The following is a 56027-nucleotide window of genomic DNA, read 5'->3' as shown; positions in this document are numbered from 1 at the left end:
TCAGCGTGCTCGACGAGCACGGCGAGCCCGCCTGCCAGGACGAGTGGGGCGACCCGTCGGAAGACTGCGCCCTGACGCCCGGCCTCTCGTACACGGTCCTCGTCCCCGGCGGCACGCGCACCGCGGCCACCCTCGTCCGCCGGGACGTCACCGCCACCGCGCGCGGCTGCGTCGCCACCCCGGCCACGGCGGTCGGCGCACCGGCCCTCCTCGGCACCCCGGGCTCGTACGTGACCCTCGTCTGCCACCGGGTGACCACGGCCGACGCGCGGGACACCCTGCACCTGAACGCCCGCTACACCGCGACGGGCCTGGCGATCGGGACCGACGTGTACCGCGCGGACGGCGCCACCGCGTGCGAGAGCCTGGCACCGGGCTGCGCCGTCACCGGCTCCACCGCGTACCAGGCGATCGTCGCGCTCGGCCGGAGTGACGACACCGCCCTGCCCGCCTACCGCTTCGACGCGGTCCGCATCGGCACCGCCGCCGGACCCGCGCCGGAGTGCGTCAGGGTCGCGGACGTCACCTACGGCTTCGGCCCGCTGACCGACACGCTGACCGAGCAGAAGCCCATGCTCTGCGCGGTGCTCCCGACCATGACGGGGGACTGGCTCAAGCTGTCGTTCACCCCTGCGGCGTCCCGCGAGAAGGCGCCGACCCCGTGGCTGTACGACGGGGCGACCCGGCAGAACGCCTGCGACGACGTGACCGGTTACTACAACTGCATCGTGCCCGGCGGGGACGACTACGCGCACGACCCCCGGCCCACCACCCTCGTGATCGGGATGCCCTCGGTTCCCACCGAAGCGCCCGTCCGGGTGAGCGCGACCGCCTTCTGCTCCAGCCTCTGCGGCCCCGTGGAGCCGTCCGTCACGGCCGTGACCCCCGGCACCGTCGGCGCCGGGAAGATCACCATGACGGTCACCGGCACGGCGCTGCACGAGAAGGACCTCTTCGAGGTGACCAACGCGTCCGGCAGCTACCGCGCCCCGTCCACGACGGTCGCCGTCGCCGCCGACCGCCGGAGCATGACGATCGCCCTGGACCTGACGGGGGCGCCGCTCGGTTCGCTGTACCTCCGGGTGGACCAGTACAAGGACTCGGCGCACACGTTCGGGCGGGTCACCGTCGTCGCCCCGCTCCGCTCCACCGCCGCGCCCACCGTGACCGGCACCGTCGTCATCGGCGGCAAGGTGACGGCCTCGGCCGGTTCCTGGAGCCCGGCGGCCGACGCGTACGCCTACCAGTGGCGCGTCGACGGCGTCGCCGTCGCCGGTGCCACCGCCTCCACGTACACCCTGCCCACCGCCCTCTTCGGCAAGCAGCTGTCCGTGGCCGTCACCGCCCGCAAGGCCGGGCACCCCTCCGTCACCGCCGTCAGCCCGGCCGTGGCCGTCAAGGGCCTCGCGCCCAAGCCGACCCGCGTGCCCTACCCGACCGGGCCCGCGCGCGTGGGCGGGAAGGTCTCGGCCGTCGTCGGGGCCTGGTCGCCCGCGCCCACCTCGTACGGCTACCAGTGGCGGCTGAACGGCGTCGCGGTCTCCGGCGCGACCGGGTCGAGTTACGTCCTCCCGGCATCGGCCCTCGGCAAGAAGGTCACCGTCACCGTGTACGCCCTCCGCACCGGGCACCTGACCGGCGCGTACACCTCGGCCGGCTACACCGTCGCCTACGGCCTCGCGCCGGCGGCGACCCGTGCGCCGTACGTCACCGGCACGGTCAAGGTCGGGCGGACCCTCAGCCTGAACCGGGGCACGTGGACGCCGGCTCCGACCTCGTACACGTACCAGTGGTACGCGAACGGGCGGGCCGTCACCGGCGCCACGAAGACCTGGCTCACGCTCGGCAGGGCCCAGCGCGGGACGCGGATCACCGTCAAGGTGACGGCCTACCGGACCGGGCACACGGCGGGCGTCGCCTGGACCCGGTCCACGGGGGCGGTCGCCGGGTGATCCCGACCCCGTAGCGCACGCTCATCCAGGAGCCCCCGGGGGCGACGGCCGGTCCGTCGCCCCCGGGGGCTTCGGCGTGCGGCGGCTCCCGTGCGCGGGGGCTCCCCAGCCCTTCCCATCTGACGATGCGTCAGTTTCAATGGGTGGTGTGATGGGACACGCGGGGATGGCGGCCACCGCCGTCCGACACCTGAGAGCGGCCGGTTCGCCGACGGCCGTCGAACCACTGCCCCGGCCGGTACTGCGCGCGGTACGGGAGGACGAGCGACCGCCCGTCGACCCGGCCGAATTCCGCCGCGTCCTCGGCCACTTCGCGAGCGGCGTCACGATCGTGACCGCCCTCGACCCGGAAGGACCGGCCGGTTTCGCCTGCCAGTCCTTCGCCTCCCTCTCCCTCGACCCGCCCCTGGTCGCCTTCATGGTCGCCCGTACGTCGACGACCTGGCCCCGGATCGCGAGCGCGGGCACCTTCTGCGTCAACATCCTCGGCGCCGACCAGGGCGGCCTGTGCCGCTCCTTCGCGGTGAGCGGCGCGGACAAGTTCGCCGGCGTCGACTGGACCCCCGCCCCGACGACCGGCTCACCACGCCTGACGGGGACGCCCGCCTGGATCGACTGCACGATCACCGCCGTGCACACCGGGGGCGACCACCTGATCGTGGTCGGCCGGGTGGAGTCCCTGGGCGCGACGGACGAGGACGGGGGGCCACTGCTGTTCCACCGGGGGAAGTTCGGGCGGTTCGACGGCGCATAGGCGGCCGTTCCCTTCGAGAGGGCCGCCGCCATATCTCGCTTGCGCGTGCCCACACCCGCCGGGGCAGGATGACCCCATGGACATGGACACGGACACGGACACGGACAGCGTCATCGCCGAGGTCGTCGAGCGGGAGCTCCAGCTGATGAGCCCGGCCGTGCGGTCGTCCCGCGCGCTGTCCGACCAGCTCCTCGACCCGGAGTTCACCGAGGTCGGCGCCTCGGGGCGCCGATGGGACCGCGAGTCGACGCTCTCGGAGCTGGCGGGCATGGACGGCGCCGCCGATGACGGCCCCCGGTACGTGCCCACCGGGATGACCGGCACCGTACTGGCGCCGGGGATCGTGCACCTGACGTTCGAGACCGTGCTCGACGGCACGCGGGCCCGGCGAAGCTCGATCTGGCGGAAGCTGGACGAGGAATCCGGGTGGCGGATGTACTACCACCAGGCCACGCCCGTGCCGGAGGCCTGAGCCCGGCTCAGCCGCCGATCAGCCCCGCGTACACCCCGATCCCGCCCAGCATGAACACCGTCAGGACCGCCAGTGCGCCCCACACCAGCAGCGACACGAAGTAGCCCCTGCGGGCCGGGCGGGTCAGGAGGGCCGTCACCGCCAGACAGGCGGCCGTCGGCAGCCAGCCCTGCCAGCCCGTCACCGGCACCACCAGCGCGCCCGCCACGGCCGACAGGAGAAGCTGCCAGCCGAGCGGGCGGCCCCCGAACCTGCGCGCCAGATCCTCGCCGAACAGCACCGTCGGCAGCACGATCACCGCGGAGACAGCGGCGGCCGGCAGCAGCGCCATCAGCGGCAGGAGCGGGAGGAACATCAGCGTCAGCCCGCTGACGCGCTCCTCCCCCGGCTCCGCCTGCCCGGTCTCCCCGAACACCACCCCCAGGGCCAGCGCCAGTGCCCCCTGCAGGATCAGCGCGAGCACCGAGGCCCACAGCATCCGGGCATGCGTCCGTCCGTCGTCCGGACCGCTCATCGCGATCACCCCCGGCGGTCATCATGCTCCCGCCAGGGACACCGCTCCCGTCCGGGGTCGCCTGATGACCAGCGCCATCAGGGCCGCCGCCGCGCAGAGCGCGCCCGAGGCGTACCAGACCACGTCGTAGGTGCCGAAGACGTCCCGGGCCACCCCGCCCGCGAAGGCGACGACCGCCGCCCCGACCTGGTGCGAGGCGAGGACCCAGCCGAAGACGATCGCCGAGTCCTCGCCGTAGTGCTCACGGCACAGCGCGATCGTCGGCGGGACCGTCGCCACCCAGTCGAGGCCGTAGAAGACGATGAAGAACAGCATCGGCGGGTGCACGGACGGCGCGAGCAGCATCGGCAGGAAGAGCAGCGAGATCCCGCGGAGCGCGTAGTAGACCGCGAGCAGCCGCCGCGCCTCGAAACGGTCGGTGAACCAGCCCGAGGCGATCGTGCCGACCACGTCGAACACCCCGATCACGGCGAGCAGTCCGGCCGCCGCCGTGACCGGCATGCCGTGGTCGTGCGCGGCCGGTACGAAGTGGGTCTTGACCAGGCCGTTCGTGGACGCGCCACAGATCGCGAAGGTGCCCGCGAGGAGCCAGAAGGGGCCCGTGCGGGCCGCCTTGAAGAGGACCGTGACGGCCCGGCGCGCGGCGCCCGGCACGGGGGCGGGCTTCTCCGCGTACTCCCCGCCGTACGGGGCGAGCCCCACGTCCGCCGGGTGGTCGCGCAGCAGCAGCCAGACGAACGGCACGACGGCGAGTGCCGCGAGGGAGACCGTCACGGCTGCCGGGCGCCAGCCGTGGTGCTCGACCAGCCAGGAAAGCAGCGGCAGGAAGACCAGCTGCCCGGAGGCGCCGGCCGCGGTGAGGATGCCGGTCACCAGGCCCCTGCGGGCCACGAACCAGCGGTTCGTGACGGTCGCGGCGAAGGCGAGCGCCATCGAGCCGCTGCCGAGGCCGACGAGGACGCCCCAGTAGAGGACCAGCTGCCAGGCGGCCGTCATCCACACCGTGAGGACGGATCCGACGGAGATGACCGTCAGCGCGACGGCGACCACCCGGCGGATGCCGAAACGGTCCATCAGGGCGGCGGCGAAGGGGGCGGTGAGGCCGTAGAGGGCGAGGTTCACCGAGACGGCGAAGCCGATCGTGCCCCGCGACCAGTCGAACTCGGTGTTCAGGGGCTCGATCAGCAGACCCGGCAGGGACGCGAAGGCGGCGGCGCCGATGATCGTGACGAAGGTGACCGCCGCGACGAACCAGGCGCGGTGGACGCGGGGAGTACGGGCCGGTCCGGCTGGGGTACGGGCGGGGGTCTCGGTTGTCTGGGCCATGCCACTGAGCCTCCCGTGCGCGCCCCTCCCGGACCATTGGCCCGACTGACAGCTTTCGAACGGATCGGGACACGGACGCGAACGACGGCCCCTGGACCGGCGCCGGACCCGGACCCCCTAAACCCTCGGCAGCGTCCTGATCGGCCGTACGACCAGCAGCGCCGCCACCACGAGGACCGCGATCCCCGCCCCCGTCAGCAGCACCCGCTCCGTGCCGACCGCCGCCGCGACCGGCCCCGACAGGGTGCGGCCGACGCCCATCATGAGCAGTGAGCCGGCCACGTCGTACGCGTGCATCCGGTTCAACGCCTCCTGGGGCACGTGCGTCTGGACGGCCGTCGACCACATCACCAGCCAGAAGGCGAAGGCCGCCCCGCCGATGAACTGGCCCGCGCCGAGCAGCGCCACCGGCGCGCCCAGGCCGAGCAGGACGAGGTTGACGGGGAGGCCGAGGAGGGCGACCGCGCCGGACGCGAGCGGTCTGCGCGGGCGCAGCCGGAGGGCGAGGAGGCCGCCGACCGCGCTGCCCGCGCCGTTGACGGCCATGAGCACGCCGTACGCGGCCGAGCCGTGGTCCTCGGTGACCAGGCTCGCGGTGAGCGGCACCATGGGGCCCGCGACGGTCAGCCCGTACACCGTCCAGATGGAGATGACGCCCCAGAGCCAGTTCCGGGAACGGAACTCCCGCCAGCCCCCAGCTAGTTCGGCGCCGAGGGAGTCGCGCCGCAGGGAGTCGGACGGGATCGGGGCGATCCGCATCAGCGTGAGGCAGAGGGCGCTGACCGCGAACGTGACGCCGTTGACGGCGAAGGCGGCGCCCGCGTTCCACACGGCGACGAGCACGCCCGCCGCCGCCGGTCCCGCCATGATCATGAGGGCTTCGGCGACCCGCAGGACGGCGTTGGCGCGCTGCACGTCGGGGGCTATGCGCGGGATGGTGGAGGCGACGCCCGGCTGGAAGAGGGCGGCGCCGACTCCGCTGACGACCGAGAGGGTGTAGACCGCCCACAGGGGTGGGCTGCCGAGGGCGAAGGAGACGGCGAGGACGGCGGCGCCGGGGAGCCGCAGCAGGTCCGCGAGGATCATCATGCGGCGTGCGGTGAAGCGGTCGGCGAGGACGCCGCCGAAGAGGACGAAGAGGGCGAAGGCGGCGGTCCAGCCGCCGAGCGCGTACCCGACGGTGGAGCCGGAGCGACCGGCGCCGAGGAGTCCGGCGGCGAAGGCCACCGGGACCATGCCCTCGCCGAAGACGGCGACCGCGCGGGCGACGAAGAAGAGCCGGAAGTTGCGGTTCCACAGTGCGGGCGGCTCGGCCGGGGCGGGAATCCGCTCGGCGGCCTCAGACTTGTACGTGTTGTCCGTCACGAAGACGAACAGCTACCAGCCAGCTGGTCTACACCACCACTGATTTTCCGATGGGAGCACCGCCCGTGCCGTCCCCGCACCGCGTCGTCGTGCTCGCCCTGCCCGGCCTCCTCCCCTTCGAACTGGGCATACCGCACCGGATCTTCGGCCGCGCCCGCGACGCGGAGGGCAGGCTGCTGTACGAGATCGTCACGTGCGCGCCGGCCGCCGGGCCCATACCCACCGACGCCGACTTCTCCGTGCACGTCGAGCACGGCCCGGAAGCCCTCGCCACCGCCGACACGGTCGTCGTCCCGGCCTCGTACGAACTCGGCCCGGTCTACGCCGAGGGCCGCCTCACCGGGGAGCTGGCCGCCGCCCTCGCGCACATCAGGCCCGGCACCCGGCTCGTCTCGATCTGCACCGGCGGGTACGTGCTCGCCGCCGCCGGATTCCTCGACGGCCGCCCGGCCACCACGCACTGGTCCTCGGCCGAGCACTTCCAGCGGCTCTTCCCGCGCGTCCGGGTCGACGCCGACGTGCTGTTCGTCGACGACGGCGACGTGCTCACCTCGGCGGGGGTGGCCGCCGGGATCGACCTGTGCCTGCACATCGTGCGCCGCGACCACGGGACGGCGGTCGCGAACGACGTCGCCCGCCGGACGGTCGTACCGCCGCACCGGGACGGCGGCCAGGCCCAGTACATCGAGCGCCCGGTGCCGGATACCGGCACCCACACCACGACGGCGGCGCGCGCCTGGGCGCTCGCCCACCTGCACGAGCCGATCCAGCTGCGGGACCTGGCCGACAAGGAGGCGATGAGCGTGCGGACGTTCACCCGCCGGTTCCGGGACGAGGTCGGCATCAGCCCCGGTCAGTGGCTCACCCAGCAGCGCGTCGAACGCGCCCGCCACCTTCTGGAGTCCACGGGCCTGCCGGTCGACCGGGTCGCGCGGGACGCGGGCTTCGGCACGGCGCAGTCCCTCCGGGTGCACCTGATGAGCGCGATCGGGGTGACCCCGACGTCCTACCGGCGGACCTTCCGGACGGGCGCGGAGGCGTCCTCCTGACCTTCCCGCACCGGCTTCGGTGTCTCGTGGGCGAGCCGTCGCTCCCCCACCGCCCCCACCGTCGCCAGCAGCACCGTCAGCCCCACCCCGCAGAGGATCGCCGTCGACGGGGCCACCACCTTGAGCAGCCCGCCCGCCAGGGCCCCGCTCGCCGCGTATCCGGCGCCGACGGCCGCGTACATCAGGGAGTAGCCGGCGGCGAGCGCGGACGGCGGCAGCAGCTGTCTGAGGGCCAGGTTCCTGGTGAGGCCCGCCGGGGCCTGGAGAAGACCGGCGGCGACCAGGGCCGCCGCGATGGCCGCGGTCCACGGCAGGACGGCGACGAGTGCGACGCCCGAGGCCACCGCGAGGACGAGGACGAGCGACTGCACGGGCAGCGAGCCCGGCCAGTCCCCCCGCAGCCCGTAGACGAACGCGCCGACCGCCGAGCCGATCGAGAACCCGGCGAGCAGCGGCCCCGCCCAGCCGATCCCGATCCCCCGCTGTTCGAGCAGGGCGGGCAGGATCAGCTCGGCGAGCGCCAGCAGGGTCAGTCCGGCGGCCCCCAGGACGTACACGGGCCAGGCCCGCAGCAGCGCCCGCCGCGCCGCCCCGCCGTCCTCCCCGGCCGCCGGCTGCTCCCATCCGACGGGCAGCAGCCGCAGCCCGGCGACGGCGAGCGCCATCGACACCGCCGAGAGCAGCAGCGGTACGGCGGGGTCGACGCCGAGCGCCAGCCCGGTGACGAGCGCGGGCGCGGCGGCCCAGATGCCGAAGGTGAGCACCGACTCCATGCTCATCGCCTGGGTGACGGCCCGTTCCGGGACCAGGCTGGTGAGGAGGGCCCGCAGCCCGCCGGGCACGGCGCCGGGCCCGGCGCCCGCGAACAGCGCGAGGACGGCGAGGAGCACCGGGTGCGCGCCCGGCAGGAGCCCGAGGCCCGCGAACCCGGCGGTGCCCACCGCGAGCCCGGCGGCGAGCTGCGGCCGGGCCCGCCCGGCGTTCATCCGCATGCCGAGGACGGGCGCGGCGACGATCTCGCCGATGACGTACGCGGCGGCGAGCGCCGCCCCCAGCGAGTAGCCCCCGGGCCGCTCCCGTACCAGGAACACGAGCGCGAGCGGCGCCATGGCGACGGGCAGCCTGCTGGTGACGGTGACGCCGGACCAGAAGAGCACGGAACGGGTGGCGAGCTCGCGGTAGGACATAGGCCAGGACCGTAACCGCCGTACGGCCCTGTGCCCAGCCGGTTCGCGGGGCGGCTCAGAAGGTGAGCACGCCCCGGGCGACCTTGCCCGCCTCGGCGTCCTCCACGGCCCGCGCGAACTCCTCCACGGGGTAGGTGGAGGTGACGAGTTCGTCGAGGAGGAGGCGTCCCGAGCGGTACAGCTCGGCGTAGAGCGCGATGTCCCGCTGGGGCCGGGAGGAGCCGTAGCGGCAGCCGAGGATCGACTTGTCCAGGAACATCGCGGCGGGCAGGAACGTCGCCTCCGCCTTGGGCGCCGTCATGCCGAGGAGGATCGCCTGCCCGTGCCGGTCCAGGAGGTCGACGGCGGTGCGGACGAGCCCGGTGTGGCCGACGCACTCGAAGACGTGGTCGGCACCGGTGGGCAGGATCCCCCGTACGCCGTCGGTGGAGTCCAGGAAGTGGGTGGCGCCGAAGCGGCGGGCCACCTCCTCCTTGTCCGGGTTGGTGTCCACGGCCACGATCGTGAGGGCGCCGGCGACCCGGGCGCCCTGGAGGACGTTGAGGCCGATGCCGCCGGTGCCGATGACGACGACGGTCTCGCCCCGGCCGACCTTCGCCCGGTTCAGTACGGCTCCGACGCCGGTGAGGACGCCGCAGCCCATGAGGGCGGCGGAGGTCAGCGGGATGTCCTCCGGGATCTTCACGGCCTGGACGGCCTTGACAACGGTCCGCTCGGCGAACGACGAGTTCGACGCGAACTGGTAGAGCGGCCGGCCGTCCCGTGAGAACGGCCGCCCCGGCATCCCGATGGCCTTGCGGCACATGGTGGGCCGCCCCCGGTCGCAGTCCGCGCAGGCGCCGCAGTTGGCGAGCGTGGACAGGGCGACGTGGTCTCCGGCGGCGACGTGCGTGACGCCGGGCCCGACGGCCTCGACGACCCCGGCGCCCTCGTGCCCGAGGACGACGGGCACGGGGAACGGGATGGTCCCGTCGACGACGGACAGATCGCTGTGGCAGAGCCCGGCGGCGGCCACCGCGACCAGCACCTCGCCGGGCCCGGGGTCCCGTATCTCCAGGTCGTCGACGACCTGGACCCGCTTTCCGTCGAAGACGACACCTCTCATGAGCCGTTCTCCTTGGCGGTGTTGGGGCGCTCGCCCGCCGCCGCGGCCCGCGCCATCTCCTCCAGACGGGCCAGCATGGGCATCGGGTCGACGCCCACCGTCCCCGGCAGGAAGTCCGCGATCCGCTCGGGGGTCCACGCGCCGCCCTCCGCGTATCCGGCCCGCAGTTCGCGGGGCTGCGCCCAGACCGCGATCTTGGGTCCGGCGATCGTGTAGACCTGGCCGGTGATCTTCTCCTCGCGGGCCCGCTCGGAGAGCAGGTAGACGACCAGGGCGGCCACGTCCTCGGGCTCCCCGATCTCGGCCAGTTCCATCGGGACGTTGGCCGACATCCGGGTCCGTGCCACCGGCGCCACCGCGTTCGCCGTGACCCCGTACTTGTGGAGGCCGAGCGCCGCCGACCGTACGAGCGAGATGATCCCGCCCTTGGCGGCCGAGTAGTTGGCCTGGGCGACGGACCCCTGGTGGTTGCCGCTGGTGAAGCCGATCAGCGTGCCCGCGCCCTGGCGGCGCATGACCGCCGAGGCCGCCCGGAAGACCGTGAACGTGCCCTTGAGGTGGGTCGCGACGACCGGGTCCCACTCCTCCTCGGACATGTTGAAGAGCATCCGCTCGCGCAGGATGCCCGCGACGCAGACGACGCCGTCGATGCGCCCGTACTCGGCGAGGGCGGTGTCGACGACCCGCTGCCCGCCCGCCATCGTCGAGATGTCGTCGGCGACCGCGACGGCCGAGCCGCCCGCCGCCTCGATCTCCTTCACCACCGAGAGGGCGATCTCGGAGGTCGGTTCCCCGCCCTCGATGGACACGCCGTAGTCGTTGACGACGACCTTCGCGCCCTCCGCCGCGCACGCGAGGGCGACGGCACGGCCGATGCCCCGCCCCGCCCCCGTCACGGCGACGACCTTGCCAGTCAAGAAGTTCCCCACGTCCGGCCCCTTCCCGCACTTTCTGACGGTCCGTTAGATTCGTTCGTCGTCAGGATTCTACGGTCCGTCAGATACCGGAAAACAAGACCCCGGAGGCCCCGATGTCTCTTCCCGCCGCATTCCACGAGATCGCCAAGCGCGTCAACAACTGGGGGCGCTGGGGCCAGGACGACGAGATCGGCACTCTCAACCTCGTCACGGACGAGGTCGTACGGGAGGCCGTCGCCACCGTCCGCACCGGCCACCGCGTCCCGCTCGCCGTCGACCTGAAACAGGACGGCGTCCAGACCGGCATGATCCCCGGCCGGGTCAACCCGCTCCACACGATGGTCCAGATCAACCAGGAGCTCTTCGGCCCCGGCACGGTCGCCACCAGCGACGACGTCGTGACCCTGGGCCTCCAGGCCGCCACCCACTGGGACGCGCTGACACACGCCTCGCACTCGGGCCGCATCTACAACGGCCGTCCCGCCGCCACCGTCACCCCGCACGGCGGAGCCGAGTTCAGCGGCATCCAGACCGCCCGCCACCTCGTCTCGCGCGGTGTTCTGCTCGACGTGGCCGCCGCGAAGGGCGTGGACCGGCTGCCGGGCGGCCACGCCGTCACCCCGGAGGACCTGGACGAGGCCGCGGAGTTCGGCGGGGTGACCGTAGGGGCCGGTGACATCGTGCTCGTACGGACCGGCCAGATCCAGCTGTACCTGGCCGGGGACCGGCACGGGTACGCGTTCCCCTCACCCGGACTCTCGGTCCGTACGCCGGAGTGGTTCCACGCGCGGGATGTCGCGGCGGTCGCCAACGACACCCTCACGTTCGAGATCTTCCCGCCGGAGATCGAGGACCTCTGGATGCCGGTTCACGCCCTCGACCTGGTCGAGATGGGGATGCTCCAGGGCCAGAACTGGAACCTGGAAGCACTGTCCACAGCCTGTGCACAGGAGCGGCGCTACGCCTTCCTGCTCTCGGCGATGCCGGAGCCCTTCGTGGGCGCCACGGGCACACCCGTGGCGCCGGTGGCCATCCTGTAGACGGCCGCCACGAAGGGTCAGCAGCGCACCCGGCCGTGGGGCAGGGAAGCCGCCGGCGGAGGCGCGGCCGGAGCCGACCGGTCCACCTCGCACCAGATGCTCTTGCCGACGCCCTCGGGCTGCCAGCCCCACCGGTCCGCGAGGCCGTCCACCAGCTCCAGGCCGCGCCCGTTGGTGTCGTCACCCTCGGCGTGCCGGGGCTTCGGCGGGCGGTCGCTCGCATCGGCCACCTCGACCCGCACCCCGCCCTCCGCCGCGAACAGCATCCGGAGCACGGCCGGGCAGCCGGTGTGCACCACGGCATTGGTCACGAGCTCGGAGATGAGCAGCACCAGCGTGTCCGCCAGCGACTCGTCCTCCCCTATGCCCGAGCCCGCGAGCCTCGACCGGGCCCACCTCCGGGCCCGACTCACCTCGGCCGGGTCGGGCCCGACCTCCAACTGAACCTGAAGCACCTGCACCGCTCACACCATCCGAACCGGCGGACACATCGCCTCGCGCCTCACAGCCATCGACGCCCTTACGGAACGTGATTCCCTTGTGAGACAGCATGGTTGACGTACAGTCACCGCAACAAGCGCTTCGGGCATATTCCAGCGCGAAGGAGTACGCGTGGTCCATACTGTGCGACGCGCGCTGCGGGGAGTCGAACAGGGGCGCGCGGGGCGCCTCCTCGGGGCGCGAGCGGCGCGCATTCCCGGGCCCGGAGTCACCTCAGGGGCGACACCGGGACGATCCGGGCCCACACGCACTCGCATCCCACGGAGCGTACCGGAGGCGGACGGCGACTCCGGGCCGTGACGACCGCGCCGAAGGACACAACCCGGTATCGACATTCCGTGACCCGGCGAACGCGGAGGGCTACCACAGCGTCACAGTCCCGCGGCCACCGCCTCCTCCGCCCGCGCGGCGGGCAGCCGCAGCTCGGCCCGCACCCAGGCCCGCTTGAGGTGCAGATGGACATCCGCCTCCCACGTGAAGCCCATCCCGCCGAGCACCTGGAGACAGTCCCTGGCGTTGCCGACGGCGGCAGTGTCGGCGAGCAGCTTGGCCCCGGCGATCTCGACGGGGTCGGCGGTGACGGAGGCGGCACGGACGGCGGCGCGGGCGAGTTCGGTACGGACGAGCATCCCCGCGCACAGGTGCTTGACGGCCTGGAAGGCCCCGATCGGCTGCCCGAACTGCTCCCGCTCGCGGGCGTACCCGACGGCCGCCTCCGTGGCCCACCCCGCGCTCCCGACCTGCTCGGCGGCGAGGAGCAGCGCGGCGACGAGCCGGCCGTCCCCACCCGCGAGGCGCCCGCCCTCTCCGTGCCTTCGCTCCCCCGGCACCCGGTGGAGCGGTGTCAGCGGGTCCACCGACCGCATCGGCACGGCGCCGTCCGCGTCCCCGATCACCACGTCGGCCTCGTCCAGCCAGGGGACGAGACCCTCGTCGGCCTCGGTGACGACGACGGTCCCCTCCGCCGCGCCCGGCACGGAACCGGCCGCGAGGTGCGTGGCCACCAGCGGGCCCGGCAGCAGGGCCCGGCCCGCCTCCTCGAAGACGAGCACCGCCTCCGGGAGGCCGAGCCCCACACCCCCGTCGTCCTCGGGCAGCCGCAGGGCGAAGAACCCGGCCTCGCCGAGTTCCCGCCACAGCTCCCGGTCCAGGGCGGGGGCGTCGACGGCGGCCCGGAGCGCCTCGCGGTCGAAGCGGCCTTCGAGGAGGTCCCGTACGCCCCTGCTGAGGGCCCGCTGGTCCTCGCTGAGTCGGAAGTCCACGGGGTCACCGGCCCTTCGGCAGGCCGAGGATGCGCTCGGCGACGATGTTGCGCTGGATCTGGGAGGTGCCGGCCGCGATCGTGTACGAGAGCGAGGACAGCCGGTCCAGGGTCCAGTCCCGGCCGAGGTCGAGCGCCTCGGGACCGAGGACCGCGGCGGCGGCTTCGTACAGCTCCTGGCGGGCGTGGGAGTAGTGCAGTTTGAAGACGGAGCCGCCGGCCCCGGGGACCCCGCCCGTCGCCTGGGCCTCGCTGACGTTGGCCTGGACGATCCGCCAGAGGGCCCGGAACTCGGCGGAGAGCCTGCCGAGCCCGCGGCGCAGGACGGGGTCGTCCCAGGTGCCGTTCTTCCGGGCGGTGCGGGCGAGTTCACCGAGCAGACGGCGGCAGGCGACGACCTCCCCGACGAACGCGGTGCCGCGCTCGAAGGAGAGGGTCACCATGGTGACCCGCCAGCCGTCGTTCTCCTCGCCCACCCGGTTCCCGACGGGCACGCGGACCTCGTCGAGGAAGACCTCGGCGAACTCCGTCGACCCGGCGAGGGTCCGCAGCGGCCGTACGGTGATGCCGGGGGCGTCCATGGGCATCGCGAGCCAGGTGATGCCCTTGTGCTTGGAGGCCGCCCCCGGGTCCGTACGGACAAGCAGCTCGCACCAGTCGGCGACCTCGGCGTGCGAGGTCCAGATCTTCTGGCCGCTGATGACGTACTCGTCCCCGTCCCGTACCGCCCGGGTGCGGAGCGAGGCGAGGTCGGAGCCGGCGCCGGGCTCGCTGAAGCCCTGGCACCAGACCTCGTCCCCGCGCAGCACGGGCGGCAGCCAGCGGGCGCGCTGTTCGGGCGTGCCCTCGGCGGCGACGGTCGGGCCCGCGTGGAGGAGTCCGACGAAGTTGGCACCGACGTAGGGCGCACCGGCGAGTTCGGTCTCCTCCAGGAAGATGAGCCGCTGGGTCGGGGAGGCGTCCCAGTGGACGTCGGCGTATCCGGCGTCGTACAGCCTGCGCTGCCAGCCGCAGTCGTAGGCGCGGCGGGCCGGCCAGTCGAGCGGGTCGGGCCGTTCGGGCAGGCCGGGGAGGGTGGCGGCGAGCCATTCCCGCAGCCCGGCCCGGTAGGCCTCCTCCTCGTCGGTGCAGGAGAGGTCCATCAGACGGTGCCCCGGCCCCGGTCGAAGTCGAGGTCGAGCATGCGGATGGCGTTGCCGCGCATGAGCTTGTAGACCGTCTCGTCGTCGAGGCCCCGGACGTGGTCGAGGGCGACCTCCTTGGTGTGCGGGAAGGTCGAGTCGACGTGCGGGTAGTCGGTCTCGAAGGTGGCGTTGTCCCGGCCGACGACGTCGAGCGAGGCGATGCCGTGCTTGTCGCGGAAGAAGCAGCAGAAGATCTGCCGGTAGTAGTAGGTGGACGGCGGTTCGGGGATGAGGTCGCGGACGCCGCCCCAGGCGCGGTGCTCCTCCCAGACGTCGTCGGCGCGTTCGAGGGCGTAGGGGATCCAGCCCATCTGGCCCTCGCTGTAGGCGAGCTTGAGCCGGGGGAACTTCACGAGGACCCCGCTGAAGAGGAAGTCCATCATCGAGGCCATGGCGTTGTTGAAGCTCAGCGAGGCCTGGACGGCGGGCGGGGCGTCGGGGGAGGCGGCGGGCATCTGGCTGCTGGAGCCGATGTGCATGTTCACCACCGTCCCGGTCTCCTGGCAGACCGCGAAGAACGGGTCCCAGTAGCCGGAGTGGATCGACGGCAGTCCGAGGTGGGTGGGGATCTCGGAGAAGGTGACGGCCCTGACGCCCCGGGCGGCGTTGCGCCGGATCTCGGCCACGGCCAGGTCGATGTCCCAGAGCGGGATGATGCAGAGCGGGATCAGCCGGCCGCCGCTGCCGCCGCACCACTCCTCGACCATCCAGTCGTTGTAGGCGCGGACGCAGGCGAGGGCGACCTCCTTGTCGTGGGCCTCGGCGAAGGTCTGCCCGCAGAAGCGGGGGAAGGTGGGGAAGCAGAGGGAGGCCTCGACGTGGTTGAGGTCCATGTCCTTCAGCCGGGCGACCGGGTCCCAGCACCCGCGCCGCATCTCCTCGCGGGTGATCCCCTCCAGGGTCATCTCGTCGCGGTCGAAGCCGACGGCGGCGATGTTGCGCTTGTACGGGAACTTGAGGTCCTCGTAGATCCACCAGTCGGTGGGCGGTCCGTCGGGGTCCATCGTGATCTGGTACTTCCCGGCGACGTAGGCGAGCTCCCCGATGCCGGCGGTGAGCGGCCGGGGCCCCCGGTCCCGGTACTTCTTCGGGAGCCAGGTGTCGAAGAGGTGGGCGGGCTCGATCACGTGGTCGTCGACGCTGATGATGCGGGGCAGTTCCGTCATGACCCCTCCATGTCTCTCATGGCGCTTTCTGATGGACCGTCAGATCTGACGGGATCAGGCTAGCCCCGCACCCCTGGACCGACAAGCGCCGGACCTCTACGCTCACCGCACGATCTGACGGAACGTCAGCCAAGAGGAGTACGGTCATGGATCAGACCGCGCACGCCCTGGGCGAGTCCGGCACGCTCTGGGAACTCGTCGAACGCCGCGCCGCCCTCACGCCCGACCTGCCCGTCCTCCTCCAGGGCGACCGGGTGCTCACCTTCGGCGGGCTCCGGGACCGGGCCGAGCGCTGCGCCGCCGGGCTGTACGCCATGGGGGTGCGGCCGGGGACGGTCGTCGCCTGGCAGCTGCCCACCCGCATCGAGACCGCCGTGCTCTCCTTCGCGCTCGCCCGCGTCGGAGCCGTACAGACGCCCGTGATCCCCTTCTACCGGGACAAGGAGGTCGGCTTCGCGCTGCGCGAGTCCAAGGCCGAGTTCTTCGCCGTCCCCGGCGTCTGGCGCGGCTTCGACCACACCGGGATGGCCCGGCGGCTCGGCGCGCGCGGGATCTTCGAGGCCTACGACGACCTGCCCGACGGCGACCCGGCCGTGCTGCCCCCGCCGCCCGCCTCCGGGACCGACGTCCGCTGGATCTACTGGACCTCCGGCACGACCTCCGACCCCAAGGGCGTCCTGCACACCGACCGTTCCCTGCTCGCCGGCGGCTCCTGCCTCGCCCACGCGCTGCGGCTCACCGCCGAGGACGTCGGCTCGATGGCCTTCCCGTACGCGCACATCGCCGGGCCCGACTACACCGTGATGCTGCTGCTGTACGGGTTCCCGGCCGTCATGTTCGAGCAGTTCGCGCTGCCCGACGCCCTCGGCGAGTACCGGCGGCACGGAGTGACCGTGGCCGGCGGCTCCACCGCCTTCTACGCGATGTTCCTCGCCCAGCAGCGCGAACACCCGGACGAACCCGTCATCCCCACCCTCAGGCTGCTCGCGGGTGGCGGCGCGCCCAAGCCCCCGGAGATCTACCACGCCGTACGCAAGGAGCTGGGCTGCCAGCTCACCCACGGGTACGGCATGACCGAGGTCCCCATGATCACCATGGGCGACCCGGACGACACCACCGAGAACCTCGCGACCACCGAGGGACGCCCGCCCGCCGGCATGGAGATACGGATCACCTCCACCGGAGAGGTCCGGCTGCGCGGCGAGGCCGTCTGCCGGGGCTATCTCGACCCGGCGCAGACCGCCGCCGCCTTCGACGAGGACGGCTTCCTCATCACCGGCGACGTCGGGCACCTCACCCCGAGCGGCCACCTCGTCCTCACCGGTCGCATCAAGGACATCATCATCCGCAAGGGCGAGAACATCTCGGCCAAGGAGATCGAGGACCTCCTCCACGAGCACCCCGGAGTCGGCGACGCCGCCGTCATCGGCCTCCCGGACACCGCACGTGGCGAACGCGTCTGCGCCGTCGTCGAACAGCCGCCCGGCGCCGAACCGCTGACCCTCCCGGCGCTGACGGCCTTCCTCCGGGAGGCCGGCCTGTCCGTCCACAAGCTGCCGGAACAGCTGGAGGTGGTGGACGCGCTCCCCCGCAACGAGACGCTGCGCAAGGTCCTCAAGTACCGGCTGAGGGAGCAGTTCGGCCCGCGGCCGTAGGAGCCGTGGAGGGCGGGGCCGCTGCGGTCAGTTCGCGGTCGCGCCCGCCGCGGCGCCCGCTCCGGCGACCGCCGCCGGCACGTCCTCGTACACCTCGAAGAGGCGGCGGACGCCGAGCGCTGCCAGCACCCGGCCGACATGGCCCTCCCGGTCCTCCGGGAGGATCAGCCGGAGCCGGCCGCCGCAGGAGCGGAGCAGCCGGCGGGCCGCGATCAGGACGCCGACCCCGCTGGAATCGCAGAACCGCACGGCGGACAGGTCGATCACCAGGTCGTGGCGGCCACCCGCCACGGCGTCGTGGACCCTCCTGCGTATCCGCGGGGAGGTGATCAGGTCCATCTCTCCGCGCACCTGGAACACCGTCCAGGAGTCGTACTCGTCCTCGTCGACCTCGATCGTCGTCACGCCCGCCGCCTGCCCCGCCGGGAACGGACGAAACCCCCGGACCGGTGGATGACGCTTTCCTTACCATCAGGGGCCGCGTCAAGAGCGCACTTGCGGCAAACAGGCGTGCGTTCCCGGCGCGGCCCACTACGTTGGAGGAGAACCGGGAAGCCGACGGGGATGCCGGGAGGGGCGGAGGACCGGATGGCGAGGGACACACCACCGCGCTGGGACCGCAGGATGCAGCAGCGGCTGGCGCGCGGCGAGGCCGCCGCGCTCGGCGAGCTGTACGACCGGTTCGCCGCCCTGGTGCACAGCCTCGCCCACCGGGTCCTCGACGACGACGACGCGGCCGACCAGATCACCCGCGAGGTCTTCGGCTACATCTGGGAGAACCCCGACGCCTACGACCCCAAGCAGGGCAACCTGCGCTCGTGGGTCGCCAAGCTGACCCAGCGGCAGGCCGTCCACCGCCTCCGGCAGAACGAGGCCACGGCGTACGCGGAGACCGGAATCGGATCCGCCGAGGAACTGGAACAGAAGGTCCGGCGGGCAGTCGTCGCCGCCCGCGCCGACTACATCGTCACCTCCATGCCGAGACCGCTCCGGGCCGCGCTGGAACTGGCGTACTTCCAGCGCCGGGACTACCGGCAGACCGCCGCCGACCTCGGCGTCACCGAGGACGAGGCCCGGCGGCGCCTCCGCCTCGGCCTCCAGCTGCTCTCCTCGGCCCACACCCGCCCCGCCGAGGGCGGAGCGCCGCCCGGCTACGGACGGGCGCTGTGACCGGGGCGAACGACGACGCGGACGACGTCGCACGCGCCCCCTGGATACCGGGCCCGCGCCCGGCGGCCGACGACCACGCGGACCTGACGGCGGAGGCGGCGTACGGGGACGGACCGCGACAACCGGAATCTCCACCGGAACCCGAGGTGCCCGTGCTCAGCCATGGAGTGCTCAAGTCCCTGCTCGGGGCCTGGGCGCTTTCGGCGTGTTCGCTCGGGGAGACGCAGGCCGTCGAGGACCACCTCACCGCGTGCGCGCCCTGCGCCGACGAGGCCCTGCGGCTCCGCGACGCCGTGGCGCTGCTCCACGAGGACCGCGACCTGGACCTCGACCCGCTGCTGCGCTCCCGGGTCCTGGAGAACTGCCTCGGCCGCCGCCCGGCCCGTATCCCCGTCCCCGACTGGGTCACCCCGTACGACGCCGAGACCGCGCGGCTCGACGCGCTGCTGCGGGACATCGGCGAGTCCGAGTGGCACGCCCCGGTCCGGCTCAAGTGGTACGAGGAGGACCGGCTGGTCCGCCGGAAGGCGACCGTCGCCGGGGTCATCGGCCACCTCCTCGCCGTCGACGGACTGGTCGGGGCGGCGCTCGGACTCGACGACCCGCTGGGCGCCGGCACCCCCGAGCTGTCGCCGACGGAGCGCACCGAGGCGCCTTCTGGTCGGGCCTCGACCGGCCCGCGAACCGGTCCCTGCGGGGTCCCTGGCGGGAGCAGAGCCACCACCTGATCCGCACGGTCTCGTTCGCGGGCCGGGGCGTGGCGGACCTGACCGTCACCTACAAGGACTTCGCGCTGCCGCTGCGCGACTCGCTCCTGGAGCGGGCCTTCGAGTGCTGGGTGCACGCGGAAGACATCGCGAACGCGGTGGCCTACCCCTACGCCCCGCCCAGCGGCGCGCATCTGCACGGCATGATCGACCTGGCGGCGCGGCTGCTCCCGGCGGCCCTGGCCGGCCGCCGCCGCACCGGCCTCGCGGCCCCGGCCCGGCAGCTCGTCGCGGCGGGCGCGCCGGGCCGCTCGCTCCATCTGGAGGTGGAGGGCGCGGGCGGTGGCCACTGGTACATCGCGCTGGACTCCCCGGCGGCGGTCGGTTCGCCGGACCGGGCGGTGGCTCAGGTGGCGATGGACGGGGTGGAGTTCTGCCAGCTGGTGGCGGGCCACATCTCGCCGGAGGAAGCGGCGGCGGGCCAGGACGGCGACCGCGAGGCGATCAGGGACGTCCTCTTCGCGGCGGCCTCCCTGAGCCGGCTGTAGGCAGCCGGCCCACGGCCCCGGGGGCGCCCCGGGGCGGTGCGGCTCGGCTACGCGAAGACGACCGTGCGACGGCCGTTCAGGAGGATGCGGCGCTCCGCGTGCCACTTCACCGCGCGGGCCAGCGCCTGGCACTCCACGTCCCGGCCGATCGCGACCAGCTGGTCCGGGGTGACCTCGTGCCCGACCCGCTCGACCTCCTGCTCGATGATCGGGCCCTCGTCGAGGTCGGCCGTCACGTAGTGGGCGGTCGCGCCGATCAGCTTCACCCCGCGCGCGTGCGCCTGGTGGTAGGGCTTGGCGCCCTTGAAGCTGGGGAGGAAGGAGTGGTGGATGTTGATGATCCGCCCGGAGAGCTGCTTGCAGAGGTCGTCGGAGAGGACCTGCATGTAGCGTGCGAGGACGACCAGTTCGACGTCCTGCTCACGGACCAGGTCGAGCAGCTCGGCCTCCGCCTCGGCCTTGGTGTCCTTGGTGACGGGGATGTGCCGGAAGGGCAGCCCGTACGAGCCGACGAGGGCCTCGAAGTCGGTGTGGTTGGAGACGACGGCGACGATCTCCACCGGCAGCGCGCCGATCCGGGAGCGGAACAGCAGGTCGTTCAGGCAGTGGCCGAACTTCGACACCATGAGGACGACCCTCATGCGCTCGTCGGCGCGGTTGATCCGCCAGTCCATCACGAAGGAGTCGCCGACGGCGGCGAAGCTGGCCCGCAGCTTGTCGACGTTCACGGGGGCCTCGGCCGAGAAGTGGACCCTCATGAAGAAGAGTCCGGTGTCGCGGTCTCCGAACTGCTGGCTGTCCTCGATGTTGCACCCGGTGATGAAGAGGTAGCTCGACACGGCGTGCACGATGCCCTGCTTGTCCGGGCACGAGAGGGTGAGGACGTACTGGTCGGTCATCCCGTCAGCCTGCCACACCCGGGCCTCCCGGCGGCCCACCGTCCGTCAGACGGAACGGCCCACCGGCGGCTCAGGCCCCGGTCATGATGTGCAGCACGTCCAGCGAGCACGGAGGCGTGTCCGGGTCCTCGCCGTCCGCCCGCGCCAGGTGGACGTGGGCCTCGCGGGCGGCCCGTACGGCCTCGGGCCAGCCGGGGTGCTGGAGGTAGGCGGAGACGGGGGCGTCCGGGCCCACCTGGTGCATGATGCGGAGCACCCGGAGGACGGCGACGTCGACGAGGGCGGCCTCGGCGGTGTCGCGGAAGATCGAGCCCACGTACTTCTCGGCGGACCAGTTGTCGAGCCAGGTGTCCTCGACCAGGCGGTAGACGGCGTCGGTGACGTCGCCGTACCCGTCCAGGCCGGCCAGCCAGGTCGTCTCGTGGAACCCGGGGTCGGAGAGCATGTGCAGCGCCGAGCGCGCGTTGCTGCGCCAGCGCCACCACGGCATGTCGTTGAGCGGCATGCCGCCCATGGTGGAGGAGCGACGGCCACGACGGGAAGAGTTCACCGAACCGGAGACTGGACTGGACACGTTTCGATCGTACGTTCCCCTGTCCGGTAACCGGAGTCGCCCCCTCGCAGCCCCCGCAATTCACCTTGACGTCACCCACCGTTGAACCGTGCTCACTCCCGCGTTACCCGCGAGGCGGAAACGTGCACATCCATGACCGGTAGGCGACTGACCTCACTCCTCGCGTACGTCACGACCGCGGCGGCCGGAGCCTCGATGCTCACCGGGTGCGGCGTGCTCCCCGGGGCCACGGGGGGCTCCAGGGAGCCCGTCACCGTGATGACCTGGGCCCCCGACCAGACCCGCGCGACCAACATGCCCGGAATGCCCGCGATGGCGCAGACCTACGCCCGCTGGATCAACTCCCAGGGCGGGATCGACGGGCACGAACTGCGCGTCCTCACCTGCAACGAGCACAACACCCCCTCGGGCGCCGCGGCCTGCGCCCGCCGGGCCGTCCACGAGAACGCGGTCGCGGTCGTCGGCTCGTACAGCCAGAACGGCCGCGCCTTCATGGCCCCGCTCGAAGCCGCGGAGATCCCGTACATCGGCGGCTACGGCATTTCGGAGGACGAGTTCACGAGCCCGCTCTCCTACCCCGTCAACGGCGGGCAGGCCTCGCTCATCGCCGGGCACGGCATGCAGCTCGCCGAGTCCTGCCGGACGGTCTCACTCGTCCGCCCCGACACCCTCGCCGGGGACAAACTGCCTGAACTGCTCAACTCGGGCCTCCGCAAGGCGAGCCACCGCAGCGCCGTCGACATCCCGGCCGTCGAGGACGCCGCCGAGTACACCGCACAGGCCGACCGGGCCCGCGAGAAGGCCGGGGACAGGAACGGCTGCGTCACCGCCGTGCTCGGCGAGCGCACCCAGACCTTCTTCGACTCCTTCCGCCGCCTCCCCGAGCAGGAGGGCGGCGAAGGCGGCAAGCGGGACTCCGTACGGATCTCCTCGGTGCTCGGCAGCGTCGGCCAGCCCGTGATCGACCGCACCGGAGGCGCGCACAGCCCCTTCGAGGGCGCCTTCGTCACCGGCTGGTACCCGGAGGCCGGCGACAAGAGCTGGGCGCCGATGCGCGAGGTCATCCAGGCGCACGCCTTCGCCGACAACCGGGTCGACCCGTCCGACGCGGGCGTGCAGACCACCTGGATCGCCTACACGGTCCTCAAGGAGGTCGTCGAGTCACTCGGCACCGACCGGGTCACCGCCGCGCAGATCACCCACGCCCTCGACCGGGGCGAGCGGATCGACACCGGCGGCCTGACCCCCAGCCTGCGCTGGAAGTACGAGGACCTGCTCGGCGCCCCCGGATTCCCCCGGATCGTCAACCACGAGGTGACCTTCCAGGTGGTCCGCAAGGGCCGGCTCGTGGCCCAGCGGCCCGGCTTCGTCGACGTCGGCGCGACGGTCCTCAGCGCGCCCTGAGCGCCGCCCCCCGAGGGCCTACAGCTGGGTGTACGTCCGCTTCTCCAGGCCGTACTTCGTGGCGGTCGGGTTCCACAGCCCGGCCGCCTGCTTCTTCGCCGCGGTGGCCTCGTCGCTCTTCTGCGTCGCCGCGACCGTCTGGTTCGTCGACCGGGCCTTGCCGCCCTTGCAGGCCTTCTTGGCCTTCATCTGGTCGGCCCAGGCCGCGTAGTGGTCGTCGGCGGCGGCCGAGGCCTGCCAGGCCTTGGTCAGGGCGGCGGTCAGCGCCGGGCTGTCCGGGATCTTGTCGACACCGAGCGTCTGGAGCCGGGCCACCAGGCCCCGGCGCTGCTCGGCGGCCCCGCGCAGGTCACCGGCCGCCTTGTCGAGGTTCTTGCACTGCTTGATCAGCTCGACCGAGCTGATCACCGTGTCACGACTGCTGCTGCTGTCCGCGAGCAGCTTGCTCAGCTCCCGCGCCTGCGGCTCCGCCGGGTCGGCGGGCTTCTCCGTGGGCGCCTGGGTGGGCGGCGCGGCGGAGCCGGTGGCCACGTTCTGGGTGTCCTTGCCGGGCTTCTTCCCGTCGTCGTCCCCGCCGCTGAGGAGCGCTCCGGCACCGAGGCCGATGACCGCGCAGCCGACGACGACGGCGGCGATCAGCGCGACCGGCGACTTGCGGCGCGGGGGCTCGGGGTCGCCGCCGTCGTCGTAGTACGCGTCCTGGTAGGCGTACTGCTGCGGGGGCGGCCCCTGGTGCTGCTGCGGCTGCTGGTGCTGCTGCTGCTGGTACGGAGCGGGCGCGGGCGGCTGCTGGTACGCCTGCGTGCGCGGCTGCTGCGGGACCTGCGGCGACTCCGTACGGAAGAGGTTGTCGAACTCGGCGGGCGGCTGCCGCTCACCGGGCGCCTGCGGCGGTACGGGCGCGATGTACTGCGTCGCGTCGGAGGCGCCGGCGGGCCCGGGGCCCTGCGCCTGGAGCGATCCGGCGCCCAGGAACTGGGTCGAGGCGCCCCCGCCCTGCTGCTGCGGCACGGGCGCGATGTGCTGGGTGGCCTGCATGTCGCCGGCGGCCGGCGGCGGATACCCGTACCCGGGCTGCTGCGGGGCCTGCACCGGCGGCATTCCGCCCTGAAAACCGGGCATCCCGCCCGGCACCGGGGGGATGTGCTGGGTCGCCTGCATGTCGCCGCCGCCCTGGGCCCCCGGGCCCGGGTAGCCGTAACCGGGCCGCGGCGGGGCGCCCTGCGGCGGGACCGGCGGCAGGTACTGCGTCGACTGCATGTCAGCGGCGCCGCCCGGAGGTGCCTCCGGAGGCAGCGGCTGCGCGGGCGGCAGCGGCTGCCCGCCCGGCTGGCCGGCGGCGGGACCCCAGGCGCCGTCCCACGGCTGTGCTCCCCCGTGGGCGTCGTGCGCCGGGGGCACCGCCGGGTACTGCTGCTCCGGACCCTGTCCGTTCTGCGTCACCGGGACTCCTACTGATGGACCTACGGAATCGTCGGCTCACGCTACCGGGTGCGCGCCGGGCTCCGCACACACGTGTGAGCCCGGTTACACAACCTTCTTTCACGATCCCGCCCCCACCAGGGACTACGCCGCGTACAGCTCCATCCGCGCCCCGAACTCCCGTACCACCGCCTCCCCCGCGTAGGGCTCCAGCCGCCCCCTCAGATCGTCCAGATACTCCAGGCCCCGCGACGACCGCAGCGTGCCCAGGAGTTCGAGCGCCCGCGCCCCCGTCCGGCAGGCCTGCTCGACCTCCCGCTGCTGCACCTGCGCCGAGGCCAGCAGGGCCAGACCGATCGCCCGGCGCCGGGCCCGCGTCGCCGGATGGCCCGCGACCGACTCCTCCGCCGCCCGCGCCGCCGCCACCGGCTGCCCCAGATCCCGGTAGCAGTGCGCCAGTTCGTCCGACAGATACGCGCCGTCGAAGTGCGCGATCCACGCCGGGTCGTCGCCCGCCTCCGGATCCGCCCGCTCCAGCGCCCGCACCGCCCGCCCGGCGGCCTCCTCGAAGGCGCGGACGTCCCCGAGCAGCGCGTGCCCGCGCGCCTCGGCCGCGAAGAACATCGCCTCCGCCCTCGGCGGCACCTTCCCCCGCGCCCCCTCCTGCGCGGCCCGCGCCAACTGGGCGATCTCCCGGGGGTTCCCGAGCTGCGCGGCGAGGTGGCTCATCGAGGCGGCCAGGACGTACCCGCCATAGCCCCGGTCGCCCGCCGCCTGCGCGAGCCTCAGCGCCTGGATGTAGTACCGCTGCGCGAGCCCCGGTTCGCCCGTGTCCACCGCCATGTACCCGGCGAGTTCGGTGAGTCGGGCGACCGCCGCGAACAACTGCCGCCCGACCGCCTCCCGGTACGAGCCCGACAGCATCCCCGACACCACGCTGTTGAGGTAGTGGACGACCACCGGCCGCACATGCCCGCTGCCGAACCGCCGGTCGAGGTCGACGAGCGCGCCCGTCATCTCCCGTACGGCCGCCACGTCCGCGACCCCGACGCGCGCCCCCGCCTGCCGGGCCACGTGCGGGTCCGGCCCCGTGATCAGCCAGTCCCTGCTGGGCTCGACGAGCGCCGAGGCCGCCACCGTCGAGCCGGCCAGGAAGTCGCGCCGCCCCACGTCGCTGCGCCACAGCTCACAGACCTGCTCGATCGCCCCCGGCACGGTCGGCGCGAACTGGAGGCCCACCCCGGCGGCGAGATTCCGCCCGTTGGCCATGCCCACCTCGTCGATCGTGACCGTGCGGCCCAGCTTGCGGCCCAGGGCCTCGGCGATGACCCCCGGCGCCCGGCCGCGCGGCTGCTGCCCGCGCAGCCAGCGGGCCACCGAAGTCTTGTCGTACCGCAGATCGAGACCGCGCTCCGAGCCGACCATGTTGACCCTGCGGGCGAGACCGGCGTTGGAACAGCCCGCCTCCTGAATGAGCGCCTGGAGCCGTTCGTTGAGCTGGCGCGGAACGAGTGGCCTGGCTGCCATGAGTACCCCCTGAGGCCGTGCGGTGATCACAAGAGGAGTGATCACTGCCCGGTGGATATCCGGTCAATGCCGATGTGAACACGCGAAACCGGACACGTCGGCCGCGATCCCGCCGACGCCCCCACCTCTGCGTACCCACCCCCGCTCCCCGGCCCCCCGCGCGCCCCCGCCCGTGCTCCGATGCGCCCCGCATGCAGGATCGATGCGTCACACCGCCGTACCCCCCGCCCGTAACCCCGGGTCACGCGGGAAGTTGTGTTCACCGTGGAAGAGACCATGGGAGTCACGGAAGCCGCGCAGATCCCCCAGCAGCGAGGCGAGCAGCTGCTGGACAGTGCCGTGCGGTACGCGGAAGAGCGGCACTGGGACGTGTTTCCCGGGACCTGGCTGGAAGCCGTCGAGGGCAGGGAGCGATGCTCCTGCGGCGCGGACGCGTGCGCCGTGCCCGGCGCCCACGCCGTCAGGCCCGACTGGTCCACCCAGGCGACCGGCAGCGGGGTCGGGGCCCGGCGCATGTGGTCGAAGCAGCCGAAGGCGTCGATCCTGCTCCCGACCGGCCGCACCTTCGACGCGATCGAGGTGCCCGAGTCCGCCGGATTCCTCGCGCTCGCCCGCATGGAGCGCATGGAGCTGACGCTCGGCCCGGTCACCTGCACCCCGGACCGCCGCATGTACTTCTTCGTCCTGCCGGGCGCCGCCACCAAGGTCCCCGACCTGGTCCGCAGGCTGGGCTGGGTCCCGGCCGCCATCGACCTCACCACGCGCGGAGAGGGCCACTACGTCGCCGCCCCGCCCACCCGCGTCGGCGGCTGCGGCGCCGTGCAGTGGGCCCGCCGCCCCACCCCGGCGAACCGCTGGCTCCCCGACGCGGAGGAACTGATCAGCGCCCTCGCGTACGCGTGCGGCCGGGAGGCGGCGGAGGCCCGGGGCCGCACTCCGTGACCCCGGGGGTACGAGGCTCCGCAGGTCGTCACCCCGGAGCTACGAGGCTCCGCACGTCGTGACCCTAGGGGCCGCGAAGACCTCACCCGTAGGGTTGCCCACGTACACACGGGGACGACCGAGGGGTTGACGGAACATGCCTGACCAGGCATTTGACGGAGCGTACGAGAAGGCGGGCGCGGCGCCGGGCGACGGTGCGGTGCCCGCCGTCCGCGTCGAGGGGCTGTGGAAGCGCTTCGGTCAGCAGATCGCGGTGAACGGGGTCGATCTCGTCCTGCCGGCGGGCAAGTTCATCGGGCTCGTGGGCCCCAACGGCGCCGGCAAGACCACCACTCTCTCCATGATCACCGGCCTGCTCCGGCCGGACCACGGCCGCATCCTGGTCGCCGGGCACGACGTGTGGGCCGACCCGGAGTCGGTCGCCCAGGTCAAGGCCCGGATCGGCATCCTGCCCGAGGGCCTGCGGCTCTTCGAGCGCCTCTCCGGCCGTGAACTCCTCGCGTACAGCGGCCGGCTGCGGGGGCTGCCCGGCGCCGAGGTCGACAAGCGTGCCGCGCAGCTCCTCGACGTGCTCGACCTGACCGGCTCGCAGAACAAGCTGGTCGTCGACTACTCCACCGGCATGCGGAAGAAGATCGGGCTCGCGGCGGCGCTGCTCCACAACCCCGAGGTGCTCTTCCTCGACGAGCCCTTCGAGGGCGTCGACCCGGTCTCGGCCCAGACCATCCGGGGCGTCCTGGAGCGGTACACCTCCTCCGGTGCGACCGTCGTCTTCTCCAGCCACGTCATGGAGCTGGTCGAGTCGCTCTGCGACTGGGTCGCCGTGATGGCGGCGGGGCAGATCCGGGCGCAGGGTCCGCTCGACGTGGTGCGGGGCTCGGCGCCGTCGCTCCAGGCGGCGTTCCTGGAACTGGTCGGCGCGAACGGCCGCGAGGCGGCCGGGGACTCGCTGGACTGGCTGGGCGGCGGGCGCGGGGCTGACGGTGGGTCCGGGGCCGCTGGTGGTTCGGGTGCTTCTGGTGGTTCGGGTGCTCCTGGGGGCTCGGGTGCTCCTGGGGGCTCGGGTGCTTCTGGAGGCTCGGGTGCTTCTGGAGGCTCGGGTGCTTCTGGAGGCTCGGGTGCTTCTGGAGGGGCTCAGTGATGAGTGCCGTCACCCAGACCACCACCTCGGCCGGGGCCGGTTCCGCCCCCTCGCTCACCTCCGTCTTCGTACGGCTCAAGCTGGCACTGCTGCGCAACGGGCTGCGGCAGTCGGGCGGACGGACCGCCGCCTACATCGCCTCGGCCGTCTTCGGTGCCTTCTTCGCCGCCCTGATGGTGCTGGCCTTCGTCCTGCTGCGCGGCAGCGCCGACGCCGACACCGTCGCGGTCCTCCTCACCGGGGCGCTCGCGCTCTCCTGGACGGTGATGCCGCTGTTCATCCCGAGCGGCGACGAGACGCTCGACCCCTCGCGGCTCGTGATGCTGCCGCTGCGGCCCCAGCCGCTCGTCCGGGCCCTGCTTGTGGCCTCGCTCGTCGGCATCGGCCCCTTCCTCACCCTGCTCCTGACGTTCGGCGCCGCGCTGTCCGTCGCCCACGGCGCCGCCGCGACCGTCGTCGCCGTCCTCGCCGTACCCCTGGTGACCGTCACGTGCGTGGCGCTGTCGCGGGCGGTGGCCGCCGCCAACATCCGGCTCCTGACCTCCCGCAAGGGCCGCGACCTGGCGCTGCTGAGCGGTCTGGTGATCGCGGTCGGCATCCAGTTCGTGAACTTCGGGGTCCAGCGCCTCAACCGGGCCGGCAGCCTCAGCTCGCTCGAACCGGCCGCGACCGTCGTCGGCTGGCTGCCGCCGGCCGCCGGGATCGGCGCGGTGGACGCGGCGAGCAAGGGCGACCACCTGGTGGCGGCGGTACGGCTGCTGCTCACGGCGGCCACCCTGGCGGCGCTGGCGTACTGGTGGCGGCGGAGCCTGGTGCGGCTGATGGTCGAGCCGGACGGTTCCACGATCGGCGCCGCTCCCGACAGCGGGCGGGAGAAGGCCGCCGGGTCGGGGCTGCTCGGCCGCCTCCTGCCGGAGGGCCGTACGGGCGCGGTCATGGAGCGCAGCCTGCGGTACATCTGGCGCGACCCGAAGACCAAGGCGGCGTGGGTGACCTCGCTCGCCATCGGTCTGATCGTCCCGCTGTTCAACGCCTTCCAGGGCAGTGGCTCGATCTACTTCGCGTGCTTCGCCTCCGGCATGCTCGGCATCCAGATGTACAACCAGTTCGGGCAGGACACCTCGGCGTTCTGGATGGTCGCGCAGACCCTCTCGACGAGCGCCGACGCGTACGCCGAACTCCGGGCACGGGCGCTCGCCCTGCTGATGATCACGCTGCCGTTCACGACGCTCGTCACCGCGGTGACGGCCGGTGTCCTCGGGCAGTGGTCGCAGTTCCCGGAGGCGCTGGGCCTGGCGTTCGCGCTGCTCGGCGCGATGCTGGCGTCGGGCGCGGTGGCGTCGGCGAGCCTCCCGTACTCGATCCCCCAGGACAGCGGCTACAAGAACGTGGTGCCGGGGCAGGGCGGTCTCGCCTGGATGTCGATCCTCGGCGGCATGGTCGCGGCGACGGTCCTCTGCGCGCCGCTGATCGCCGCGACGATCTATCTGCACGTCTCCGACCAGGGGTCCCTGCTGTGGCTGGTGCTCCCGGTCGGCGCGCTGTACGGCGCGCTGCTCTCCTGGGCGGGCCTGAAGGCGGCGGCCCCGCGCACGGCGCGACGGCTGCCGGAGATCCTGGCGGCGGTCAGCAAGGGCTGAGCCCGCACGACGACGGGGCCCGGGTCGGTCGTACGTCCCGGGGCCCGGGTCGGTCGTACACCCCCGGGGCCCGGGACGGTCCGCCGAGCGCGACGGAAGGGACTTCCGGCGCAAGGCCCGCGCCCGCTGATCAGCCGGAAGGTGACCTGCGTCTCCCATCGCCCGCACCCGCCTCCGGCCCGCCGAATCCCCTTGCCGACAGCGATCGCCGCGTACGATCCTCGCCGCATGGACCTCCTCACCGAACCCAGGCCCGTGATCGCCCTCGACGACGACCTCACCCTGCGCGCGTTCGACGCCGGGGCGGACCTTCCCGAGTTCTTCCGGGTCATCGAGGAGTCGCTCGACCATCTGCGGCCGTGGATGCCCTGGACCGCCGAGCACAGCCTCGACCACACGACCGCCTTCCTCGCGGGGCGGTCCTCGCTCTGGGCGAGCGGTGACGAGTACACGTACGCGATCGTGCTCGACGGCGCCCTCGTCGGTTCCTGCGGGCTGTACCGGCACGAGGACACCCCGGACGGCGTCCTGGAGATCGGCTACTGGCTGCACCCGGCGGCGACCGGCCGGGGGGTGGTGACCCGGGCGGCCCGCGCGCTGGCCGAGGAGGCGTTCCGGGTCCCCGGTGTCGACCGCGTCGAGATCGTCCACGATCCGGCGAACCTGGCGAGCGGCGCCGTTCCCGCCCGGCTCGGGTTCACGGTGGGCGAGCGCCGCCCGGCCGAGGCGCTGGCTCCGGCCGAGACCGGGGAGAACCAGGTGTGGTGCCTGCCGAGGAGCCGGTGGGAGGGGTGACTCCGGTCGGGTTCGACGGGCTTCCGTCACCGGCACGCGGCCTGCCGGGGGCTTCTGCCGCCGGGACGGGCTGGGTACGTTGAGCTGATTTGGGGGCTGCGGATCTGCGGCCCCTCCCTAGGAGTCCGCCCACCCTCACCACCCCCGGATCGGCAGACCCGAAGACCCGCATACCGCGGACCCGTGGATCCACGGATCCTCACTGCCCGGCCCTCACTTTCCGCTCTCCCGCCCGTCCCCTCGGGCCGACCCCCAGGACTCACGTGAGACACACCGTCACCGAATCCCTGCGCGCGGTCTCGCTCGTCTGCGCCGCCGTCGCCGTCGTTCTCTGCTTTGTCTACGACCGGCCGGACGGCGCCCGTTGGGACATTCTGGCCGCGCTCGTCATGGGTGCGATATGCATCGGCGCGTGGGCCCTGCTCACCCGGGAGGAAGCGCCTGCCGGCCCGCCGGTGCCCTCTCCCCCGCCGATGAGGGACCTGCCGTCCGTCCTGCCGCGCAACCCGGTGGACTGGCATCTGACGACCGGGATGACGCTGGTCGCGTTCGCGCCCTGGGCCGTGTTCCGTCATGCCGCCTATCTGGAGATCATGCTCCCCGTGGTCGTCCTGGGCCACCTGGTGCTGATCCCCTGGGCGGCGATCGTCCTCGTCCTGACGGTCAAGAACCTGCTCGTCCGCCGGCTGCCCGAGCCGCAGCGGCTCCTCGCCCAGGACGCCCTGGCGGGCCGGGTCGTCGCCGTGCGCTTCGAGTCCACGGGCGCCGAATGGATTCGGCTGGTCCCCGAGAACAGCACCAAGCTCATCGACCCGCCGCTGGAGCACGCCCAGCAACTGAAGCTCCGGGACGCCAAGGGCGACTGGTACGGCACCCACGGGCTGCTCCCCTCGATGTTCGGGCCGGACAACGCCCGCAAGCAGCTCGCGGTCTTCGGTCCCCGGGTCAAGGGCGAGCACGTCTGGGTCTACTGGCCGGAGCGCTGGGAGCCCGTCCTCTCCGTGGCGCGGCGGCGTGGCCACCCGGCCTATCCGGTGGCGGTCATCGCCGACAACGGCGAGATGGTGTGGGGCTACGCCTCGCTCGACTACACCGACCGCTATCTGACCAACCCCGTGCACCTCCGTGTCACCACGCCCGGCGTGAAGGCCCGTCCGGTGCGTCCCCGCCCGTACTTCCGGGCCGCCGTCCACGGCCGGATGCTGCTGTGGCTGGGGATCGCCCTGGCCGCGCTGGTCCCGGTCCTCCTGGATCTCGTGTCGGGCCGGGTGAGCGCCCTGCTCGGCCTGGTCGCCGGGGTCGCGGTCGTCGCCGCGCCGATCTCCGCCGTACGCGCGACCGTCACCCGCCCGGACCCGAACCGGTACGTCATTCCCCCGGTGGTGGACTTCCGCACGCAGTAGGTCAGGGACGGTGTTGTGCGGCGGCGGCCGGGAGGCGTTCGGCGACCTCGTCACCGAGTCGCTCGAACTCGGCCCTCAGGAACGGTGAGGCGAGCCGCGCCAGCCCCTTGAATCGCAGCGACGCCCGGTAGGTCAGCCGGGTGAGGGTGGCGGACTCGGCCCGGAAGCCGAGATCGTCCGTGGACGTCACCGTCTTGTTCTCCCCGACGAACACCAGCCGGTCGGGCTCGCGCGTCACGAGCCGGTATTCGAGTTCCGTGGTGCGGCCACGAAAGCGCGAGGTGTTGTGCCACCGGGTGCCGGGCCGTACCGGCCCCTCGTCCAGACGTACGCAGCGCACGGTCCCGGTGTCCCACTCCTCGGCACGACCGAAGTCCTCCAGGTACGTGACGAGGTCGTCCAGCGACAGCCCGACGACGAAGCTCCGTTCCACCGTGATCACCGTACCGACCTCCACTTCCCGTGAACCGGACCGGTGCCCCGCTCGGGACACCCGCCGCAACCACTTCCCGGGTCGGGCCACGGACGGATGCACCTCTCGCACGAGCCCGGCATGATCCGAACGACTGACCCCGGGGCGTGGTGCGGACGTGCCGACCGCGCGGCAAGCGGGCCGGCGGAAGGGGCACTCGGCGTCGTAGACGGCCACCAGCAGGGGTTCACGGAACTCGGCATGCAGCAAAGGCAGATGCCAACCGTCCGCGCCCGCCCTCCTCAGGTGACGACGGCCTCGTCCCGGGCGATCTCGTCGACGCGCTGCCGCCAGGTGACGGAGGGTTTTTCGGGGCGGGGGTCGTAGCGACGGGCGTGGGCCTTCCAGGCCTCGTTCGTGCGGCAGGTGCCGCAGAGGGTCTCGTCGGCGGTGGGCCGGAACACGTGGGTGTTCCCCGGGCCCTCGCAGGTGACCAGCTCCGCCGGGGCGGTGGCTGTGGCCGTGGTCCCGGCTCCGGCTCCGGCCCTGGCCGGTGGGTGGAAGGCCTCCTCCGCCGGGAGTTTCTCCGTGAGCCGGTGCCTGAGGAACCCCACCGCCGAACGGACGCCGTTACGCGGCAGATGGGCCGTCAGCGCATGCCGCAGATCCGCCGCCGACACACCTCTCCGGAGCCATTCCCCCGCCACCTCGGCCAGCCCCCGGGCCTCCCGGACGCCGAGCAGAAGGTCCCGGTTGTGGTGCCGCAGGGAGAGCAACACGCTTTCGGCTGCGGCGGCTTCGGGGGTCGGCGGCGCGGTCTCGGCTTCGGTCTCGGGAGCGGGGCCCGGCTCAGGCGACGGATCCGGCACCGACTCCGGCGCGGGGGTCGGCTCCGGGATGGGTTCCGGCTCCGGGATCGGCTCCGATTCCGGCGCCTGCGCTTTGGTGGGTGGGTGGGAGTACGTCTTCTCCCCGTCTTCGTCCTTGGGTAGTTGGCCACCGACTCGCCGACCCCTCGGAAAACCGAGAGTCGGTGGGACATCAGTCGGAGATCCGGCCGGAACCCCCACCCGGACCGCCCCCGCCTCTTCACGCGTGAGGGTGACGTTCGACATGAGCTGATCGGTGACCCAACGCCCGCGCGCGTCCTGGCCCTTCCACTCGTGAAGGAACCCGCAGGCCGCCAGGGCCTCCCTCGCCCGGCTGTACGCCCGGGGCTTCATCCCCAAGTCACCGGCGTGCTCCCCGAGCGGCTTGTTCCGCTCGCCCTCGGGGAGGCCCTGGACGTGAATGAGGAGGATCTTCGCGTCACTGTTCAGACGCGGATGCCGCACGACACTGTTCGAGACCTTGGCGTAGCAACGAACCGGCGGGATAACATGCGTAAGCATTTCTGGTGGGCCTCTAGACCACTAGGAGTGAAGGTCCCCGGGTCAATGGTGTTGTCGCACCACCGGGGGCCGCTCCACTTTTACGGAGAGTGACTTCGCGGTTACCGTACCGCACAGCTCACCGTCATATGCAACAACTCCGGCTCCACGAACGGATCTTCGAGCGTCGGCCTCGACCTCCAGTCCAGCGGCCACGTCACCCCGTGCCGAGCGGCGGGCGAAGGGGAACTTCGTCGAGATCGCGGACGCGATGCTCGGTGCACAAGGTGCACTTCTGGCGGTGGCTCAGGAAGTGGCCGTGAGCGGGGTCGCCGCCTGGTTCGAGGACTACTTGGATGAAGAGGCCAGGGCGGCAGGCATGCACAAGTACGAGAACCATCTGATCCCAGGGTTGCTCCAGACTGCGGAGTACGCGGAGGTCGTGTTCGCATCAGAACGCCCGGCCCTCGAAAGCGACGAGATCGAAGCAGGCGTCACGGCGCGGATGAAGCGGCAGCAAGTGCTCTTCCATAAACCCGCCCCGCTGATCACCTTCGTTCTGGAGTTGTCAGCCCTGGCCCGTCCGCTCGGTGGCCCCGACATACTCCGGAGGAACCTCTTGCACGTCCTCGACATGGGCAAGCTGCCCAACGTCGAGATCCAGGTCATGCCCGAAGACCGACAGACACATGCCGGCCTCAACGGGCCCTTCACGCTGCTGGAAACCGAAGGACGTCGAGGTCAACTCGTCTACGTCGAAGGACAGGGCGGCAGGTACTTTCTCAGCGAACAACCGGACGTGGGAGATGTCTTCGCCCGCTACAGCACCTTGCGGGCGCAGGCCTTCACCCCGGAGGAATCCCTACAACTCATCGAACAGGTGGCACGAAAGCTATGAGCACCGACCTCAACTGGTTCAAGAGCAGCTACAGCGGCGGCCAGGGCGGCGACTGCGTCGAGGTCGCCACCCTCGTCGACTCCGTCCACGTCCGGGACTCCAAGGACACCGACCTCCCCTCCCTCACCCTCTCCCCCGCCGCCTGGGACGTCTTCCTCACCCTCGTCTGACGGCGTCATGACGAAGGTCTCCGCCCCGGACGTGGGACGGAGACCTTCACTCACCGGGCGGCGACTTCGGTCGTCAGAAGGCGCCGTTCAGGCCGGACCAGTCGTACATCTCCGGCATGCCCGCGTTGAGCCTGCCCGTGCCGGTGCCGCCGTAGAGGACGAGGCAGCCCACACCACGGCAGCCCTCACCGACGTAACCGCTGGTGGTGAGCGTCGCGATGTCGTTGATGCCGTCGGCGCCGAAGTCGCCGACCGCCAGGAACGACGCCATGACGTTCCAGCCGCCGCTGCCGATCAGGACCCGCGACCCGACGGCCCCGGTCTTGCCCGGGTAGAACCACAGCTTGCCGGTGGACGCCTCGCGGGCGATCAGGTCCGCCCGGCCGTCGCCGTTCGTGTCACCGGGTGCGACCAGGGTGTTCATCGTGTTCCAGCCGCCGCTGCCGATCAGCTTCCGCGCGCCGAGAGTGCCCGTCGTCGTGCCCGGGTACAGCCACAGCTTGCCTGTGGCCTTCTCGACCGCGATCAGGTCCGCGCGGCCGTCGCCGGACAGGTCACCGAAGGCGGTGATCCGGTCCATGCTGTTCCAGCCGCCGGAGCCGATGAGCTTGCGGGTGCCGAGGGCGCCGGTGCCCGTGCCCGGGTAGAGCCACAGCTTGCCGGTGGACGCCTCGCGGGCGATGACGTCCTCGCGGCCGTCGCGGCTGAAGTCGCCGTGGCGGGTGAGGGCGTTCATGGCGTTCCAGCCGCCGGTGCCGATCAGCTTGCCCGTCTTGTCGCCGGGCAGGTACCAGAGGCGGCCCGCCCTGTCGCGGACGACGACATCGGACTTCCGGTCGGCGTTCAGGTCGCCGAAGCCAGCGGCCTTGGGCGCGGTGTAGGCGTGCCACTCCGGGTACGCCGGCTGGTCGCACTCCCGCGCGGTGGGCACGAACTTGAGCGAGCTGACGGAGTTGCTGCCCGGGCCGCCCCAGTCCCGGAGCTCCGGGTCCGGGTCGCGGACGCCGGCTCCGACGGGGTCCGCGTAGTTCGCGCCGTCGTAGGTGCAGAGGAACTTGTCCGTGCGGTTGGCCACCGTGCGGAACGCGTTGTCCCAGGCGCCCAGCGTCGGCGTGTTCACCTTCGTCTTGAACATGGTGCCGGTGGCGTTCTCCGTCTTCCAGGCGCAGAAGTAGCCCCGCGGGCAGTCCTGGACGACGGCCTGCGCCGGCGCCGCGCCCGCGCCGAGGAGCCCGGCGGAGCTGAGCCCCAGCGCCGTGGCCACCGTGGCCAGGCGCCGCAGCATAGAAGTGCGCATGCATTCCCTCCCTGAGGCGGCGCGGAGTAGGCCTCGGACGCGCCGCGAGAGGGACCGTATCTCGCCACACGTTCCACGCCGACACGCGGGGCCCCTCGCCCGTGGGCCCAGGGGCCGCCGCCTCACGCGCGGGCCGCCGCCTACGAGGTCAGGACGCCGTTCAGGAAGGGCCCGACCGCCTCGCGCCAGGCGTCCGGGTGGGTGTAGTGGAGGAGATGGCCCGCGTCGGGGATCTCCGCGTACGACCCGTGGGGCAGCACCCGGACCATCTCCTGGGCCTCCGCCCGGCCCAGCTCGCCGTCCAGGCCGCGGAGGACCAGGGTGGGGCAGCGGACCTGGGCGAGCGAGTCCCAGTGGGCGTCGTGCACCCAGGTCTCGCGGGAGGTCAGCATCTGCTCCGGGTCGAAGACCGGGCGCCAGCCGTCCGGGTGCTCGGCCATCACCTCGGCGAAGAAGGCGCCCCGGGCGGGGTGGGGGCGCTCGACCCACGGGTCCTCCTCGCCGAACCAGCCGCGGACGGCGTCGAGCGACGGGAACGGGGCGGGCCAGCGGCGGAACCAGTCCCGCCATTCGCGCTGCGAGGCCGCGCCGAGCGCGGAGGCCCGCATGTCGCAGATGACGAGGGCGCGGACCAGGTCGGGGCGCTCGGCGGCCAGCTGCCAGGCGGTGAGGGCGCCCATGGAGTGGCCGATGAGGGTCACCGGGCCGAGGCCGAGCTGTTCGACCGCCGCCGCCGCGTCCGTCACGTACGCCTCACGGGTGAAGGCGGCGGCGGGCCCCGCGCTGTGCCCGTGCCCGCGCTGGTCGAGGGCGACGGTCCGGGGGTACGGGGAGCCGGGGCCCGCCCCGAGCCGGGCGACCGCCGGGGCCCAGTGGGCGGCGTGCCCCATCAGGCCGTGGAGGAGTAAGACCCCGGGTCCGGTCCTCGGGGACGCGGTCCCTGGCGTGAACTCCCAGGCCGCCAGCCGAACACCGTCGGCTCCGGTGACGTCGAGTCGTCGCGCCATCCCTGGCACCCCCTCTTTCCCGTCGAACCACGCCAGACTATCGAACTCGCATTCGAAAATGCGCTCCTGCCACACAACACCGCTCGTTCGAGTGACAGCCCTCAAGGATTGGCAGCCGCCGCCGAGGGGAGATCTTGAACGGGAGGCGGACCACTCGGGGAAAAGGGGTCCGACGGGATTGACCTTGAGAGCTCGGGGCTCCAGGTCAGCACAGGGGAGGACAGGCCCCGGCGCCCAAGGGCGCCGGGGCCCTCTGTCGTCCGTAGCCCGCATGCCCCCACCCCCCCCACTCCCCACCCCTTCGCGTACAGCCCGTACCAGCGTGGCACGGCCAGGGCGCGGGCGTGGCGATTCCGGCGTAAAACGGGTCGCGCGGCGGTTCGTTGGGCCACCGAGGCCGAACCGAGTCGATGCCGTGATCTCCCCCCGTACAACCAACAGCCCCCGCCGTCGGTCGATCCGGCCGTGCTCAGCTCCGGTGGGGCGTCCTCGCCCCGTCCGTCCGACCCCGGGAAGCGGAGAAGGGCGCCCCGCCGGTCTTCCGACCGGCGGGGCGCCCCCGTCTCACCTGCTCCGCCTCAGCGCTTCGCGACGAACACGTGCGCCGCGACCTCCGCGCCCAGCTCGGCCGCCTCGCCGCTGCTGCCCACCAGGACACCGCCGGCGGACTCCGTCACCGACACCACGGAGCCGGGCTGCACGCCCGCGCGCCGCAGCGTGTACATCAGCTGGGCGTCCGTCTGGATCGGCTCGCCGATCCGCCGCACGACCACCGTCTTGCCCTCGCTCGCGTCCAGGTCCGCCAGCGACACCATCGAGTCGTCGAGGAAGGCCTCGGCCTCCGCCTTCTCGCCCAGCTCTTCGAGGCCCGGGATCGGGTTCCCGTACGGCGACTCCGTCGGGTGACGCAGCAGTTCGAGGACCCGCCGCTCCACGGCCTCGCTCATCACGTGCTCCCAGCGGCAGGCCTCGGCGTGCACCTGCTCCCACTCCAGGCCGATCACGTCGACGAGCAGGCACTCCGCGAGGCGGTGCTTGCGCATGACGCGGGTGGCGAGGCGGCGGCCCTCGTCCGTGAGCTCCAGGTGCCGGTCGCTGGCCACGGCCACCAGGCCGTCGCGCTCCATCCGGGCGACCGTCTGGCTCACCGTCGGGCCGCTCTGGTCGAGCCGCTCGGCGATCCGGGCGCGCATGGGGACCACACCTTCCTCCTCAAGCTCAAGGATGGTGCGGAGATACATCTCCGTTGTGTCGATCAGTCCGGACATACGTGCCCCTCGATGAGTCGTGCGCTGGCCCTGCACCAATTCTGACGCATCGCGCCGACAACCGGGCCGCACCGGGTGAAGGCGCGGTGAAGGCGGTATTGACAGAGCAATGGTCCAGACCGCACCGTGATCGGCGACCAGGGCACGACCATGACACGACGGCGACACCACGGCGACGAGAAGGAGCTTCCTGCAATGGGCGACAGCGCGGGCGAGAGCAAACTGGCCGGACAGTTCTTCGACGCCGCGATCGGCCTGCTCCAGCAGGTGCGGGACGGCGACTCGGCCGAGATCGCCGCGGCGGGCGCCGCCATCGCGGAGGCCGTCGCGAACGGCAACCGGCTCTTCGCGTTCGGCGCGGGGCACTCCTCCCTCGCCGCCCAGGACGTGGTCTACCGGGCCGGCGGCCTCGCCCTGATGAACCTGCTCGTGGTCCCGGGGGTCGTCGGCGTCGACGTCATGCCGGCCACGCTCGGCTCCGCCCTCGAACGGGTCGACGGGCTCGCCGGGGCCGTCCTGGACTCCTCCCCCGCCAAGGCCGGGGACGTCCTGATCATCATCTCGCTCTCCGGGCGGAACGCCCTGCCCGTCGAGATGGCGATGAACGCCCGCGCGCTCGGCCTCACCGTCATCGGCGTCACCTCGGTGGCGTACGGGACGGAGACGAAGTCCCGGCACGTCTCGGGGACGTACCTCAAGGACCACTGCGACATCGTCCTCGACTCGAAGATCGCCATCGGCGACGCCGAACTCACCCACGAGGGCATCGAGGCGCCCTTCGCCCCCGCGTCCACCGTCGTCACCAGCGCCCTCATGCAGGCCACGATGGCCGCCGCCGCCGAGGAACTGGTCCGCCGCGGCATCGAGCCGCCGCTGCTGCGCTCCGGAAACGTCGACGGCGGGCACGAGTGGAACGGCCGCGTGATGGCGGAGTACGGCGACCGGATCTTCTACCGGCACTGACCGGGGCTGACGGCCGGCGCCGGGCCGACCGGCGCCGGGCGACGCGGCGCCGGTCGGCCCGTACTAGGCGGCCGTGTGCGGGGTCTTCCCGTGCGGGGTCTTCCCGTGCGCGGGCGGCAGCAGCTGGCTCATGGCGATGCAGGCGAGGCCGGAGAGCATCAGGGCGAGCTGGCCGAAGAAGCGGGCCTCCCAGGAGAGGCCGGGCAGGACGCCGAAGTACACCAGGCCCTGCAGGAAGAGGGTCAGGCCCACCAGCAGGGCTCCGACGCCCTGGAGCCGGGGCCTGGTGACGTGCCTGCGCGTCCAGGGCGGGACCCAGCCCGTCCGGAGCGTCAGCAGGCCCAGCGCGATCGCGGCCACCCCCAGGAGCATGCCCGCTCCCACCATCCATGCCATGAGATCCCCCTCGTCCGGTCCGACCGGAGACCCCGATTGTCGCCCCGCCCCGCCGGGCCCCTCCATGCCGGACCACGGCAGAATCCGGACCTCCTCGTTGCCTGCCTGCGACGCTCCGGGGACAGGCCCTAAGGGTTGTCGCCCAGGTCCAGCACCATCGCCACCCGGGAGGCCACCGCCTCCGCGAGGACCACGTCGTCCCGCTCGAACGGGGGACGGCACGCGGCGCGCAGGAAGGTGACGACGCCGAGGGTCCGGCCCCGGGAGCGCAGGGGCACGCACACCGCGTGCGCCGCGTCCCCGGGCCACTGGTGGGCCTCCGCCCACACCTCGGCCGTGCGGCCCGCGCTCGCCCGTACCGTGCCCACCCGGTCCCAGGCCTGGAGCGCCGGATGCCTCGGCCCGTACCGCAGCGGGATGCCGCCGCCCACGACCGGCGAGGACGGGCCGGGGGCGCCGCCCGCAGGGGTGGCCAGGGTCCGGGTGAGGCGCCGCTCCCCTGCCGGACGGTCCACCAGGGCGTGGTCGGCGAACCCGGCCAGGGCGAAGTCGAGCAGGACGGTCGCGGCCTCCGCCAGGTCCTCGCACTCCGCCGCCGCCGCGCCCGCCCGGTGCAGCTGGCTCCACCGGAACCTCAGCCGGTCCGCGTCCCGCGTCGCCAGCCGCTCCTCCGTGACGTCCTGGAACAGCCAGGCCACGCCCAGCGGCACCGGCTCCTCCGCCATCGGCGAGGCCAGCCGCAGGAAGCCGCTGCGCCAGCACCTGCGGCGCTCCCCGGCGGAGGTCCGCAGCGTCACCCACACCTCGGCGGGTGCGGGCGGGGTGCCCTCCGCGAGGACGTGCTGCAGGGCGGCCTCCAGCTCCTCGGCGCCCTGGACGACGACATCGCCCAGCGGGCGCCCGAGCAGGGCCGTACGCCCGGTTCCGAAGGCACGGGCGGCGTGACCGTTGACCATGGCGGGGCGCAGGTCGGCGTCGACCAGGACGACTCCCCAGGAGGCGTCCTCGAAGAGGGCCTCGCTGAGGGCCACCGAACGCTCCAGGTCGAGCTGGACGTGGACCTCGCTGAACGCGCAGTACACACCCGCCGGTGCGCCGTCCGCGCCGCGCACGCCGGCGGCCTGACTGCGGACGAGCACCCGGCCGCCGTCCTTGCGGAGCAGCGCCAGCTCGTGGACCTGCCGTCCGGGGCCCTTCATGACGCCCATCAGCCGGCGCAGGATGTCCTCGGAGTCGGCGCTGCGCGCGCCCCACCCCTCGAAGCCCCGGCGCCCGACGGCCTCGGCCGCGGACCAGCCGAGGATCCGCTCGGCCTCACGGTTCCAGTGCGTGACCGTCCCGTCGGCGTCGAAGGCGCAGAGCGCCGCGTCCATCCCGTCGAGCAGCGCGGCCAGCAGATCTGCCCCCGCCCCGGGAACGGAGGCGGTCTCGCTCGCGGACCCCGTGAATGCACTCATGCCGCACCCCCCATACTGCGGCCATTCAACTGGAACGTGACGCAGAGCACATCACCTTCACCGAAATCGTTGCATCGCGGAAACGCGTGCGAAGCGAGGTGGGAAGGGGTGGCCGCCGGACCCCGAACCCCGGAACGCGACCCGCCGGGCCCTCAGGGCGCCAGTCGTTCCACCCGCCAGGTCTCGCCCCGGGGGCCGCCCTCGCGGACGTAGCGGAGGCGGTCGTGGAGGCGGTTCTCGTGGCCCTGCCAGAACTCGACGGCGTCCGGGACGACCCTGATGCCGCCCCACTCCGGCGGGACCGGGACCTGGGAGCCCTCGGGGTAGCGGGCGGCCAGTTCCTCGTAGCGGGCGAGGAGTTCCGCGCGGGAGGCGATCACCGAGGACTGGCGGCTCGCCCAGGCGCCGAGCTGCGAGCCGTGCGGGCGGGTGCGGAAGTAGGCGGCGGTCTCGTCGCGGCCGACGTGCTCGGCGCGGCCGGTGACGATCACCTGGCGGGCCAGCGGGTGCCAGGGGAAGAGCAGCGAGGCGTACGGGTTGGCCGCGGTCTCCCGGCCCTTCCGGGAGTCGTAGTTGGTGAAGAAGACGAATCCGGCCCGGTCGTAGTGCTTGAGCAGGACGGTCCGGGAGGAGGGGCGGCCGTCGGGCGAGGCCGTGGAGACGATCATCGCGTTCGGCTCGTGGATCGCCGGGTTGGCGGCGGTCTCCTTGAACCAGCGGGCGAACTGCGCGATCGGCTCGGGCGCGAGGTCGGCGGCGGACAGTTCCGTGGTGCGGTACTGCTCGCGCATGTCGGCGGGATCCAGGGCGTCGGTCACGGGATCGGTCACGCCGTCGTTCACAGGATCGGTCACGGAGTCATTGTGCGACAGCGCCTCAGTTTGCCCGGCACCGCCCGCCGCCAATCCTCACTCGCCGGATCGGCGCACTGTGCCGGATGTCACGCTTCCCCGCATCATCGGAACCGTACAGACTCTGGGGCTGGACGACTGTTGAAACCCGACGACCGACCAGTACACGGTTGATCGATCATCGATTAGAGGAGCCGCCTGATGTCCGACTTCGTACCCGGGCTCGAAGGAGTCGTCGCGTTCGAGACGGAGATCGCCGAACCCGACAAGGAAGGCGGCGCCCTCCGCTACCGCGGCGTCGACATCGAGGACCTCGTCGGTCACGTCTCGTTCGGCAACGTCTGGGGCCTCCTCGTCGACGGCGCCTTCAACCCGGGCCTGCCGGCCGCCGAGCCCTTCCCGATCCCGGTGCACTCCGGCGACATCCGGGTCGACGTGCAGTCCGCGCTCGCGATGCTCGCGCCCGTGTGGGGCCTCAAACCGCTCCTGGACATCTCCGCCGAGCAGGCCCGCGACGACCTCGCCCGCGCCGCCGTCATGGCGCTCTCGTACGTCGCGCAGTCCGCGCGCGGCCAGGGCCTCGCGATGGTCCCGCAGAGCGAGATCGACAAGGCCGAGTCGGTCGTCGAGCGCTTCATGATCCGCTGGCGCGGCGAGCCCGACCCGAAGCACGTGAAGGCCGTCGACGCCTACTGGACCTCCGCCGCCGAGCACGGCATGAACGCGTCGACCTTCACCGCGCGCGTGATCGCCTCCACCGGCGCCGACGTGGCCGCCTCCCTCTCCGGCGCCGTCGGCGCGATGTCCGGCCCGCTGCACGGCGGCGCGCCCTCCCGCGTCCTCGGCATGATCGAGGAGATCGAGCGGACCGGCGACGCCACCGCGTGGGTGAAGCAGGCCCTCGACAAGGGTGAGCGCCTGATGGGCTTCGGCCACCGCGTCTACCGCGCCGAGGACCCCCGCGCGCGCGTGCTGCGGCGGACCGCCAAGGAGCTGGACGCCCCCCGCTACGAGGTGGCCGCCGCCCTGGAGCGGGCCGCCCTGGAGGAGCTGCACAACCGGCGCCCCGACCGCGTCCTCGCGACGAACGTGGAGTTCTGGGCGGCCATCGTCCTGGACTTCGCCGAGGTCCCGGCGCACATGTTCACGTCGATGTTCACGTGCGCGCGTACCGCCGGATGGTCCGCGCACATCCTGGAGCAGAAGCGCACCGGCCGCCTCGTGCGCCCCTCGGCCCGCTACACGGGCCCCGGCCAGCGGGACCCGCGCGAGATCGAGGGTTACGCGGACATCGCGGGCTGAGCCTGCCGGCCGCCCCGCCCCACGCCACGACGACGGCCCGACCCGCACAGTCAGGGCCGTCGTCGCACGCGCGGCGGAAGCCGTACCGGCTGAGCGGGTACGCCCGCATCTTGCCCCTCGGCTCGTTGCGGCCGTACCCGGCAGCCGTACCCGCTAGACCGACAGCGCCGGCTGCGCCTCCGGGTGGAGCAGCAGGTCCGCGTGGTGGCGGGCCGCCACCAGCGGGTGCGCCCGCATCTTGCCCTTCAGCTCGTTGCGCCCGTACTCGGCGAACAGCGGGTTCGCCGGGTCGGCCGTGACGCCGGGAGCCGTCCCCGCGTACGGGAAGACCAGCGGTTCGATGCGGGCGTCGAGCCGCGGGTTGTAGAAGAACGGCACGGAGTAGCGCTCCGTCGCCCCGGGCGGTGAGACGACCCGGTGGTTGGTGGCGACCAGATAGCCGTTGGTCGCCACTTCGAGCAGCTCGCCGAGGTTGACGACGAACGCGCCGGGCAGCGGCGGCACTTCATGGAACTCGCCGTCCTCGCGCTGCACCTGGAGCCCGCCCACCTGGTCCTGGAGCAGCAGGGTGAGGAAGCCGTAGTCCTTGTGCGCGCCGACGCCCTGCTCGTCGCCCTCGCCGCTGCTGCCCGGGTAGCGCACCAGCTTGAGGTGCGGGTGGGCGCGCGGCCCGAAGATGTCGTCGTAGAAGCCCGCGGGCGCGCCGATGGAGGCCAGCAGCTCGTGCAGCAGGCGCTCGGCGACGCCGCTGAGCCGGTCGATCCAGTGCAGGGCGGCGGTCCGCAGCTCGGGGAGGGCCGCGGGCCACTGGTTGGGGCCTTCGAGCCACCAGTAGGGGGCTTCCCAGGGGGCGGGGACGTGCGCGGGGCGCTCGGCGCCGATGTCGAGCTGGTCGCGCCAGTCGCGGGCGCCGGCGGTGCGTTCGTCGCCGATGCGGGTGTAGCCGCGGAAGTGCGGCGAGTTGATGTTGTCGAGGGCGAGCCGGTCGGCCTCGGGCAGCGCGAAGAAGGCGTGCGTGGCGGAGGTCAGGGCCCGGGTCTCGGCCTCGGTGACGCCGTGCCCGACGAGCTGGAAGAAGCCGACGTCGTGGGCGGCGGAGTGGAGCTGCGCGTGGAGGAGGCGACGGGCCTGCGGGTCCCGGTCGGCGGCGGAGAGGTCGACGATGGGGAGCTGCGAGGTGTACGAGCTGCGAGTCATGGATGCGTCCGCGGGGTCTACGGGTGCCCGGGGTAGCCGCCAGGGGTGGGGCGGGGGCCACGGGTGCCGGTCGGCAGGGGCTCTGGACGAGGGACCCGTGGGCGGGGGGCGTGGTGTGGCCCCGGTGCCGTGAGGGTCAGGCGGAGCGGCGACAGCTCATGCTCGTGACGCGGACGAAGTCCACGTGGCGGCGGCGTACGAGCGTAGGCATGCGACCAGCGTACTGCGGAGGGGCGGGTTCGACTGTGGCCCGCGTCACGTCCGGCGGTCGGTGGTGCGGGGGTGTTCAAAGGGGCGGCGGTACGCGAAGATCACCGCCACGCATGTCACGCGCATGCCAATCATCTCGTCGCAGCATCCCAACGCAGGAGGATCTCCATGAGTCGCCGCCCGTCCCGCGGCCTGATCGCCGCGGCCACCGCCACCGTGGCCGCCGCCACCGCCGCGCTCCTCCCCTCCGCCGGCGCCTCGGCCGCCCCGCTCCCCCAGGCCCGGGTCTTCATGGTGAACCCGGTCCAGTCCTCGGGCGACCAGACCCTCGCCGACCACAAGGACGCGGCGAGCGACGTGCCCGCCTCCGCGTACGCCACCGTCACGCTGCGGAACCTCGACGCGAGCGGCGCGCTGTCCGGCCGGTGGGCCGCCGTCCGCTCGGAGACCGGCAAGCCCGCCGCGGTCGCCGGCGCCGCCTCGTACGACCGCTCGGACGACGGGTTCGAGCAGGTCATGGCGTACTTCTGGGTCAACGAGGCGCAGGAGTACCTCCAGGGCCTCGGCTTCGGCAGCGAGCTGCCCGGCGCCAACGACCGGGTGCAGCAGGTCCGCCTCAACCAGTGGGGCGCCGACAACTCCTTCTTCACCGACAAGAAGGACGAGATCCGCTTCGGCAAGGGCGGGGTGGACGACGCCGAGGACGCCGAGGTGATCGTCCACGAGTACGGCCACGCCGTGCACAACGCCCAGGTGTCGGGCTTCGGTTCGTCCCCGGAGGCCGGCGCCATCGGCGAGGCCTTCGGCGACTACCTGGCCGTGGAGGTCGGTACGAACGCGGTCACGAAGTACGGCTGGCCGATGAAGGCCGACCTGGCCTGCGTCGGCGACTGGGACTCGACCGGCTACACCGCCGCCCCGCACTGCCTGCGCCGCCTCGACGGCACCAAGACGTACGCGGACCGCGAGGGCGAGGTCCACGCCGACGGCGAGATCTGGTCCCGGGCGCTCTTCGACATCCGGGGCAAGCTCGGCGCCCGCACGGCCGACCGGATCATCGTGAACGCCCAGTTCGGCTTCGCCGCCGACACCAGCTTCAAGGACGCGGCCCTGACGACGGTCGCGACGGCGCAGAAGATGTACGGGACGCAGGCCGCGGCGGCCGTACGGGACGCCTTCCGGGCGCGGGAGATCCCGGGCGTGTAACCGCTCCGCGGGTCTGGGCGCCCAGCGCGTCCGGGTCGTGTCCGGCCGATCGCGCGACCACCCCGCAGCTGAGTCTCCGATGCGGACATGGGGCGGGGTGGACCGAGTGCTGACCGGTGGCGGGTCACCGGCAGATGATCGACGGGATCCCGGACGGGGATGCGGTGGCGTGACCCGCCCGAACGGTCCTGCCCGTGGAAGACCGTCTGTGAGCGCCATCGCCCGTGGTCGGCCCACGGCGCCCGGGAACGCCTGCTCCAGCGGGTCCGGGCCGAGGCCGACGCGGCCGGGGAGATCGGCTGGGACATCTCCGTCGACTCCGCGGTCGTCCGCGCTCATCGCCCGCCGCCGGCGCGCTCGCGCCGACCCGCCCCCCGCTCCAGTCCGCCCGCACAGTGATGCCCTGATCGTGGACGCCCAGGGCCTAGCGTGCCGGGACGAACTCGCTGGTCACATTGCCGACGTGGTCGGGCTCCTTCACCACGTCGAGGAGCAGCTCCGGGCTGCCCTCGGAGAAGTCCAGCTGGGACAGCTCGACCCACACCACGTTGGGGCTCGTGGTGGACTCGTAGAAGTACCGGCGCTCGGTGAGGTCGGCGACGGTGCGCCAGCGGGTGGTCGAGATGTTCGGCCGCACCTCGTCCGCCGTGCCGAACGGGGCGGAGGCGTTGCGGATCACGCTGAACATGTACGCCGCGGCTTCGCGCGCGTCCGAGGTGCTCGGAAGCTGCGCGGAGTAGTACGCGGCGCGAGCGAAGCGGTCCGGTGAGTCGACGCCGCCCGGCAGCGGCTGATCGCCGCCGAGTCCTTCGTAGCGCTCCTTCAGCTCCAGCTGGTCCTCGTACCAGGGGGAGTTCGCCATCACGGTGTACTGCTTGCCCTGGTGCACGACGGCCTTGCCGTCGCGGAACTCGATGATGGCCGAGTTGCCGTCCTTGTCCGCGAGCGCGAGGTGGCCGGTCCCGGGCTTGCCCCCGAGGCCCTTCGGGATGAGCTGGATGTTGTCCTTCTCGATCCTCTCCACCCCGTCGGCCACGCTGTCGAAGCGGTCGAGCAGGTACTGGATCGCCCAGTACAGTTCGAGCCCGGGGCGCGAGGGGTCGCGGTCGCCGTACTCCGATTCGGAGAGGTACAGCCCGCTGACCTGGAACCCCGCCTCGTTGACGCCGTCGACGGCCGCCTCGCGGTACATGAGTGCGACGACGCTGCCGAACCGCGAGGTCCAGGTGAAGTTGCCCGGGAGCGCGGGCGTGCTGGGCATGCTCTGGCGCTCCACGCCGCGCGGGCGCACCGCCAGGATCGTGTCCGTGTCCTGGTACCAGTCCATGCTCCGGGCGACCAGTACGTTGCCCTGGGCGGGGCCGCCCTGCGCCATGCGGGAGTGACCCTGCGATGACCAGAGGATTCGTGTACACATAGCCGGAATTATGGACATTCGACGTCGGGTCGGCTGGTCGACCCGGCCGATGTTCGCTCAATCGATTCGGCGCTCACGCGTATGCAGACACGGGGTGTGGGGCTGGGGCCTGATGCCGACCGGCCGGGAACGGCCGCGGGCGATCAGCTCGGAATCGGTCAGGCCACCCCGCCCCATGTCCACGTCAACGTCCACGTCAACGTCCACGTCAGGATGGCGAAGTAGCCGCATGATCGGCCGGGTACGTCCTGTCTAGCCGCTCAGCGCCTCGTTCACCAGCCGCGCCCACTGGGACACCACGCGGTCCCTGCGGGCGCGGTCGTCCGTCAGGAGGGTCGCGAGGCCGAGGCCCCGGGCCATGTCCAGGAGGCCCTGCACGGTCTCGCGGACTCCCGGGCGGGATTCGTCCGCGCCGAGCACCTCCACGGCGATCCGGTGGGACTCGCGTCCGACGCGGGCCTCCAGCTCGGTGACCCGCTCGCGGAGCTGCTCCTCGTCGGAGGCGGCGACCCAGAGGTGGAGCGCGGCCCGGAAGAGGGGCCCGGTGTAGAGGCCGACGAGTGCGGAGACGGCCTGTTCGCGGTCGTCCGTACGGACCTCCCGCAGGGCCTGCGAGCGTTCCTCGGCGACGTACTCGACGGCGGCCGTGAACAGGTCCTCGCGGGTCGGGAAGTGGTGCTGGGCCGCCCCCCGGGACACTCCGGCCCGCTCGGCGACGACGGCGACGGTGGACCCGGCCCAGCCGTGCTCGGCCAGACAGGCCACGGCGGCCTCAAGGAGCCGCTGCCGGGTGGCCCGGCTGCGGTCCTGCTTGGGGTTGCGGTCGGGCTTGGCGGGGCCGCCCGGCTTGGCCGAGCCGCCCGGCTTCGGGTCGCGGTCCGGCTTCGGCTGGTTCTGCGCGGTCAGAGCCGCCATGCGGGGTCCCGTCGTTCGAGGAAGGCCGTCATCCCCTCGCGCGCCTCCGCCGAGGCGAAGAGCGTGGCCGACCTCCGCACCAGGTCCTCCGCGTCACGTTCGAAGGTCTCCAGGACTCTAGCGGTGACCAGCCGCTTCGCCTCCCGCAGGCCCTGCGGGGAGGCGGCGCGGAAGGAGTCGAGGACGCCCGGAAGGGCCTCCTCGCCGGCCGTCACGAGGCCCATGCCGATCGCCTCGGGGACACCGAACCGCTCGCCCGTCAGGTAGTAGCGGGCCGCCGCGCGCGGTTCGAGCTTGGGGAGGAGGGTGAGGGAGATGACGGCGGGCGCGACCCCGATCCGTACCTCGGTGAGCGCGAAGTCCGCCTTCTCCCCCGCCATCACGAGGTCGCAGGCACCCAGCAGGCCGAGGCCGCCTGCCCGTACGTGCCCGGTGACATGGCCGACGACCGGTTTCGGCAGCTCGACGAGCTGCCGGAGCAGGTCCACGAAGGCGTAAGGGCTGGCGGGGCCCTTCAGGTCGGCGCCCGCGCTGAACGTCGAGCCGGTGTGGGTGAGGACGACGACGCGGACCGCCGGGTCCTTGCCGCAGGCGGTGAGCGCGTCGGCGAGTTCGCCGACGAGCGCGGCCGACAGGGCGTTCCGGTTGGCCGGGGAGTCCAGCGCGAGGGTGGTGACGCCCCGCTCCTCGGTGACGGCGACCAGGGTCATGCGCGGTCCCTCAATTCCCTGCGGAGGATCTTCCCGGAGGCCGCCCGGGGCACGGTGTCGACGAACTCGACGCTGCGGACCTTCTTGTACGGGGACACCCGGGCGGCGACGTACGCCATGACGTCCTCGGCGGTGAGGCCGGACGCGGCGGGCTGGCGTACGACGAAGGCCCTGGGCGTCTCGGTCCCTTCCGCGTCGGTGACGCCGATGACGGCGGCGTCGGCGATCCCCTCGTGGGTGAGGAGGAGCGCTTCGAGTTCGGCGGGGGCGACCTGGAAGCCCTTGTACTTGATGAGTTCCTTGACGCGGTCGACGACGAACAGCCAGCCGCCCTCGTCGACGCGGCCGATGTCGCCGGTGTGCACCCACCCGTCGGCGTCGATCATCGCGGCGGTGGCGTCGGGCCGGCCGAGGTATCCCTTCATGACCTGCGGCCCCCGGATGGCGACCTCGCCCTCCTCGCCGGGCGCCGCGTCCTTCCCCGGGTCGTCGAGGGACAGGACGCGCATCTCGGTGGAGGGCAGCAGCTTGCCGACGGTGCCGGGCGGGGGGTTCGCGGCGCCGAGCGGGACGACGTGGGTGCCCGGGGACAGTTCCGTCATGCCGTACGCCTGGAGGACCGGCGGCAGCCCGAGCCGGGCCGAGCACGCCTGGGCGAGGGCCGCGTCGAGCGGGGCGGCGGCGCTGACGACGTACTCCAGGGACGAGAGGTCGTAGTCGGCGACGGCCGGGTGCTTGGCGAGCGCGAGCACGATCGGCGGGGCGACGTACAGGCCGTTGATCCGGTGTTCCTGGATGGCGCCGAGGAAGGTGTCGAGCTCGAAGCGGGGCAGGACGACGACGGTGGCGCCCCTGCGGAGGGGCGCGTTCATCAGAGCGGTGAGCCCGTAGATGTGAAAAAAGGGCAATACCGCAAGAATGCGGTCACCCGGCCCCATCGGGATGACCGGCTCCAGCTGGGCCAGGTTGGTGGCGATGGAGGTGTGGGTGAGCATGACGCCCTTGGGGACGCCGGTGGTGCCGGAGGAGTACGGGAGGGCCGCCACGTCCCGGTCGGGGTCGATGGCGATCTCGGGGAGCGCTTCGGTGGAGCCGAGGAAGGCCTGCAGCGAGCGGATGCCCTCTCCCTCCGGCGCCTGGTCGCAGACGAAGATCTCCTCGATGCCGCCCGCGAGTCCGGCCGCGGCGCGGGCGGCGGGGAGCAGGGGCGAGACGGTGACGATCCACCGCGCGGAGGAGTCGCGCAGCTGCTTGGCGAACTCCTCGGGCGTGGCGAGCGGATGCACGGTGGTGACGGACGCGCCGGCGCGGGTGGCGGCGTAGAACGCGATGGGGAACAGCACGGTGTTGGGGCTGTGCAGCGCGAGCACGTCCCCCTTGCGCACCCCGGCCCCCGCGAGCCCGGCGGCGACCCGCCGGTGAAAGGCGTCGACCTGCCCGTAGGTGAGGGTCAGCCCCCCGGCCCCGTCGACGAGGGCCGGGGCGTCCCCGTACTCGGCGGCGCGGCCGAGCACGGCGTCGTGAATGGGCAGGGAGAGGGTGGAAACGGCCTCGTACTCGCTGTGGAACACCATGCGTTGACCCCCTGGAGAGGTGAGAGCGGACGCCAGGATCGCGGCTGCGGGCGGGACTTGGGGAGACCCTGTCAGCCCTCCGAAAAACAATCAAGCATGCCTGCATGGTTTACGAGAACGTCGCTCGCAGCGGCGGCGTACCGACCACCCGCCGCGCGTCAGCCCTCGCAGGCGACTCCGTCGCCGTCGCGGTCGAGGTGGCGGGCGTAGCCCGAATCGCCTCGGTGGATGGGGGCGGCGCCCGCCGCTCGGACGGCGGCGCAGTTCGCGTGGCAGACCTCTTCGGGCGCGTCCTCGGTGGTCTCCACGGGCTGCGGCTCGCGGGCCGTGCCGGGTGCGGGCGTCGGACGCCGCCCCGCCCGATCAGTACGACTTGGGCAGCCCCAGGGAGTGGCTCGACACGAAGTTCAGGATCATTTCGCGGCTGACGGGGGCGATCCTGGCCACCCGGGCCGCCGTGATCAGGCGTGCCAGGCCGAACTCCTTGGTGAGGCCGTTGCCGCCGAGGGTGTGGACGGCCGTGTCGACGGCCTTCACACAGGCCTCGGCCGCCGCGTACTTCGCCATGTTGGCGGCCTCGCCCGCGCCCATGTCGTCGCCCGTGTCGTACAGCCGTGCCGCCTTCTGCATCATCAGACGGGCGAGTTCGAGCTCGATGTGGGCCTGGGCAAGGGGGTGGGCGATGGCCTGGTGGGCGCCGATGGGCGCCTTCCAGACCTGGCGCTCCTTCGCGTACGCCACCGCCCGGTCCAGGGCGTGCCGGCCCATGCCGATCGCGAACGCGGCCGTCATGATCCGCTCCGGGTTGAGGCCCGCGAAGAGCTGGAGGAGGCCCGCGTCCTCGTCGCCGACGAGCGCGTCCGCCGGCAGGTGGACGTCGTCGAGGGTCAGCTCGAACTGCTTCTCGCTCGCGTCGAGTTCCATCTCGATATGACGCCGCCCGAAGCCGGGTGCGTCGCGCGGGACGATGAAGAGGCAGGGCTTGAGGTTGCCGGTGCGGGCGTCGGAGGTGCGGCCGACGATGAGGGTCGCGTCCGCGATGTCGACCCCCGACACGAACACCTTCCGCCCGTTGAGGACCCAGCCGTCCTCGGTGCGGGTGGCGGTGGTGGTGATGCGGTGCGAGTTGGAGCCCGCGTCGGGCTCGGTGATGCCGAAGGCCATCGTCTTCGAGCCGTCCGCGAGGCCGGGGAGCCAGGCCCGCTTCTGCTCCTCGGTGCCGAAGCGGGCGATGACCGTTCCGCAGATGGCGGGCGACACGACCATCATCAGGAGCGGGGCCCCGGCGGCGCCCGTCTCCTCCAGGACGATGGACAGCTCGGCGATGCCGCCGCCCCCACCGCCGTACTCCTCGGGGAGGTTCACGCCGAGGTAGCCGAGCTTCCCGGCCTCCGCCCACAGGGCGGCCCGGTCGAAGCCGGGGCCGTGCCGCCGCCCGAGGGCGGTGACGGCGGCGCGGAGTTCGGTGTGTTCCTGCGGCTCGATGTCGGTGCTCATACGGGGTCTTCCTCCGTTGCTTCGGTCTGTACGACGGCGAGCAGGGCGCCGACCTCGACCTGGCGGCCGGGGGCGGCGTGGAGCGCGGTGAGCGTGCCGGAGGCGGGAGCGATGACGCGGTGCTCCATCTTCATGGCCTCCAGCCAGAGGAGCGGCTGCCCCGCGGTGACCCGGTCGCCGACGGCGAGGCCGTCCGCGACCCGGACGACGGTGCCGGGCATGGGGGCGAGCAGGGAGCCGGGCTCCCGCTGGTCCGCGGGGTCGGTGAAGCGGGGGGCGACGGCGAGGCGGTGGCGCCCGGCGTGGACGATCCCGTCGCCGTACGAGGCGACCTCGAAGTCCCTTACGACTCGGGCGACTTCGAGCCTCACCCGGCCGGGTGCCGCCGAGACGACCCGCACCCCTTCGGGCGCTGTGACCTCGTACCCGCCGCCCCGGGCGGGCCGGTAGCGGACCTCGTGGTCCCCGTACGTCCGTGCCTCCTCCTGCGAGCGGACGTTCCGCCAACCCCCGCCGAACCGCCCGGCGTTGGCGGCTGCCCCGGAGAGCGCTGCGGCGACGGCCGCGTGCTCCTCGCCGTCACGGGGCCCGGTCAGCGCCGCCAGGTTGCGTTCGTAGAACCCGGTGTCGAGCCTGCGGGTCTCCCGGAACTCGGGGTGCCGCAGGGAGGCGACGAGCAGGTCCCTGTTGGTGGCGGGTCCGTGGATCACCGTGCGTTCCAGGGCGTCGGCCAGCTTGCGGACGGCCTCGGCGCGGGTCGGCGCGTACGCGATGACCTTGGCGAGCAGGGAGTCGTACTGCACGGGCACGGTGTCCCCCGAGGCGTACCCGGCGTCGACGCGGAGGCCCGGACCGACGGGGAAGTCCAGCCGGTGCAGCACGCCCGCCTGCGGGGTCCAGCCGGACGCGGGGTCCTCGGCGTAGAGCCGGGCCTCGACGGCGTGGCCGGCCGGTGCCACCCCCCGGCCCCCGGCGGGGGCGTACTCCAGGACGTCGGGCAGCGGGGTGCCCTCGGCCACGGAGATCTGGAGGGCGACGAGGTCGACGCCGAACAGCTCCTCGGTCACCGGGTGTTCGACCTGGAGGCGGGTGTTCATCTCCAGGAAGTGCGTGCGGCCGTACTCGCCCATCAGGAACTCGACCGTTCCCGCGCCGACGTAGCCGATCGCCTTCACGGCGTCCGACGCCTGCTCGGACAGGTCCGCCACGACCTCGGCGGGCAGGCCGGGCGGCGGGGTCTCCTCGATCACCTTCTGATGGCGGCGCTGGAGGGAGCAGTCGCGGGCGCCGAGCGTCCGGACGGCGCCGTGGGCGTCGGCGAGGACCTGCACCTCGATGTGGCGCCCGTTCTCGATGTACGGCTCGACGAACACCTCGCCGTCCCCGAAGGCGCTCGCGGCCTCCGCCGAAGCGGACTCCAACGCGCCCGCCAGTGAGCCGAGTTCGCGGACGATCCGCATGCCCCGGCCGCCGCCGCCCGCCGCCGCCTTCACCAGCACGGGCAGGTCGGCCGCGGTGACGTCGGCGGCGGCGAGCGGGGCGACGCCCAGGAGTTCCTTGGCGCGGGTCTTCGACGCCATCGCCTCGATGGCCTCGGGCGGCGGGCCGATCCAGGTCAGTCCGGCGGCGGTCACGGCCCGCGCGAAGGCGGCGTTCTCGGAGAGGAAGCCGTAGCCGGGGTGGACGGCGTCGGCGCCGGCCGCGAGGGCCGCCGCCACCACCAGGTCCCCGCGCAGATACGTCTCCGAGGGCGTGACCCCCGGCAGCCGTACCGCCGCGTCGGCCTCCCGTACGTGCAGGGCGTCGGCGTCCGCGTCGGAGTACACGGCGACGGTCGAGATGCCCAGCTCACGGCAGGTACGGAACACCCGGCAGGCGATCTCGCCCCGGTTGGCGACCAGAAGGGTGGAAATCACCAGGGGCCTCACATTCGGAAGACGCCGAAGCCGCCGCGCGCGCCCTCGACCGGTGCCGTATGAATCGCGGAGAGGCACAGTCCGAGGACCGTGCGGGTGTCGCGGGGGTCGATGACCCCGTCGTCGTAGAGCCGGCCGGAGAGGAACATCGGCAGCGACTCGGACTCGATCTGCGCCTCGACCAGCGCGCGGAGACCGGCGTCGGCCTCCTCGTCGTACGGCTGCCCCTTCGCGGCGGCGGACGCCCGCGCCACGATCGAGAGGACACCCGCGAGCTGCTGCGGGCCCATGACGGCGGACTTGGCGCTCGGCCAGGCGAAGAGGAAGCGGGGGTCGTACGCCCGGCCGCACATGCCGTAGTGCCCGGCGCCGTAGCTCGCGCCCATGAGCACGGACAGATGGGGGACCTTCGAGTTCGACACGGCGTTGATCATCATCGCGCCGTGCTTGATGATGCCGCCCTGCTCGTACTCCTTGCCGACCATGTAGCCGGTGGTGTTGTGCAGGAAGACCAGCGGGATGTCCCGCTGGTTGGCGAGCTGGATGAACTGCGCGGCCTTCTGCGACTCCGCGGAGAACAGGACCCCCTGCGCGTTGGCGATCACACCGACCGGGTAGCCGTGCAGGCGCGCCCACCCCGTCGTGAGCGAGGTCCCGTACAGCGGCTTGAACTCGTCGAAGTCGGAACCGTCGACGATCCGCGCGATGACCTCGCGCGGGTCGAAGGGGGTCTTGAGGTCGCCGGGGACGATCCCGAGGAGTTCGTCCTCGTCGTACTTCGGCGCCTCCGCCATGGCCGGATCGGGGTGCGCCTTGCGGTGGTTGAGGCGGGCGACGATCCGGCGGGCCTGGCGGAGCGCGTCGGACTCGTCGACGGCGTAGTGGTCCGCGAGGCCGGACGTCCGGGCGTGCATCTCGGCGCCGCCCAGCGACTCGTCGTCGCTCTCCTCGCCCGTCGCCATCCTCACCAGCGGCGGACCGCCGAGGAAGACCTTCGACCGCTCCTTGATCATCACGGTGTGGTCGGACATGCCGGGGACGTACGCGCCGCCGGCGGTCGAGTTGCCGAAGACGACCGCGACCGTGGGGATGCCGGCTGCGGAGAGACGGGTGAGGTCGCGGAAGAGCGCCCCGCCCGGGATGAAGATCTCCTTCTGGGAGGGGAGGTCGGCGCCGCCGGACTCCACCAGCGAGATGACGGGCAGCCGGTTGGCGAACGCGATCTCGTTGGCGCGGAGGGCCTTCTTGAGCGTCCACGGGTTGGAGGCGCCGCCGCGCACGGTCGGGTCGTTGGCGGTGATCAGGCACTCGACGCCCTCGACGACCCCGATGCCGGTGATCAGGGAGGCCCCTACGGCGTAGTCGCTGCCCCAGGCGGCGAGCGGCGACAGTTCGAGGAACGGCGAGTCGGGGTCGACCAGCAGCTCGATGCGCTCGCGGGCGAGCATCTTGCCGCGCGCCCGGTGCCGGGCCGTGTACTTCTCGCCGCCGCCGGCGAGCGCCTTGGTGTGCTCGGCGTCGAGGGAGGTCAGCTTGTCGAGCATGGCGGCGCGGGCGGCGGCGTAGTCGGGTCCGCCGGTGTCGAGGGCGGAGGCGAGGACGGTCACAGGTGTTCCTCCGGGGTGCCGGACGGGAAGGCGGCCGGGACGTCGGGCGGGAAGGCGGAGGCGGAGGCAGGGACGGACGCGAGGACGGTCACAGGTGCTCCTCCGGGGCGTCGGGCGGGAAGGCGGCCGAGGTGCCGGGCGGGAAGGCGGCCGAGGCCTCGTACGGGAGGGCGGCCGGGGCCTCGGGCGGCAGGTCGGCCGGGCTGTCGGGCAGCAGTTCCTCCGGGATGTCGAGGCGGCGGGAGCGGAGCCACTCGCCGAGCGCCTTGGCCTGGGGGTCGAAGCGGGCCTGCGAGGCGACGCCCTCGCCGAGGATCCCGGCGACCGTGAAGTTCACCGCGCGGAGATGGGGGAGGACGTGCCGGGTGACGGCCATCCCGACGGTCTCCGGGAGGAGTTCACGGACCTTCTCCACGGTCAGGGCGTGGACGAGCCAGCGCCACTCCGCCTCCGTGCGGACCCACACGCCGATGTTGGCGTCGCCGCCCTTGTCGCCGCTGCGGGCCCCGGCGACCAGGCCGAGCGGTTCGCGCCGGGTGGACGCCGTCCGGAGCGGTTCGGGGAGGGCCGGTTCCGGGACCGGCGCCAGTTCCCGGGTCCGGGGCGGTACGGGGATCTCCCGGCGGGTCCCGTCGGGGAGCACGGCCGTGTGCGGGACCCCGGAGGCGGGGACGTAGGCCGTCTCGAAGACCCCGTAGGGGGCGCCCCTGCCGGGCGGGGCGGTGACATGGAAGCCGGGGTAGCTCGCGAGGGCCAGTTCGATCGCC

Annotated in this window: 50 protein-coding genes and 2 pseudogenes (2 of these 52 running past the window's edge); 19 read left to right on the top strand and 33 right to left on the bottom strand. The window is 72.8% G+C overall.

Annotated elements, in window-relative coordinates; all coding sequences use genetic code 11:
* The 3 genes from ABT154_RS18825 to ABT154_RS18815 form a co-directional block, all read left to right on the top strand.
* Positions 1-1952 carry the 3' portion of a hypothetical protein gene (locus ABT154_RS18825; RefSeq protein ID WP_351857950.1) on the top strand. The gene continues 1555 nt to the left of window position 1, outside the view, so only the last 1952 of its 3507 coding nucleotides appear in the window; the start codon falls outside the window, past its left edge; the stop codon is at positions 1950-1952.
* A 139-nt stretch (positions 1953-2091) separates the two neighbouring features.
* Positions 2092-2706, top strand: a complete 615-nt coding sequence (locus tag ABT154_RS18820) for a flavin reductase family protein (RefSeq protein WP_351857949.1) — start codon at positions 2092-2094, stop codon at positions 2704-2706.
* 76 nt (positions 2707-2782) lie between these two features.
* A complete protein-coding gene (locus ABT154_RS18815) occupies positions 2783-3178 on the top strand; it encodes a nuclear transport factor 2 family protein (RefSeq protein ID WP_351857948.1) in 396 nt (131 codons plus the stop codon).
* A 7-nt stretch (positions 3179-3185) separates the two neighbouring features.
* Here ABT154_RS18815 and ABT154_RS18810 read toward each other — a convergent pair whose 3' ends face one another.
* The 3 genes from ABT154_RS18810 to ABT154_RS18800 form a co-directional block, all read right to left on the bottom strand.
* Positions 3186-3692 carry a hypothetical protein gene (locus tag ABT154_RS18810; RefSeq protein WP_351857947.1) on the bottom strand — a complete coding sequence of 169 codons (507 nt, stop codon included), beginning with the start codon at positions 3690-3692 and terminating at the stop codon, positions 3186-3188.
* Between the two features lie 21 nt (positions 3693-3713).
* A complete protein-coding gene (locus ABT154_RS18805) occupies positions 3714-5018 on the bottom strand; it encodes an MFS transporter (RefSeq protein WP_351857946.1) in 1305 nt (434 codons plus the stop codon).
* Positions 5019-5135: 117 nt separating this feature from the next.
* Positions 5136-6383 (bottom strand): MFS transporter, encoded by a 1248-nt coding sequence (locus ABT154_RS18800; protein ID WP_502969538.1) that lies wholly within the window; start codon positions 6381-6383, stop codon positions 5136-5138.
* A 50-nt stretch (positions 6384-6433) separates the two neighbouring features.
* On the opposite strand from ABT154_RS18800, the gene ABT154_RS18795 reads away from it, so the two are divergent.
* Positions 6434-7432, top strand: a complete 999-nt coding sequence (locus ABT154_RS18795) for a GlxA family transcriptional regulator (RefSeq protein WP_351857945.1) — start codon at positions 6434-6436, stop codon at positions 7430-7432.
* On the opposite strand, the gene ABT154_RS18790 is transcribed toward ABT154_RS18795, so the two are convergent.
* Genes ABT154_RS18790 through ABT154_RS18780 form a run of 3 tightly spaced genes read right to left on the bottom strand, consistent with a single transcriptional unit; the run spans position 7390 to position 10653 of the window.
* Positions 7390-8619 carry an MFS transporter gene (locus tag ABT154_RS18790; RefSeq protein ID WP_351857944.1) on the bottom strand — a complete coding sequence of 410 codons (1230 nt, stop codon included), beginning with the start codon at positions 8617-8619 and terminating at the stop codon, positions 7390-7392. The two genes, ABT154_RS18795 and ABT154_RS18790, sit on opposite strands and share 43 nt — an antisense overlap.
* Before the next feature lie 55 nt (positions 8620-8674).
* The gene (locus ABT154_RS18785) at positions 8675-9724 is read right to left on the bottom strand and encodes a Zn-dependent alcohol dehydrogenase (RefSeq protein WP_351857943.1); all 1050 of its coding nucleotides are present in this window, start codon (positions 9722-9724) and stop codon (positions 8675-8677) included.
* Complete coding sequence (locus tag ABT154_RS18780) at positions 9721-10653, bottom strand: SDR family NAD(P)-dependent oxidoreductase (protein ID WP_317876673.1); 933 nt, start codon at positions 10651-10653, stop codon at positions 9721-9723. The genes ABT154_RS18785 and ABT154_RS18780 overlap by 4 nt, the downstream gene beginning before the upstream one ends.
* A gap of 101 nt (positions 10654-10754) precedes the next feature.
* Here ABT154_RS18780 and ABT154_RS18775 point away from each other — a divergent pair, with 101 nt between their 5' ends.
* Entirely contained in the window at positions 10755-11681 is a 927-nt protein-coding gene (locus ABT154_RS18775) for a cyclase family protein (RefSeq protein WP_351857942.1), read from the top strand.
* 17 nt (positions 11682-11698) lie between these two features.
* Here ABT154_RS18775 and ABT154_RS18770 read toward each other — a convergent pair whose 3' ends face one another.
* From ABT154_RS18770 to ABT154_RS18755, 4 genes are all read right to left on the bottom strand, one after another.
* A complete protein-coding gene (locus ABT154_RS18770) occupies positions 11699-12142 on the bottom strand; it encodes an ATP-binding protein (protein WP_351857941.1) in 444 nt (147 codons plus the stop codon).
* 411 nt (positions 12143-12553) lie between these two features.
* Entirely contained in the window at positions 12554-13444 is an 891-nt protein-coding gene (locus ABT154_RS18765) for an acyl-CoA dehydrogenase family protein (protein ID WP_351857940.1), read from the bottom strand.
* Between the two features lie 4 nt (positions 13445-13448).
* Positions 13449-14585, bottom strand: coding sequence for an acyl-CoA dehydrogenase family protein (locus tag ABT154_RS18760; RefSeq protein ID WP_351857939.1), 1137 nt, complete (start codon positions 14583-14585; stop codon positions 13449-13451).
* On the bottom strand, positions 14585-15793 hold the full coding sequence (locus ABT154_RS18755; RefSeq protein WP_351857938.1) for an amidohydrolase family protein: 1209 nt from the start codon (positions 15791-15793) through the stop codon (positions 14585-14587). Before ABT154_RS18755 ends, ABT154_RS18760 begins: the two co-directional genes overlap by 1 nt.
* 146 nt (positions 15794-15939) lie before the next feature.
* On the opposite strand from ABT154_RS18755, the gene ABT154_RS18750 reads away from it, so the two are divergent.
* On the top strand, positions 15940-17448 hold the full coding sequence (locus ABT154_RS18750) for a class I adenylate-forming enzyme family protein (RefSeq protein WP_351857937.1): 1509 nt from the start codon (positions 15940-15942) through the stop codon (positions 17446-17448).
* Between the two features lie 27 nt (positions 17449-17475).
* Here ABT154_RS18750 and ABT154_RS18745 read toward each other — a convergent pair whose 3' ends face one another.
* The gene (locus ABT154_RS18745) at positions 17476-17853 is read right to left on the bottom strand and encodes an STAS domain-containing protein (RefSeq protein WP_351857936.1); all 378 of its coding nucleotides are present in this window, start codon (positions 17851-17853) and stop codon (positions 17476-17478) included.
* Between the two features lie 183 nt (positions 17854-18036).
* On the opposite strand from ABT154_RS18745, the gene ABT154_RS18740 reads away from it, so the two are divergent.
* The gene (locus tag ABT154_RS18740; protein WP_351857935.1) at positions 18037-18618 is read left to right on the top strand and encodes a sigma-70 family RNA polymerase sigma factor; all 582 of its coding nucleotides are present in this window, start codon (positions 18037-18039) and stop codon (positions 18616-18618) included.
* Positions 18615-19873: pseudogene (locus ABT154_RS18735) on the top strand (DinB family protein). The gene ABT154_RS18740 and the pseudogene ABT154_RS18735 overlap by 4 nt, the downstream one beginning before the upstream one ends.
* Before the next feature lie 47 nt (positions 19874-19920).
* On the opposite strand, the gene purU reads toward ABT154_RS18735, so the two are convergent.
* Together purU and ABT154_RS18725 are read right to left on the bottom strand one after the other, a co-directional pair.
* Positions 19921-20772: a formyltetrahydrofolate deformylase gene (gene purU / locus ABT154_RS18730; protein ID WP_351857934.1), complete on the bottom strand. Its 852-nt coding sequence runs from the start codon at positions 20770-20772 to the stop codon at positions 19921-19923.
* Positions 20773-20842: 70 nt separating this feature from the next.
* The gene (locus tag ABT154_RS18725; protein ID WP_351858019.1) at positions 20843-21286 is read right to left on the bottom strand and encodes an SCO4402 family protein; all 444 of its coding nucleotides are present in this window, start codon (positions 21284-21286) and stop codon (positions 20843-20845) included.
* A gap of 192 nt (positions 21287-21478) precedes the next feature.
* Between ABT154_RS18725 and ABT154_RS18720 the strand changes: the two genes are divergently transcribed.
* Complete coding sequence (locus ABT154_RS18720) at positions 21479-22750, top strand: ABC transporter substrate-binding protein (RefSeq protein ID WP_351857933.1); 1272 nt, start codon at positions 21479-21481, stop codon at positions 22748-22750.
* An 18-nt stretch (positions 22751-22768) separates the two neighbouring features.
* Here the strand turns inward: ABT154_RS18720 and ABT154_RS18715 are convergent, their stop codons facing one another.
* Positions 22769-24193, bottom strand: coding sequence for a hypothetical protein (locus ABT154_RS18715; protein ID WP_351857932.1), 1425 nt, complete (start codon positions 24191-24193; stop codon positions 22769-22771).
* Positions 24194-24316: 123 nt separating this feature from the next.
* On the bottom strand, positions 24317-25699 hold the full coding sequence (locus tag ABT154_RS18710) for an NsdA family TPR-like regulatory protein (protein WP_351857931.1): 1383 nt from the start codon (positions 25697-25699) through the stop codon (positions 24317-24319).
* Positions 25700-25975: 276 nt separating this feature from the next.
* Here ABT154_RS18710 and ABT154_RS18705 point away from each other — a divergent pair, with 276 nt between their 5' ends.
* The 5 genes and pseudogenes from ABT154_RS18705 (at position 25976) to ABT154_RS18685 (ending at position 31620) form a co-directional block, all read left to right on the top strand.
* On the top strand, positions 25976-26641 hold the full coding sequence (locus ABT154_RS18705; protein WP_351857930.1) for a bifunctional DNA primase/polymerase: 666 nt from the start codon (positions 25976-25978) through the stop codon (positions 26639-26641).
* Positions 26642-26777: 136 nt separating this feature from the next.
* Positions 26778-27614: pseudogene (locus tag ABT154_RS18700) on the top strand (ABC transporter ATP-binding protein); the annotation flags it as partial.
* 167 nt (positions 27615-27781) lie between these two features.
* The gene (locus ABT154_RS18695) at positions 27782-29422 is read left to right on the top strand and encodes a transporter (RefSeq protein ID WP_351857929.1); all 1641 of its coding nucleotides are present in this window, start codon (positions 27782-27784) and stop codon (positions 29420-29422) included.
* Positions 29423-29650: 228 nt separating this feature from the next.
* Entirely contained in the window at positions 29651-30217 is a 567-nt protein-coding gene (locus ABT154_RS18690; protein ID WP_351857928.1) for a GNAT family N-acetyltransferase, read from the top strand.
* Positions 30218-30480: 263 nt separating this feature from the next.
* Positions 30481-31620 carry a hypothetical protein gene (locus tag ABT154_RS18685; RefSeq protein WP_351857927.1) on the top strand — a complete coding sequence of 380 codons (1140 nt, stop codon included), beginning with the start codon at positions 30481-30483 and terminating at the stop codon, positions 31618-31620.
* Position 31621: 1 nt separating this feature from the next.
* On the opposite strand, the gene ABT154_RS18680 is transcribed toward ABT154_RS18685, so the two are convergent.
* Together ABT154_RS18680 and ABT154_RS18675 are read right to left on the bottom strand one after the other, a co-directional pair.
* On the bottom strand, positions 31622-32062 hold the full coding sequence (locus ABT154_RS18680) for an SRPBCC family protein (RefSeq protein WP_351857926.1): 441 nt from the start codon (positions 32060-32062) through the stop codon (positions 31622-31624).
* A gap of 272 nt (positions 32063-32334) precedes the next feature.
* Positions 32335-32811, bottom strand: a complete 477-nt coding sequence (locus tag ABT154_RS18675; protein WP_351857925.1) for a hypothetical protein — start codon at positions 32809-32811, stop codon at positions 32335-32337.
* Positions 32812-33703: 892 nt separating this feature from the next.
* On the opposite strand from ABT154_RS18675, the gene ABT154_RS18670 reads away from it, so the two are divergent.
* The gene (locus ABT154_RS18670) at positions 33704-34300 is read left to right on the top strand and encodes a DUF5753 domain-containing protein (RefSeq protein WP_351857924.1); all 597 of its coding nucleotides are present in this window, start codon (positions 33704-33706) and stop codon (positions 34298-34300) included.
* Entirely contained in the window at positions 34297-34470 is a 174-nt protein-coding gene (locus tag ABT154_RS18665) for a DUF397 domain-containing protein (RefSeq protein WP_351857923.1), read from the top strand. The genes ABT154_RS18670 and ABT154_RS18665 overlap by 4 nt, the downstream gene beginning before the upstream one ends.
* A 73-nt stretch (positions 34471-34543) precedes the next feature.
* Here the strand turns inward: ABT154_RS18665 and ABT154_RS18660 are convergent, their stop codons facing one another.
* The 3 genes from ABT154_RS18660 to ABT154_RS18650 form a co-directional block, all read right to left on the bottom strand.
* Positions 34544-35767: an FG-GAP-like repeat-containing protein gene (locus ABT154_RS18660; RefSeq protein WP_351857922.1), complete on the bottom strand. Its 1224-nt coding sequence runs from the start codon at positions 35765-35767 to the stop codon at positions 34544-34546.
* Positions 35768-35907: 140 nt separating this feature from the next.
* The gene (locus ABT154_RS18655) at positions 35908-36774 is read right to left on the bottom strand and encodes an alpha/beta fold hydrolase (RefSeq protein ID WP_351857921.1); all 867 of its coding nucleotides are present in this window, start codon (positions 36772-36774) and stop codon (positions 35908-35910) included.
* 578 nt (positions 36775-37352) lie between these two features.
* On the bottom strand, positions 37353-38042 hold the full coding sequence (locus ABT154_RS18650) for an iron-dependent transcriptional repressor DtxR (protein WP_351857920.1): 690 nt from the start codon (positions 38040-38042) through the stop codon (positions 37353-37355).
* 195 nt (positions 38043-38237) lie between these two features.
* On the opposite strand from ABT154_RS18650, the gene ABT154_RS18645 reads away from it, so the two are divergent.
* Entirely contained in the window at positions 38238-39005 is a 768-nt protein-coding gene (locus ABT154_RS18645) for an SIS domain-containing protein (RefSeq protein WP_351857919.1), read from the top strand.
* Between the two features lie 63 nt (positions 39006-39068).
* On the opposite strand, the gene ABT154_RS18640 is transcribed toward ABT154_RS18645, so the two are convergent.
* From ABT154_RS18640 to pdxH, 3 genes are all read right to left on the bottom strand, one after another.
* Positions 39069-39401, bottom strand: coding sequence for a hypothetical protein (locus tag ABT154_RS18640; protein WP_351857918.1), 333 nt, complete (start codon positions 39399-39401; stop codon positions 39069-39071).
* Between the two features lie 128 nt (positions 39402-39529).
* Positions 39530-40858, bottom strand: a complete 1329-nt coding sequence (locus tag ABT154_RS18635; RefSeq protein ID WP_351857917.1) for a PAS domain-containing protein — start codon at positions 40856-40858, stop codon at positions 39530-39532.
* A 152-nt stretch (positions 40859-41010) separates the two neighbouring features.
* Positions 41011-41649 (bottom strand): pyridoxamine 5'-phosphate oxidase, encoded by a 639-nt coding sequence (pdxH, locus tag ABT154_RS18630; protein WP_351858018.1) that lies wholly within the window; start codon positions 41647-41649, stop codon positions 41011-41013.
* Positions 41650-41910: 261 nt separating this feature from the next.
* Between pdxH and ABT154_RS18625 the strand changes: the two genes are divergently transcribed.
* Positions 41911-43011, top strand: a complete 1101-nt coding sequence (locus ABT154_RS18625) for a citrate synthase 2 (protein WP_351857916.1) — start codon at positions 41911-41913, stop codon at positions 43009-43011.
* Positions 43012-43164: 153 nt separating this feature from the next.
* Here ABT154_RS18625 and ABT154_RS18620 read toward each other — a convergent pair whose 3' ends face one another.
* Positions 43165-44208 carry an isopenicillin N synthase family dioxygenase gene (locus ABT154_RS18620; protein ID WP_351857915.1) on the bottom strand — a complete coding sequence of 348 codons (1044 nt, stop codon included), beginning with the start codon at positions 44206-44208 and terminating at the stop codon, positions 43165-43167.
* Between the two features lie 378 nt (positions 44209-44586).
* On the opposite strand from ABT154_RS18620, the gene ABT154_RS18615 reads away from it, so the two are divergent.
* Positions 44587-45624, top strand: a complete 1038-nt coding sequence (locus ABT154_RS18615) for a M4 family metallopeptidase (RefSeq protein ID WP_351857914.1) — start codon at positions 44587-44589, stop codon at positions 45622-45624.
* Positions 45625-46048: 424 nt separating this feature from the next.
* On the opposite strand, the gene ABT154_RS18610 is transcribed toward ABT154_RS18615, so the two are convergent.
* From ABT154_RS18610 to ABT154_RS18570, 9 genes are all read right to left on the bottom strand, one after another.
* Complete coding sequence (locus ABT154_RS18610; RefSeq protein WP_351857913.1) at positions 46049-47041, bottom strand: linear amide C-N hydrolase; 993 nt, start codon at positions 47039-47041, stop codon at positions 46049-46051.
* 252 nt (positions 47042-47293) lie between these two features.
* Positions 47294-47956 carry a TetR/AcrR family transcriptional regulator gene (locus tag ABT154_RS18605; RefSeq protein WP_351857912.1) on the bottom strand — a complete coding sequence of 221 codons (663 nt, stop codon included), beginning with the start codon at positions 47954-47956 and terminating at the stop codon, positions 47294-47296.
* On the bottom strand, positions 47944-48666 hold the full coding sequence (locus ABT154_RS18600) for an enoyl-CoA hydratase family protein (protein WP_351857911.1): 723 nt from the start codon (positions 48664-48666) through the stop codon (positions 47944-47946). Before ABT154_RS18600 ends, ABT154_RS18605 begins: the two co-directional genes overlap by 13 nt.
* Positions 48663-50240 carry a 4-coumarate--CoA ligase family protein gene (locus ABT154_RS18595; protein WP_351857910.1) on the bottom strand — a complete coding sequence of 526 codons (1578 nt, stop codon included), beginning with the start codon at positions 50238-50240 and terminating at the stop codon, positions 48663-48665. Before ABT154_RS18595 ends, ABT154_RS18600 begins: the two co-directional genes overlap by 4 nt.
* A gap of 158 nt (positions 50241-50398) precedes the next feature.
* Positions 50399-50548, bottom strand: a complete 150-nt coding sequence (locus ABT154_RS18590) for an excalibur calcium-binding domain-containing protein (RefSeq protein ID WP_351857909.1) — start codon at positions 50546-50548, stop codon at positions 50399-50401.
* Positions 50549-50603: 55 nt separating this feature from the next.
* Positions 50604-51737, bottom strand: coding sequence for an acyl-CoA dehydrogenase family protein (locus tag ABT154_RS18585; RefSeq protein ID WP_351857908.1), 1134 nt, complete (start codon positions 51735-51737; stop codon positions 50604-50606).
* The gene (locus ABT154_RS18580) at positions 51734-53653 is read right to left on the bottom strand and encodes an acetyl/propionyl/methylcrotonyl-CoA carboxylase subunit alpha (RefSeq protein ID WP_351857907.1); all 1920 of its coding nucleotides are present in this window, start codon (positions 53651-53653) and stop codon (positions 51734-51736) included. Before ABT154_RS18580 ends, ABT154_RS18585 begins: the two co-directional genes overlap by 4 nt.
* An 8-nt stretch (positions 53654-53661) precedes the next feature.
* A complete protein-coding gene (locus ABT154_RS18575) occupies positions 53662-55260 on the bottom strand; it encodes an acyl-CoA carboxylase subunit beta (RefSeq protein WP_351857906.1) in 1599 nt (532 codons plus the stop codon).
* 88 nt (positions 55261-55348) lie between these two features.
* Positions 55349-56027 carry the end of an acyclic terpene utilization AtuA family protein gene (locus ABT154_RS18570; RefSeq protein WP_351857905.1) on the bottom strand. It continues 1118 nt past the right edge of the window, so only the last 679 of its 1797 coding nucleotides appear in the window; the start codon falls outside the window, past its right edge — the gene reads right to left on this strand; its stop codon occupies positions 55349-55351.

The organism is Streptomyces sp. NPDC001728 (assembly GCF_040297565.1).
GTDB lineage: Bacteria > Actinomycetota > Actinomycetes > Streptomycetales > Streptomycetaceae > Streptomyces.
Note: the sequence above shows the minus strand (reverse complement) of the source record. Positions and strands in the feature narration are given on the sequence as shown.

Excerpts from the sequence above, each read along its gene's own strand:
- ABT154_RS18595 (WP_351857910.1), bottom strand. The coding sequence starts at position 50,240 with ATGGTGTTCCACAGCGAGTACGAGGCCGTTTCCACCCTCTCCCTGCCC.
- ABT154_RS18585 (WP_351857908.1), bottom strand. The coding sequence starts at position 51,737 with ATGAGCACCGACATCGAGCCGCAGGAACACACCGAACTCCGCGCCGCC.
- ABT154_RS18790 (WP_351857944.1), bottom strand. The coding sequence starts at position 8,619 with ATGTCCTACCGCGAGCTCGCCACCCGTTCCGTGCTCTTCTGGTCCGGC.
- pdxH (WP_351858018.1), bottom strand. The coding sequence starts at position 41,649 with ATGCGCGAGCAGTACCGCACCACGGAACTGTCCGCCGCCGACCTCGCG.
- ABT154_RS18625 (WP_351857916.1), top strand. The coding sequence starts at position 41,911 with ATGTCCGACTTCGTACCCGGGCTCGAAGGAGTCGTCGCGTTCGAGACG.
- ABT154_RS18650 (WP_351857920.1), bottom strand. The coding sequence starts at position 38,042 with ATGTCCGGACTGATCGACACAACGGAGATGTATCTCCGCACCATCCTT.
- ABT154_RS18740 (WP_351857935.1), top strand. The coding sequence starts at position 18,037 with ATGGCGAGGGACACACCACCGCGCTGGGACCGCAGGATGCAGCAGCGG.
- ABT154_RS18640 (WP_351857918.1), bottom strand. The coding sequence starts at position 39,401 with ATGGCATGGATGGTGGGAGCGGGCATGCTCCTGGGGGTGGCCGCGATC.
- ABT154_RS18775 (WP_351857942.1), top strand. The coding sequence starts at position 10,755 with ATGTCTCTTCCCGCCGCATTCCACGAGATCGCCAAGCGCGTCAACAAC.
- ABT154_RS18600 (WP_351857911.1), bottom strand. The coding sequence starts at position 48,666 with ATGACCCTGGTCGCCGTCACCGAGGAGCGGGGCGTCACCACCCTCGCG.
- purU (WP_351857934.1), bottom strand. The coding sequence starts at position 20,772 with ATGACCGACCAGTACGTCCTCACCCTCTCGTGCCCGGACAAGCAGGGC.
- ABT154_RS18665 (WP_351857923.1), top strand. The coding sequence starts at position 34,297 with ATGAGCACCGACCTCAACTGGTTCAAGAGCAGCTACAGCGGCGGCCAG.
- ABT154_RS18610 (WP_351857913.1), bottom strand. The coding sequence starts at position 47,041 with ATGTGTACACGAATCCTCTGGTCATCGCAGGGTCACTCCCGCATGGCG.
- ABT154_RS18750 (WP_351857937.1), top strand. The coding sequence starts at position 15,940 with ATGGATCAGACCGCGCACGCCCTGGGCGAGTCCGGCACGCTCTGGGAA.
- ABT154_RS18795 (WP_351857945.1), top strand. The coding sequence starts at position 6,434 with ATGGGAGCACCGCCCGTGCCGTCCCCGCACCGCGTCGTCGTGCTCGCC.
- ABT154_RS18605 (WP_351857912.1), bottom strand. The coding sequence starts at position 47,956 with ATGGCGGCTCTGACCGCGCAGAACCAGCCGAAGCCGGACCGCGACCCG.
- ABT154_RS18755 (WP_351857938.1), bottom strand. The coding sequence starts at position 15,793 with ATGACGGAACTGCCCCGCATCATCAGCGTCGACGACCACGTGATCGAG.
- ABT154_RS18655 (WP_351857921.1), bottom strand. The coding sequence starts at position 36,774 with ATGGCGCGACGACTCGACGTCACCGGAGCCGACGGTGTTCGGCTGGCG.
- ABT154_RS18645 (WP_351857919.1), top strand. The coding sequence starts at position 38,238 with ATGGGCGACAGCGCGGGCGAGAGCAAACTGGCCGGACAGTTCTTCGAC.
- ABT154_RS18820 (WP_351857949.1), top strand. The coding sequence starts at position 2,092 with ATGGGTGGTGTGATGGGACACGCGGGGATGGCGGCCACCGCCGTCCGA.
- ABT154_RS18695 (WP_351857929.1), top strand. The coding sequence starts at position 27,782 with ATGAGTGCCGTCACCCAGACCACCACCTCGGCCGGGGCCGGTTCCGCC.
- ABT154_RS18760 (WP_351857939.1), bottom strand. The coding sequence starts at position 14,585 with ATGGACCTCTCCTGCACCGACGAGGAGGAGGCCTACCGGGCCGGGCTG.
- ABT154_RS18620 (WP_351857915.1), bottom strand. The coding sequence starts at position 44,208 with ATGACTCGCAGCTCGTACACCTCGCAGCTCCCCATCGTCGACCTCTCC.
- ABT154_RS18615 (WP_351857914.1), top strand. The coding sequence starts at position 44,587 with ATGAGTCGCCGCCCGTCCCGCGGCCTGATCGCCGCGGCCACCGCCACC.
- ABT154_RS18710 (WP_351857931.1), bottom strand. The coding sequence starts at position 25,699 with ATGGCAGCCAGGCCACTCGTTCCGCGCCAGCTCAACGAACGGCTCCAG.
- ABT154_RS18705 (WP_351857930.1), top strand. The coding sequence starts at position 25,976 with ATGGGAGTCACGGAAGCCGCGCAGATCCCCCAGCAGCGAGGCGAGCAG.
- ABT154_RS18690 (WP_351857928.1), top strand. The coding sequence starts at position 29,651 with ATGGACCTCCTCACCGAACCCAGGCCCGTGATCGCCCTCGACGACGAC.
- ABT154_RS18805 (WP_351857946.1), bottom strand. The coding sequence starts at position 5,018 with ATGGCCCAGACAACCGAGACCCCCGCCCGTACCCCAGCCGGACCGGCC.
- ABT154_RS18725 (WP_351858019.1), bottom strand. The coding sequence starts at position 21,286 with ATGGGCGGCATGCCGCTCAACGACATGCCGTGGTGGCGCTGGCGCAGC.
- ABT154_RS18660 (WP_351857922.1), bottom strand. The coding sequence starts at position 35,767 with ATGCGCACTTCTATGCTGCGGCGCCTGGCCACGGTGGCCACGGCGCTG.
- ABT154_RS18785 (WP_351857943.1), bottom strand. The coding sequence starts at position 9,724 with ATGAGAGGTGTCGTCTTCGACGGAAAGCGGGTCCAGGTCGTCGACGAC.
- ABT154_RS18635 (WP_351857917.1), bottom strand. The coding sequence starts at position 40,858 with ATGAGTGCATTCACGGGGTCCGCGAGCGAGACCGCCTCCGTTCCCGGG.
- ABT154_RS18720 (WP_351857933.1), top strand. The coding sequence starts at position 21,479 with ATGACCGGTAGGCGACTGACCTCACTCCTCGCGTACGTCACGACCGCG.
- ABT154_RS18810 (WP_351857947.1), bottom strand. The coding sequence starts at position 3,692 with ATGAGCGGTCCGGACGACGGACGGACGCATGCCCGGATGCTGTGGGCC.
- ABT154_RS18815 (WP_351857948.1), top strand. The coding sequence starts at position 2,783 with ATGGACATGGACACGGACACGGACACGGACAGCGTCATCGCCGAGGTC.